Raw genomic sequence first — 57,671 nt, 5'->3', positions numbered from 1 at the left:
CGTAAGAGGATATGCCGAGGGCTGGGGTCTTGCCGTTGCGTTTTTCTGACACCCCGTAAACAAATCGTGACAGTTAATTCACCTGCCATGGGACTTTTTAAGAATCTTCTTGAGCACCAATGCCGTAACGCTTGAGCTTATTGGCAATAGTGGTGTGCGAAACGCCCAACCGCTTTCCTAACTGGCGGCTGGAAGGATACTGTTGATACAACGTACTTAAGATATTTCTTTCCACCTCCCCTAACATGTCGCTCAAGCTTCCCTCTAAGGGAATGCTAGTAAGCGCAGGCGATACTTCGCTCTGCGGAAGGCGCAAATGCGCTGGCTGAATGGCCGTCTCTTCGCATAATGACACCGCCTGAAACAGCACATTTTCCAACTGACGCACATTACCCGGCCAGTCGTAGCCGGTTATCTTTTCCAACGCAGCAGTCGAAAGCTCCGGTAAAGGACAGCCTATCTGACGCGCCGCACGATCAAGCACATAGGTCGCCAAGTCTTCGATGCCGTCCAGGCATTCGCGCAAAGGGGGCACCTGTAGAGAGAGCACATTGAGACGGTGATAAAGATCTAGCCGAAACAGACCTTCACTACATAGCTGAGGTAGGTTTTGCTGAGTGGCGCAGATCACTCGCACATCAAGAAAGGTTTCTTCGTCGCTCCCAACTCGACGGAATCCGCCATCCTGAAGGAAGCGTAACAGTTTCGTCTGCAGCCGAGGGCTCATTTCACCGACTTCATCAAGAAAGACCGTACCGCCTGCATTAAGCTCCAGAAGGCCAAGCTTTCCTTCCGGGCGAGCGCCCTCGAAGGCACCAGGTGCGTAACCGAAAAGCTCTGTTTCGGCCATTGATTCAGGAAGCCCAGCACAATTAAGCACCACGAACGGCGCTTGCCCACGGGGGCTGGCCAAATGACAGGCTCTGGCCACTAGCTCTTTCCCAGTTCCCGTTTCACCCATAATCAGTAGCGGTGCGTCTAATGGCGCCATGCGACGCGCCTCGTTGATCACGGCCTCCAATCGCGAACTCGATTGAAAGATTGCTTCAAAGCCACGCAGCTCTTGGCGCTGTACTTGATAAATACGGGCACCGATGCGGTCAGCACGATGTAACGTCACAACCGCTCCGGCTAATGAATCTACATTCGTGTCTTCGGTGTGCAGGGGAGCGATATCAGCAAGATAGGTATCGCCTTTCAGCTTGATTCGCAGCCCATTGATGCGTGAGTTGTTACGGCGAATTAAATCGGGAAGATCTACCTCATCAAGGTAACGATCCAGCGAGAGCCCTGGTACTTCTTGAACACGCACCCCCAATACCTGGACAGCAATACGGTTGGCCGCCACAATCCGACCCTGCATATCTATCGACATCACTGGGTCAGAAAGCGAGGATAGCAGCGCATCCAACTCCAAATGGCGCCGTTCGCTGGGCATCAAGCTAGCGCGTTTAACGCCAAACACACCGGGAATGCCTTCCAATACTGGTTTAAGCGTACTCAACTGAGCATTAAGTAATTGTGGGACATGTAGATAGATGGTACTGCCGTGATCGCCCCCCACTTCACCTCGCGCGACATTAATTCTGTAGTCAGCAAATTGGGCCACAATATCGCGAAGAATGCCGATTCGATTCTGACAGTGAAATTTAAGACGCATAGAACCCTCACAGCACAAAACAAACGCAGTTACTTAGCCACCTTCCACCGGCAACCCCTGCTCCTCTTTCATACTACGCAGTATTATTTCAGAGCGAACCTGGGTGACATTAGGATGAGGTAATAAATGATGATGAATAAAGTCCGAAAACGCTGTTAGATCCTTGGCGATGATATGTAACACATAGTCTGCGTCTCCCGACACAGAATAGGCCTCACGAACCATGGCGTGCTTCGTCAGTAATGTCACAAAATCATCATCCATGCTTTCACCATGAGCTTTGAGATTAACCCTGGTGATAGCGCGCAGCCCAAACCCTAGGCTAGTAGCATCAAGCCTAGCCGAATAGCCCTTAATCACACCTTCGGCTTCTAGCCGCGCTTTGCGTCGGGAGCACTGAGAGGGAGACAGGCTGACTCGCTCACCCAGCTCTGAATTGGTGAGGGCTGAGTTCTTTTGCAATGTTGACAAAATTGCAAGATCATAACGATCCAATGAAATTCCGTGCATACAGCACTCCTTTTGCGCACATTCTATGCACTATTTGGCTGCATCTTAGGTTAGTTTGCAACCTAATTGTACCGGCTCTTCCCTATACTGAACTTGTCACCCAACAAGACAATAAAGGAGAGACAACGATGGGCCCCTTCCCTCATGACGCACCCAAAGCAACCATAAATGATGCAAACCCAGCGGGCACAGATGGCTTCGAGTTTGTTGAATTTGCACACTCCGAGCCGGAAAAACTAGATAGTTTATTTCGGCAAATGGGTTTCGTTCCCGTTGCAAAACATCGTGACAAGTCGATCACCGTTTATCGTCAAGGCGATATCAACTACCTGCTTAACAGTGAGCCTAACTCGCATGCGTCAGCATTTATTGAGGCGCACGGCCCCTGTGCTCCAGCAATGGCTTGGCGCGTCGTTGATGCTCAGCATGCGCTAAAACGTGCCGTCGACTTGGGTGCAGAAGAGTTCACAGGTAATAAGTCCATCGATGCGCCTGCGGTTATTGGCATAGGCGGTTCGCTGCTTTACTTTATTGATACGTATGGCGAAAAAGGCAGCTGTTATTCAAACGAATTTGAGTGGTTCGATGAGGTAGATCCTAATCCTAAGGGGTTTGGTTTTTACTATCTTGATCACCTCACTCATAACGTTATTCGCGGCAATATGGACACATGGTATAAGTTTTACCATGACACCTTTAACTTCCGCGAAATACGCTACTTTGATATCACCGGTAAAATGACAGGTCTTACCAGCCGTGCATTGACTTCTCCAGATGGTAAAATTCGCATACCCATTAACGAAAGTGCCGACGATCACAGCCAGATTGAAGAGTACTTGCGCGAATATAACGGCGAAGGCATTCAGCATATCGCCATTGCCACAAACGACATCTACTCCGGTACTGACTTAATCGCTGATGCAGGTCTCGAATTTATGCCTGGCCCGCCGAGCATCTACTACGAAAAGTCGCTAGAGCGTGTTAAAGACCACCAGGAGCCTCTCGATAAACTGCGCAGCCGTGGCATTTTGATTGACGGCGAAGGTGTCGTGGGCGGCGGCGAAACCCGAATTTTGCTACAAATTTTCTCCAAAACGGTGATTGGCCCCATCTTTTTCGAGTTCATCCAGCGTAAAGGCGATGATGGTTTTGGAGAGGGCAATTTTAAAGCACTTTTCGAGTCCATCGAAGAGGATCAGATTAACCGCGGCGTGTTGCAAAGTACCGCTGAATAGTAAAAGGGCACACCGTGCATGACGCTTGGCGTAACTATGAAAATGCCCCCCAAGAGGGGGCTGTTATTTGCCCTTCTAGCGCTATACCAGAAGGCAAAGCACGCTGCGTGGAAGTAATGAGCAGCAATGGATCTTTCCCGGTCATTGCAACACGCATAAATGGCACGATTTATTGCTACGTTAATGCCTGCCCCCACCAATATTTACCTTTAAACTATCGGTCGGACAGTATCATTTCATCAGATGGCCACCGTTTTCTATGCAGTGCGCATGGGGCGGCGTTTGACATTAAAACGGGAGACTGCTTAACAGGCGACTGTGACAAACTTGACGCCATACCTGTATCTGAAGACCTAGCAGGCAACTTATGCATCGCACACAGAAAGCCTTAAAAAAACTCACCAACAAGTTATAACTTATTCCCACATCTCTAGTTAAACATCTGACAATAGTGATGGAGTCGAATAAAACTCCACAACTATTCAGCCGCATAATAAGCGAACTCAACGAGTTCGCTTATGAGCAATACAGCTCCTCAGAAACGCTATACTCACCAAAAGCCTATTACTGCCTAGATCAAGACTCCCTCATTCCGATAAGTTTTTGCCAATATCTCTTTCTCTAAGCGAGGCAGCATTGACTGAATACGAGTTAGCACATTAAAAACACGTAGTTTAGGCGTCAGGATCAACCACATCGTCAGCGCTCAGGCCTTCATCGTCACCTGCGACAACCTGCAATTGTTCGAGAAAGAATGCGCGGGCAGCCTCTCCATCAACATCTTTCGCAGCTGCCACTTCAAACCAGTCGCTGGGAAGGTTAGCCGCCAATTGCATGAAGTTTTCGACCTCTTCAGCAGGCAACTCGATAAAGGTGTTGCCCTCCTCCTTGGCAAACTCAACGCCACGCACATCGACGGTATCCATCATGAAACCAAACAGACGGGACAGCTTTTCGCCTGAGACATCCATAATGGCGTTACGGTCTTGCTCGGAAAGCGACTGCCAGGTATCAGGATTGATGACCAGGGAAAAGCTGCCACGATAGAAGCCGCCCGGCATTTGTACCGTGTAGGGCAATACCTCGGCTAATCGAAAGCTCTTAAGTCCCTCAAGGGTTAGCATTGCACCGTCGATCACCCCTTGCGTGGCTGCTTCGTATGTCCCACCTGGCGGTAGTGCGACACCGGTGAGGCTTAGCGCGCTGGAAATATCTGCCATCACGCCGCCCCCTATGCGCGCCCGTCTACCTTGCAAATCGTCAAGGCTTTCGATCGGTTCAGCCAGGAAGAGCGCCCCAGGGCCATGCACTCCCAACCCCAGGACTTCTACGCCGCGATGCTCTCCGGCATCGCTTAGGTATTCTTGGTGAGTACTCCAGTAAGCCACGGAGGCATTTTCTGATGAAAAGTCTTCAAAGGTGGGGAATTCCGGTAGTTTGGTCAGCTCAAAGCGCCCTGGCATTAAACCGTGGAAGAGCCAGGTGACATCGGCGACACCGTCTGCCACCAACTCCATTTGCGCGTTAGGCGGCCCAAGGTCGTGGGTCACATTGACACTGACGCGACCATCGGTCGCCTCTTCAACCCATTTTCCCCATGTGGGCCAGACGATGGTATTAACGCCGTGGTTAGGGCCCGCCCAGGTACTCACTTGAAGCACGGTATCGGCCGCTGCCGCGCCTTGAAAAGAGCTCAAGAGCATCAGGGCTGAAAAGGTGGTCAAAGTCGCCATTTTTTTCATTGTGATTATCCTTTTTGATGGTTCATGTACCCGATGGTGCCAGTGTAAAACAGAGGTTCTTTTAAGGGTGTTAGCGTTTAGAGCGCCAGAGTCAGGCGCTTGCCCGCTGCCCGCGAGCAGCAGGTCATCATGCGATCATTGGCGTCGCGCTCAGTACGGCTGAGCACTAGGTCTCGGTGATCGATATGCCCCTCGATTACAGCCACTTCGCAGGTACCACACAGGCCTTCGCAGCAGTCGCTCGGTACATCCACCCCCGCCGAGGTTAGCGCTTCAAGCAGGGTCTGGTGGTTACCGACCTGCAGCGTCAGGTCGGAGTCCGCCAGCACTACTTCGAAGGCGTGCTCGTTCTCAGGATCGAGGATGTTGGAGCGAGCGGTGAAGTGCTCAACGTGCAAGGTACCCTCGGGCCACTTCTCCGCCAGCGACCCAAGCGCCTCCAGCAGGCGCTCAGGTCCGCAGGCGTAGACCTGTTCACCTTCGGCTAGGCTGCTAAGTGCACTCGGTAGATTAAGGCGACACCCTTCATCACCGGCATGGAGGGTTAGCGCGGCGCTATGGTCACGTTCGACTCTCTCCAAAAAGGCCATGGTTCGCCGTCCGGCACCGCAGTAGTGGAGTACATAGGGCTTGCCGAGCGCCTTGAGTCGATCCGCCATGGCAATAATCGGCGTGATGCCAATACCACCGGCTATCAGGGTATAGCGCGTTGCCGTCTCATCCAGGTGGAAATGGTTCTTGGGACCAGCGATATGCAGTACATCCCCCGGCTTGACCGTGTCGTGGAAGTGCACCGAGCCGCCGCGCCCCTCGGGTTCTCGTAGGATGGCGATGGAAAGACGGTTACGGTCATCGCGTGTCCCGCACAGTGAGTAGTAGCGGCGCCACTCTCCCGATACCAGCTCTATATGCGAACCGGGGGTCCAGTCGGGTAACTCACGCCCATGGGGATCCACCAAACCAACACAGATCACCGCCTCAGCTTCACGTTTCACCTCGGCGACCACGACCCGACGCACGATATCCTCCTTGATAGGTGCGCCAATATGGAAAAGCGTAGGGTTCTCCAACACATCGTGGTGTCGCCGTTCAGGATTCTGCGCAGGCTCCCACTCCACCCATAGCGACGTGGGCCCACGGAAAGAGGTGTTGGGCAGATACTCAAACGATTGGTCCTCGACCAGATCTATATGGGGTAACCGACGGACAAATTCATCAAGGATGATGCGCATCTCCATGCGGGCGATGTTCTTCCCCATGCACTGGTGCGCACCGTAGCCGAAAGTGAAGTGCTCCGCTGCGTTATGGCGGTAGATATCAAACTCGTCAGGATTTTCAAAGTGTCTCGGATCGCGGTTGGCCGACGCCTGCACGATTAACAGCTTACCCCCCTTCGGAATCGTCTTGCCCCTTAACTGGGTGTCTTCGGTCGCGATACGTCGCCAGGCCACGACCGAACCGGCGGCGCGCAGGCACTCCTCGATGGCGCTGGGGATCAAAGCAGGGTTCTCGCAGATGTCGTTCCATGACTCCCGGTTCGATAGCAGAGTACGAAAGGCATTGGTGGTGGCGAACGCGGTGGTCTCATGGGCAGCCACCAGAATGGCCATCATCATCGAGCGCAAATAGCTCTCCGGCACAATGTCAGGATGCCTGTTGTGCATGCGGATAGAGTCGTACATCCACCCCTCGCCGCTGGGATCGGCACACATGCGGTCGAGGATAGTTTGTGCGGTTTGCCAGAACTGGCCCACATCCTCGGCAATCTGCAGTTGCTGCTCCGGGGATGGGCGGCCCCAGGTATTCAGCGTGTGGGCAACCGAGAACTTGCGAAGCTCCTTGGCATCTTCATTGGGAACACCCAGGAAGCGCAGTGCGACGGTCATGGGAATTTCCCGAAACATCTCGCCCACCAGATCTGCATGCCCCTTGTCGATGAAGCGATCCATATAGTCACGCACCAACTCACGTACCCACGCTTCGTGCTTCTCAAGGTTCTCGGGCAGGAAGGCATCCATCAGGAGGCGGCGGCGTTCCATGTGATCCGGTTCATCCTCGTTGACCATGGTACGACGCATTGCGAAACCGTAGCCCTCGAGAATTTTCGTCGCCTCGGGCGGTGCGGGGGTTAGTTTCTCCAACGCGATAGAGGGCGAGAAGGTGACGTTGTCACGGAAAACCGCCTTTACATCTTCATAGCGGCTCACGACCCAGTAGTCGAGTTTGGTACTGTAGAACACCGGCTCCTGTTCGCGGAACCAACGCAGCGCCTCAGCGGGGTCAAGCTGATAAGGCGCATCGAAGGGATCGAATTCGGCCGCTTCAGGGGAGACTGGGCAACCGGTAGGCGATAATGCCACGGACGCCTGTGATGGTTGAAAAGGGCACTCGCCTGATGCACTACCAGAACGGTGAGACACTGATGCCATGAAGGGCTCCGTAAAATTAAGTGGCTCGTATTTGTTTTACTTTTATCGAACACTTAGTTTCTTTTAATGCACAATGAAGGTAGGCAGTTTCTGTCGGCGAGTCAACTCCTCAGCGTAGCTGCGTTAGTCTGTATCGCTTGGCTAACTATTGAGTCCTGTTATCGCGCCCACTTACCGAACCCTAATACCGAGGTGCCTTTCTATGGCTAACAACACGTTGCAAACGCTTGATCGCGGACTCAAGGCACTGGAAATTGTCTCCGAGCATAGCGATGGCATTTCCATTGCCGATCTAGCTGAACGCCTCGATATTCATCGAGCCATTGCCTACCGCATCGTGACCACTCTGGCCAGCCATGGGCTGATTACGCGCACCCCCGAAGGCCCCATTCGCCTGGGTGCTGGTACGGCACTGCTTGCGTCTCGCTTTGAACCTCATCTACGCGCTATTGCCCAGCCACTCTTGCAAGCACTAGCCAGAGCCACCCGCGCCACCGCTTTCATCTCTGTCGCTCAGGGGGAGGAATGCGTTGTGTTAATGGTGGCAGAGTCAGGAGAAATGCCTCTGCAAATCGGCTACCGAGTGGGTAGCCGCCATCCGTTGACGTTGGGCGCTGCCGGTATTGCCATCCTTGCCGAACGGCCCTCTCACCCGGAAGAAGGTGAGGCGATAAAGCAGGCACGACTCGACGGCTACAGCCTGACTCATGGGCAGCTACAACGCGGGGCAGTAGGCGTGGCCAGCGCTATCTCGTCCACATCGTTTCGCCCTACCATTGAGGCCTGTGTGGGCGTGGTGGCCATGGAGGATCTAGATAAAGAGACCGCTATCACGGAAGTAAAAGCAGCTGCCCAGCGAATTGCCGAACTGATCGCTCGATAACCTGGATTAATAAGACCTTTGAGGTGCCTCTCAGGACTCCAGCTGATTCTAAATGGCCATTACCAGGCAAACGAATACCTTCGTGAAACAAGCGTAGCCAGCAAGCTTAACGTCAGTACTCCTACCGATCGGCTTCGCCGCGCTAGGGCTACAATTCCTCATTGACGCTTTCCGTGCCGCTCAGCGTCTTCGTCGTAACAACCATGAGAGGGCAACCTCTTATGGCTAATTTAGTCATAAGTTGATTCACGGCCGCTTGATAATCGGTAAGGTGACACCTGGTAGAGTCCTACAGACGATATTATGTCGGCTGGCGTGCGGGTGCTGCCTCTGGAGAGAAGATTATTGGTCAAGGCGATTGCGCTCCAGGGCGTTACGATAGACCGCCAATAAACGATAGAAACCATGCACGAACTTGCCATAGGGCATGGTGATGAAAAGTGCCATAACCACGCCTAAATGCACCACCAGCATAACCCCCATGGCTGAGGTCTCACGTAGCAGCATTAGGGACAGGCCTGTTAAGCCGGTCAGCCACAGCAGCACTATGAAAGCCACATCCATTCCCATCTGGCGCACATCAGCAGTGTCCTGATCACGCACCAGCTTGAGGTACAAAAGCCCCGCCGGACCTATCAAAAGGCCGATGCCGCCCAAGGTACCGAACAGTTTGGGAAGACTGATAAAATCGTAGGGCGCCTGCCAGCCAAACACATAGTGATAGATGGTGCCGGTCACGGTCGCTGCGAAGCTAAGCATGAACCCGTAAAAGGTAAAATGGTGGAAGCGCCGCCGCCAGTGCGAATGATAGGCATCTGGGTAAGTGCAGCCAGCCTCTTCCTGACCGTGCAGATGCTGGAGTGAAAAAGTTTCTTTGAGTGCCTGCCGCCAGCTTTCGGCATCGCCAAGCCCAGTGACGCCCTCGCCGCTTTCGCGCCAAAAGCGCACCATCCCCATGATCAACGCTAACAGCACAAACAACGACACCGAGCCAAAGGTCACCGCCATGGTGTTATGTGGCAATAGCGCGTAGAAGTCGCCACTATGCTGTGTGGTGACCAGTGCCGACAGATCACCATTTAGCGCAATGGCAATCAACAGGATGAGCGTCAACCCTACCGCCAGTGCCAAGGCGGCAAGCAAGCCACTGCGGTCAAACAGACGGGCCAACGGCTGTGGCCAAGCATACTGTCGATAAGACTCGACACGAAGCTTGGCCATTGACTGCGGTACGTTAACGGCAAACTCATGGGGCGGAGCGTACTGGCAAGCGTAGTAGCACTCACCGCAGTTGTGACATAGGTTGGCCAGATACTTAAGATCCTCGGGAGTGAACGTACGACGCCGCTCCATGGCCGGAAATACCGGGCAGAACCCTTCACAATACCGGCAGGCATTGCAGATCGTCATGTTGTTGCGGGTTTCTTCGATTAGTGCGTCAATCTTTTGCATAATTGCCTGCCTCTGTGCCTGCGATGCGACCAAATACGGTGCCGATGGTCATACCAAAGCCAGCAACATAGCCCTGGCCTAAAATATTACCGGCCATGATCTCACCGGCTAGGAAAACATTGTCCGCCAACTCGCCGTTAGCCATGTACATACGCGCTTTTTCATCGACTTTAGCGCCTAAGTAGGTGAAGGTAATGCCAGTACGAAGTGGGTAGCCGTAGAATGGAGGCTCGTCGATACGCTGCGCCCAATGGGTCTTTTCGGGCGTAACACCCTGTGTATGGCAATCGTCGAGCACACTGTGATCGAAGTTGCCAGGCTGTACGCCAGCATTGAATTCATCGACAGTTTTGAGTACGGCGTCAACCGGCAGATCGAGCTTAAGCGCCAACTCCTCAAGCGTATCGGCCTGCTCAGGGGGAAAAACTGAGGGCATAAAGCGCCCCTGCGCCTTGGAGTCGGTAATCGAATAGCCCACCTGCCCCGGCTGTTTGGCAATCAGCCGTCCCCAGATGGCATAACGCTTGGGCCAGAAGTCTTCGCCTTCGTCATAGAAGCGCTTGCCATCGCGGTTAACCACAATCCCCAGGGATACACAGTCGACACGGGTGACGATACCGCCATCGTACTTGGGCGCGCGTGCATCGATAGCTACCGCGTGACCTTGCGTTGGATCCCCAATCACCATGGCGCTGTTATCAATCAGGCTGCGCAGCATCTTACCCTGGTTGAAGCGAGTACCACGGATCAGGAAGTTACGGGAGACCTCTCCCCATGCTTCCTCCAACCACGCTTGGTTGGACTCGAAGCCGCCCGAGGCAATCACCACTGACTTAGCACTCACCTTGCGTGGTGAGCCATTGTAAGTCACCAACGCATGGTCAAAGCGGTTGTCATCAAAGACCAACTGTTCAGCTTCAGCCTCATAGAGGATTGTCACCCCAAGTCGCTCAGCTGCCTGGTAGTAGGTATTGACGAGTGCTTTGCCGCCCCCCAGGAAAAAGGCGTTGGTTCGCCCCAGGTGCAGAGTGCCACCCAGCGATGGTTGAAAGCGCACACCGTAGCTTTTCATCCAATCGGTGCAGGTTTCTGAGGCTCGAATCACATGCTTGGCCAACACTTCGTTGGTGATGCCGCCGGTAACACGCCAAACGTCATCGAAGAACTCATCCTCAAGGTAGGCGTCACTAAGCACATCAGTAGGCTCACGATGCATGCAGCGCAAATTACGGGTGTGAATACTATTACCACCACGCCATTGACGCGGAGCACTCTCCAGTAACAGCACGCTGGCGCCCTGCTCACGCGCCGATAAAGCGGCACACAACGCAGCATTACCTCCACCAATCACCAGCACGTCATGGCCAGTCAGATCGGCCTCACTGAGCCGCTCTCCAGTCGATGACAACATTGGAACTCCCTCATGATTACTGACAAGAAGAGATGGTGACGGTAAAAGCGCACACCAAATTCTAATACATACAAATGTATCCAACAGTGTTCAAAATGACAAGTGTTGTTCATTGTCATATCATTACTGTCCGTCAAAATCGCAATTTAAGGCTTGTAGCTATGACTGAATCCAAACCACGCAAGCACGCCAACCAGGCAGCCAATCAGCGCGGCGAACCGCGCAGTGAACAGGCCTACAGCTACATCATCGAAGCTATTAAGGAAGGCACCCTGCCACCAGGGACAAGGATTCGTGAAGTCGACTTATCTGAACGCATAGGCTTAAGTCGTACACCCGTACGCGAAGCTCTTAATCGTTTACAGCTTGAAGGGTTGGTAGCTAATGATCCGATCCGTGGCACCATCATCACTGAACTCGACCACAGCATGATTAGCGAGCTATATGCTATGCGCGAGATGCTAGAGGGAACGGCTGCGGGCTTTGCCGCACAGCACGCTTCAGAGGTTGAAATCGCTTTTCTGCGCGAAATTAGCGATCGCGACGCACGGCTAAAGGAGACTCATGATCTAGTTAAGAACAATAAACTGTTTCATAGCACCCTCTACCGCTGCGCTCACAACCGCTATCTGCTTAAAATGCTGAACTCACTACACGAAGCAATGATGTTGCTCGGGCCTAGCACGTTAGCTAAACCAAGCCGTGCAAAAGCCGCGCGTAGTGAGCACGAAGCCATCATTAACGCGCTTGAAGCACGTGATCCAGAAGCCGCAGAAAAAGTGGCACGGAGCCATATCCGCGAGGCTTACAAGATCCGCCTAGAGGCCTTTTTTGAGAGTGATGGCGACTGAATCAAGTACGAATCGCAAAAGGATCGCGGGCTTCGTTAGATAAGTCGATCATCAGGTTTTTAATCTCAAGGTACTCATCTAAAGCGTGCATTCCGCGCTCACGGCCACTACCACTGGCCTTAACCCCGCCGAATGGTGCTTGTGCAGCATTTGTGCGATAGGTATTGACCCATACCCCACCAACCTGAAGTTGTCTGGCAACGCGATGCGCTCTTGCCAAATTTTGCGTCCATAGCCCGGCGACTAACCCGTAAGCGGTGCCGTTAGCGATGGCGATAGCCTGCTCCTCCGTATCAAAGGGAATAATCGCTAACACTGGCCCAAACACTTCTTCTTGAGCCAGTTCGGAGTCCGGCGCCACATCAGAGAATACCGTCGGCTCGACGAAATAGCCGCGACCATATACGTCGCCCTGCGGCACCCTACCGCCCGCCGCCAACTTAGCACCCTGAGTGCGGGCACGTTCGATGAAGTCAAGTACTCGTTGATGCTGCCCCTGGGTCGCCATCGGGCCCATCTCAGTGTTCTCATCGCGAGGGTCACCAATACGAATCGCCCGGGCGCGTTCACAAACCTGCGCCACCACCTGATCGTAGATGTCCCGCTGCACCAGCAGTCGCGAGCCAGCAATACAGGTCTGACCGGCGGCGGCAAAGATCCCCGCCACGGCTCCGGTCACAGCCTGCTCAAGATCAGCATCGGCAAATACAATGTTGGCCGACTTACCTCCCAGTTCAAGGGTCACCGGTGTTAGATGTTCGGCGGCGGCCCGAGAAATCGCCTTGCCTGTAGCGGTACCGCCGGTGAAACTGATCAGGTCGACATCAGGGTGCCCGGTGAGTGCCGCACCGACGCTACCGTCACCGGTCACCACGTTAATCACGCCAGGAGGAAAGCCAGCTCTTTCGCACAGCTCAGCGAAAGCCAGGGTGGTCACGCTCGCCATCTCTGAGGGCTTAATTACAACGGTGCAACCCGCCGCCAAGGCCGGTGCAAGCTTGTTGGCGAGGATCGCTATCGGCGAGTTCCAAGAGGTGATCAAGGCTGCCACGCCGCGCGGCTCGCGAGTAGTGAAATCAACCAGCTCAGGGCGGTCTAGCGGAATGCTCTCGCCTTGGAGCTTGTCCGCCCAGCCAGCAAAGTAGCGGTAGTTGCGAGCCGCAAAACGCATCTGCACCCGTGTCTCGCGGATTACCTTGCCGTTGTCGGTGGTCTCAAGTTGGGCCATGCGCTCGGTGTCGGATTCGAGCAGATTAGCCAATTCGTGCATTAGCGCAGCGCGTTGTAGGCCATTTGTAGACCGCCATTCGGTTTCAAAGGCATGTCGTGCAGCTTGCACCGCGGCGTCAACATCAGAAGCAGTTGCCTGAGGGATCAATGCCCATGCCTGCTGGTTAAGCGGATTGATCGATTCCAGCACTTTTCCATCTGCCGCATCACACCATTGATCGCCAATACGAAGTTGATAGCGCTTCATCTCACCCATTACATCATTCCTTCAATTTAGTTATATGTATTAGTTTAACGTTGCAGCATTTCTGGAGAATGGCTTCACGAACGCTAGAACAAACAGCAGTACAACCGCTCCCGCGAACAGGGCATAAAGGGAAGGGATAATGGCCATAGCCGCTGATACAATGCACAGCAGTGCGCCTATTTTCCTCTTCATGTCTTTTTCAAAAATATCAGAGAGTACGATCGACGCTGATACCACTAGCACTGCGCCAGACAGCACCGCTTCCAATATCTGGGACACATCTCCGTTAAAGAGAACGCCTGGGTAGGTAATAAACAGAAACGGAATCACGTAGGTGACGGCTGCTAAGCGTACAGCCTGCAGCGCAGTTCTTTCCCAGCGGGTATCGGCAATCGAGGAAGCAACGAACACGGCAACACACAACGGGGGGGTAATCACCGAAATGGTCGCAAAATAGAAGACGAACATATGCGCGGCAATCGGCTCCACGCCGGCGGACACCAGGGCGGGAGCCATGACCGCCGCGACCAGTACGTAAGCGGCGGTTGTCGGAATGCCCATGCCCAACAGTAAGCAGGCCAGTGCGACGATAAAGGCGACACCAAACAGGTAGCCACCACCCAGCCCCACGGCCAAGGACGATATGGTCACGCCCACGCCGGTCATGTTGATCATGGCGACGACGATCTGCGCGCTGACCAGCATCGTGATAATGATCAATATTCCGTAACCCGCATCCACGCACGAGTCAACGAAGGTGTCGAGGATCGGCTTGATACCTTCCCCGCGGACAAGGACGGCCAACGCATAGGTGATCAGCATGCCCACGATGGATAAGGAGGCGGAAAAAGCGACCGAGCGACCGCTTAACACCATCACCACCAACACCCCAAGCCCAACTAGCAGCGGTGCGGATTTGGAAAGCTTAATGGCTTCCCTCAGTTTGGGCACATCGCTCTCTCCCTGCAGCCCACCGATCCCCTTTCTCAAGGCGATTAAGTGAATGGTCATAAAGACGCTGGAATAAAACATCAACGCGGGAATCAGGGCCGCCAACGCTACCGACAAATAGCTGATGCCCAACGTCTCAGCCATGATGAAGGCCGCTGCACCAAGAATCGGCGGTGTCAGTTGCCCTCCCGTGGAAGCCACCGCCTCTACAGCCCCCGCCAGCGCTGCTGGGTAGCCCATTTTCTTCATCAACGGAATGGTCATGGCGCCCGTCGTGGCGACATTGGCGACCGCGCTGCCATTGACGGAGCCAAAGGCAGCCGAGGCTACCGTGGCCATCTTGGCGGCCCCGCCCACCCGGTTGGCCGCAAAGATCATGGCAAGATCCATAAACACCTGACTGCCGCCAGTACGGATAAGTACAGCGCCAAACAGCACAAAAGAGGCAATGACCGTTGCGCCAATCCCCGTCAGCATGCCCCATAACCCCAAATCCGACAGGAAAAGGGTTTCGACCACTAACTCAACGCCATATCCACGATGTCCAAAATCACCCGACAATCGATCGCCAAAGAAGACGTAAGCCAGTGACAGCAACACCATCAATGGAAACGCGATCCCGACGGAGCGTCGGCATATTTCCAGTACCGTGATCACCAGCAGCACACATAAGGTGATATCCACCACCCCAGCGATGGGCAACTGCGTGAGGATGCGGTTTTGATTCCAGGCCACATAAAGGCACGCGGCAATGGCAAAAACGCACAGCAAGCCATCAATGGCTCGCCCCAGGAAAAGAAAACGTCCTTTTATACTTGGCGGATACACCATGAATGCCAATAAAATCACACTTGCCAGCATCACCGAACGCTGCACAAGAGAATCAAAAGCACCAGCGATCCCCGTATAAAGGATCATCATGCCAAGTGAGAATGCAACCAGCTTTTTTATCACCTCAGGAAGCCTGGATGATGTGCTTTCTATAGGCTGTGATTCCGATTCAACAGCTTCTAACATAAGTCTCACCATGAAGATAACTTCACGCCAGAAGGCAATAGAGCTAACACTCAAGTCAGCTCTATTTCATAAAAACGACCACTCTTTATTTCACAACTTAGGGTTTAAGATGCTCAGGAACTTCATATCCCTGCTCTTCAAAATAGCGAATAGCGCCGGGATGAAGAGGCGTCGTTGCAAGCTCAATTGTCATCTCTGGGATATCTGCATCTTTTAAAACTGAGAAAGCGGCCGCCTGAGCATCCTGATGCTCGACGATAGCTTTAACGATGTTGTAGGCAACCTCTTCATCCAAGTCAGCTCTTGAACTTACCGTGTTGCCATACGCCCAGGTGGTATATGCCGGATAGCCATCACCAGCCTCATTCTCTTCAATATTCATGATGCCCAAGCTAGGCAGTTCCTGGCGAATGGCATCTGCCTGCTCATCGCTCAAGCCAAGAATATTAACTGGGGTCATAGTGGCGATATCGATACTGGAGGCATCCAGCATTCGGCCATTGCCGCTCTTCACATAACCTTTGACACGATTATCCTTGATCTGGTTAACCATGTCGGTTGTGGAACCACGCACATAGTCAGGCGTTACACCGATCACATCAAACACCGCTTCGGCAGTCGCTTCCGTGCCCGATCCAACAATACCCGGGTTGAATTTGACACCTTCCAGATCACTAATAGTGTTCAGGCCAGCATCCGCTCTCACTACGACATTCTGAGCCGAAGGGCCATACACCCATAGCACATTAGTGGGGACTTCATTACCCTCGAACGCCCCCTCGCCGTGATAGGCATCATAGGCAACATTGGTGGTCACTAACCCCATATCGGCCTGATTACGTTTGATCCTTCTCAAGTTATCAATGGTTGCCCCCGTCTCCATGACGGAAGAGCGCACACCATCGACATTCTCGTTAATGATCTGCGAAACGGCGACGAAATAACCATAATGTGATGACGAAGAGGATGTAGAACCAATCGTCAATCGAGTATCGGCATGGGCAACGCCTGCTGCACATAAGGAAATTACCACCGCCAGCACGGATGCTTGCTTCGTATAAGCCATAGTCACCTCTCGTAATTGTTATATATTTAACTTTCCGTTAAAGACTAAACTCAGTCATTGCGCATACTATTAACGATGACCGGAAAGTACTGCTCTCCGTATCCTTCCTTTATAGCTTTCTGAAATAGGGACTTCGTATTTTCTGCCATTCCCAACGTCAAGCCGTAATTCTCTGCCAGTTCCAGCGCATAGCTGAGGTCTTTTAATGCATATGAGGTAGGGAATTTTTTTTCTGGGAAATCATTTTCGAGCATGAATTTCATGCAGTGGTTGCGCAGGGCAAAGCTATCTGCGGACCCTAACGACATAGCTTCAAAAATCTTTTTAGGGTCGGCGCCACTTTTCTCACAAATCACCAATGCCTCGGAAAGGCTGGCCACCGTATCGAAGAGCACCATATTATTCAGAATCTTGGCCAGTTGGCCGGCCCCAACATCCCCACAATGGATGATGTCTGATGCAATGTTCTGCAGCAGCTCTTGAATATTTCCGTAAATGGTTTCGGAGCAACCCACCATGACGCACAAGTTGCCATCAATCGCAGCCTGCCGAGTGCGCGCGACAGGCGCATCGGCAAACTTCACCTTGTAGGCCTGCAGCTCACGCTCTAACCACTTGGCATCCTCTACGGAGGTTGTGCTCAGGTCGACGACTGTAGCGCCTTGCTTGAGTTCACTGGCAATGCCGTCCTCTCCTAGCATCAAGCTTTTTACATGCTGGCCACTTGGCAAAGACAGGAAGAGGACATCACTCTCGCGCGCCACTTGCAGAGCGTCCTCGCCCTTCTGCACACCCTCAGCAACCAGTCTCTCCAGCGGCTCAGAGGCAAGGTCATAGGCCAACACCTTCTTACCAGACCCTTTGGCCAGGTTTTTACACATGGGCTCACCCATTGCCCCCAGGCCAATAAAACCAATAGTACTAATCAAACCAACACCTCCAATAAGAATACTTTTGAATACCGTTGGATACTATAATACACACACTAGCTCATAGAGCTGCAATTATCACGACATACTTTGGTCGCAATGTATGATGAAAACCGATAGCGAACCGCTGCACAAATTGTGGGGGAACTATCTGAGCGCCATAACAGCACCAGAACAAAAAGTTATCCCTCGGGCGCAATTTACTGGCCGAGTGTATGTTCTGGTGGCAATGACAATGAGAAGTGAGCCGCCAAGGTGTGCGGCACTTTTTTGAGCACTAATAGCCCTGTAGGGATCAAGGGTTGGCTGTCCTTCAATAATAATTGTTATATATTTAAATATTTCTTTAACGCAGCTCTCAGGAGAACCAAAAACAGCATGGCTAATTATTAATCTCTTTTATATCCTCCTAAATCCATTCAGTTAAATACCTTCCAAGCGCATATCTCTCTGATTAAGTTATTGGTGATGTAAACGCAAACCAGAGCGCGGCCAAGGAACAGCTAACAGCTGACCATAACCTGATAGCGTGATGTAAGCAGTCTGCAAGTTCGATCCACCAAAGCAGATATTAGTGCAATACCCTTCAGGGGCTTCATGAAACTCCAGCAAATCCCCCTGCGGAGAAAAAACACTGATCCCCCCATCCACCAGGGTGGCGACACAAATGTTACCACTCTCTTCCAAAGCCATAGAATCAAGGCGCTGATAGCCCGGCAGGCCGTGAACCAACTTGCCGCCATTGGGAGATGGCCAAGGCTCCTGACCCAGCTCACCGGGCGCGGTGATCGGATAACGCCAAAGCCGACTGGTTTCGGTTTCAGAGACGTACAACATACGCCCATCTGGCGACAGGCCAACCCCATTGGGCGTCAGCAGATGCTTTGCCGCGCGGCGAATCGAGCTACCGTCGCATCGGGCATAGTAGAGGTAACCCAGCATAATGCGGTCATCAAATTTCTTGCCAAAGTCGGTAAACCAGAAACCACCCTGATCGTCAAAAACGATATCGTTAGGGCCATGCAGCGGAACGCCCTGGCAGTGGGTGTAAAGCGTCTCAACAGAGCCGGTGACAAGGTTGACTCTTTGAATCGAACCGCCGTCATAATCGGATGCAGCGCCGGTAGGTCGGCTGTAGCCATCGTCAGTACGCCAACTGAATCCACCATTGTTGCAGATATAACAGTGCCCATCCGGCCCGAGAGCCGCCCCATTTGGCCCCCCACCCACCTCCGCCACGGTCTGTAGCTCGCCGTCAGGTAGGACACGCGTCAAGCGGCCTCTTTGAATCTCCACGACTAATATGCTGCCATCTTCCATGGCAATCGGCCCTTCAGGAAACGCCAGTCCACTGGCTAGCACCTTGCCCTGCAATTTTGTTCTGCTCATGTCATCTCTCCTGTGAACTGCCTGCTTTTCCCGCAGCCCTGCACACCCGCCTAAAACTGCCGGGCCATTTGCTGAGCCCGGCGACACCACTTACTGCATACCTTCAATTACCTCTTGAGTTGGCAGGCCGCGCGCTTTCAAGGGTTCTGCCCAGCGGTCATAGACGCCTTCAAGGTTGGCGTGTGCTTGTTCAAGATCGCTATCAGATAGGGGCACTTGGGCAATACCGTACTCCTCCTCAAGTGTCTGGATGATTTCCGGTTCAGAGTTATCCACGTAATCACAGTAGGTTTGCATAGCGTACCTTCCTGCCTCTACCAGAATATCCTGTTGCTGCTGTGACAGTCGCTCCCACACTCGGTCACTAATCGAGTAGGTGAGACCAAAGCTAGCGACGGAGAAGTTCGGAATTAATTGATCCAGTGCTGGTGCAAGGCCATAGTCCAGGATGCCTCGAAGCGGGTAATACACACCATCCAGCGTACCGCGAGAGAGTGATGTTAGTACGTCTGAAGCCTGCATTGTGACAGGGCTTGAACCCAGAGCATCAGCGGTGAGTGTCATAGGTCCACCGGCAGTACGCATTCGCAGACCATTCAAGTCATCGAGCGACGAAATATCGCTGTTGTTGGTCAGTATTCGATAGCGCCCCATATTGCCCACCCAAAGAGGGCGGATGTGATGCCGCTTGAACTCCGCTTCATAAATAGCCCCACCTGGCTGGGCCATCTCATAGAAGCTATCCGCCGCGCTACAGGAGTTTTTTACGATTTCCGGTAGCTCAACAACGCCAGACAAAGGGAGCTTTTCCGGTATATAAGCCGGAGATACGTTGGCAATATCCGCCACACCTGTCTGCAACAAGGTCAGAGATTCAGAACCACGCCCAAGTTGTTCTGCCGGATAAAAGTCGAACTGTATCTGTCCGTCGGAGAGCTCCGCCACCTTTTCCATAAACGGGTTGGCCCCATACTCTATGGCAAAAGAAGTGGTGGGCAGCCATTCGGCAAACTTCAATGTCACTGGTTCAACCTCTGCCGCGGAGACTGAACCGCATGCCAAAACACCCGTCAACAGCAGTGGAAGGTGCTTTTTATAGTTATTCATGATGGTACTCCCTTTTATCGCTCTTCAGTTTTTGTGCCAGTCATTAATCAATACAGCGGGATAAACAAAATCTTCCAATAATGCATGGTGCATTGATGATAGGTATAACGTTTTTACAACAAGCTTAAACCTTAACCCACCTTTATATAGATGAACCCTATCTATCGTTGACCCAAACTCCTACAAATTGGCGAAGACTAGTTACCAACATTACGCGTCAGTACATAGCCGTTGATGGCAGCCACAGCACAATCTGTGGAAATGCTATTAACAAAGCGATCAAACCAAGCAGCATGACGATGTAGGGTATGACGCCTGAGAAAAGCTCCTCGACAGGCACATTGGCCACTTTCGCCACCACAAAGACGTTCATGCCGACCGGTGGTGTGACAATACCGATCTCAGCCAACAAAATAACGATCACACCGAACCAGATCGGATCGAACCCGAGCGAGACGACAACCGGAAGAACCACAGGAATGGTGAGAATCAGAATAGAGATCAGGTCTAGGAACAGCCCCAGCACCAGATAGAGGATCACCAGAAAGAACAAGATAAGGTATGGCGAAACATCCAGCAGTCCCACATAGTTGACTAAGTTTCGGGTGATGCCGGTCATGGTTATGAAGTAACCGAAAACATGTGCACAAACAACAATAAGGCCGATCATGGCAGAAATGCAGCACGTATTTATAACGGCATTTTTGAATGCTTCAGCATTGAGATTGCCTGATTTCAAAGCAAGCAAAAGTGCGCCTAGTGCACCCAAAGCCGAGGACTCAACGGGTGTGGCAATGCCAGTGTAGATTAATCCCGTAACAACACTGAACAGCATCAGAAAGGGGGTAGCTACCTTCAGTGCTGTCAGCTTTTCGCGGAAGCTATAGGTCTTATTATTAGAGGCTACTGGATTTCGGATGATCAGAATCTTGATGGTAATGGCGATAGTGAGCGTCACCAATATGCCAGGCACTATGCCAGCAATCAGAAGGTCACTGATGCTAACCCCGCTGAGCAGCCCATAGAAAATCAGTGCGACACTGGGAGGAATCAGCATGGCAATAGTGCCCGAAATAGCGGCAATACTGCCAGCCATTTTCGGAGAATACCCCTCAGCCTGCATGGCGGGCGTGCTGATTTTCCCCAGCGTGGCTGCAGCCGCTGTACTGGAGCCAGAAATTGCACCAAAAGCAGCACCTGTGACAACAGCAGCAATCCCCACGCCACCCTGTATCTTGTCTGTCCACTTGGCAATGGCGCTAAACAGGGAGCCGGTGATACCGCTGACCCCCATAAATTCCGACATGAGGATAAACATCGGAATGGTGAGCAGCTCGTAGGTCGTCAGAGCAGAGCCTGGCGAAGCCGATAGGATCCCCAGCAGGACATCTATCCCATTGGTTAGAAAAATGCCCAAAGCACCGGATATCGCAAGACTGATTGCAACCGGAATGCCTATTATCAAAAGAAAAAACAGAAAGAGAAAAGATAAAGCAATGACCATCACAGCTCGCCCCCTTTAGAAACATAGTTATTTATTGTTGTTATTAACAACCTGAACGAGAAAACAAAGGAGCCGATAGCGATAATAAATTCAGACGGCCAAACAACCCAGCTCACAACGCCATAAACGATCTCGTTCTCTTGCCAGGCACTGTATGCCCTTAAAGAATAGGTATAAGCAATATAGCTAAACATCAATGTGGCGATGAGGCCGAAGACCAAAAGGCAAAAGCTGGTAAACTTTAAAGGCAGCTTGCTTTTGAAATAATCAACCTTCAGGTGGCTTCCCGTTCTCAACGCATAAGAGAACGCCAGAAAATAAGACCCTGGAAGAAGGTACATGGTGATTAGGTTAAAAAACCAATTAAGCGGCGAGTTGAAGATATAACGCATTACGACATCGACAAACGTAATTGCCATGGCGCAAATAATCATAGATCCGGCAACAAAAATAAGAGCGTTTTCCAGGCATCTACAAACCTTATCCAACGCTCTTATCAGGCCGGGTTGTTCAATATGACCTGTCATGGTTCTGTGTTCCTGTAATGTCGCCATGATAAACCTCAGTGCGCCAATGTTAATAACGAGCCCTGTTTATGCGTTGCTAGCAGCCCGCTCAGCAAGTATGCGCTCAGCCTGCCGGGTACGCGCTACGAGCGCATCGGCAAACTTCACCTCATAAGTATGTAGTTCACACTCCAACTGCCTGGCACCCTCGACAGAAGTACTCATCAAATCATCACTCCCCAACAAGAATACCTTTGAATACTATTGGATACTATTGGATACTATAGTACAGACCCTAGCTCATAGCGCTTCAATTATCACGACATACTTTGGTCGCAATGTATGTTCTGGTGACAATGGCAACGCACTGCTACAAGAGCATGGAGCGCTTCTGGTCTGCATCAGCATGACCACCAGTGTGACGGCGCTGGGGTAACCCCAACGACCTCGCCGGGCGCTAACTTTATAACGGGCGTACTATTCTATTACCGGTAGACGATGGCTATTCGTCACGTTGAGCCCAAATATCGAACACACAGGAGTACATGGTATGGATCTTGGAATCGCGGGACGCTGGGCCGTGGTATGCGCAGCGAGCAAAGGGTTGGGTCGAGGCTGCGCCGAAGCGCTGGCCAAAGAAGGCGTCAACCTGGCCATTAATTCACGCAATGCCGAGGTGCTAGAAAAGACTGCCGACGCGTTGCGGGCCCTTAATCCAGCCATCGAGGTTCGCCCTGTGGCTGGGGATATCGGGCGCGAGGAGGTACGCGAGGCGCTGCTGGCCGCCTGCCCGCAGATCGATATTCTGATCAACAATAACGGCGGGCCGCCGCCGGGTGATTTTCGCGACTGGAGTCGGGAGGCGTGGATACAGGCCGTGGATGCCAACATGATCACGCCTATTGAGCTGATCAAGGCCACGGTAGACCGTATGGCCGCCAACGGCTTTGGACGTGTGGTCAATATTACCTCGGGCGCGGTAAAAGCACCCATCGACATTCTCGGGTTATCCAACGGCGCGCGCAGTGGGCTAACCGGCTTCGTCGCGGGGCTTGCTCGCCAACCGCAACTCGCCTCGCACAACGTCACGATCAACAACCTACTGCCCGGCTCCTTTGATACCGACCGCCTGCGCGGCAACTTCAAAAATGTCGCCGAGAAGAGTCAGCAAACTATCGAACAGATACGCGAGCAGCGAGCCCAGGGCGTACCAGCCCGGCGATTCGGCACCGCCGAGGAATTCGGCGCCTTCTGCGCCTTTATGTGCAGCGAACATGCAGGTTATCTAACAGGGCAGAATATCCTGCTCGACGGCGGCGCCTACCCAGGAACCTTCTAATCGATTGAGGCGCGATTAACCGTTAGCCAGCGTAATGGCTAGCCTCCCCGAGTGCGCTGCTGGGCGGGCGCTGCACAGCAGTATTTCCCCCTCTGGCGCTGATATGCCATCTGGGTAGGTAACCTCCCCCTGCACCAGCGTGCAGGCGCACTCGCCACAGCTACCGCTGCGGCACCCATAGGCAGGTTGAAGCCCCGCTTTTTCAGCGGTTTCCAACAGGCTTTCACCCGGCTGCCAGTGGGCCACCGCGCTGGGGTTGGCAAAGCTGACTTCTACCGGTTGTTCGGCGGTGGGGGCTGTATATGTTTGCGCCAGCGCCGAGGGGCCAAACGCTTCTGTGTGTATCTGCGCGGGCATAAGTCCGAGCTCCAGCGCCTCCTGGTGGTAGCGCTCTACAAAGGCGGCGGGGCCGCATAGGTAGAGCTGTACTTCTGATAGCACCTGATCGGTAAACACCTGCCCCAGTGAAACCCGGCCTGCCATCCATCCATTGAGGGCAGTTGTAGTTCTGGTGACATGCCGCTGCAAACGCAGCCCTCGCGCCTCAAGGTCGAGTAGCTCTGCACCGAAAGGGGCTTCGGCCACATCGCGCACGCTCTGCACTAACGTTACCGGGCCACGGCCTGCCCCGGTCAATTCATGTGCCAGGCTCAATATGGGCGTAATACCGATACCGCCACCCAGCAGTACCCAGTGGGCACGCTCTGAGCCGCTAGCCTCTGCCGTGAATGACCCCATTGGCATACTCACAGCTAGTTCAGTACCCACCTGAAGCGCGCTGTGCACGTAGTGCGAGCCCTCACCATCGGCCTTAATACTGATGCGATAGCCGGCCTGCTGGCTGTCACCCGAAAGCGTATAGCTGCGTACCAGCGCCGTGCCATCCAGGCGCGGCACGTGTAACGTAATGAACTGGCCCGCGTTAAAGGGCGTCAGCGCCTTGTCTTGTCGGGCACTCTTCAAATAGAAAGAGCGGATCTCGGGTGTCTCCTGCACCACGGCGGCCACCTGAACACGCTGTTGAGAGGAAGGCGCAAGCACTTGCCAGGGCCCATGGGGCGCCGCCTCAACGGCCACTGCACTGGCATGGCTACGCCAGCGCAAGGCCCTTGGTCGCCAAACGATATGCCGTGGGGTTAGGCACCAGTAGCGTTCAGCGCCAGGATAACGCGCCCCAGCGGCCTCCTCGTCCACCAGCCGCGCTTCCCCGGTCAGATGCAGCACATTCCCGCTGGTGAAATCCGGTATCACCAGGGCCGCGCGTCCGCTGGCCAGCACGTTGCCCAAGGTGTTGAAGAATCGATTGCCTGCAAAATCAGGCAGAAGCAGATCACTTCCCTGACGCCGAATGAACCCCGGTTGCCCTCCGCGATGAGAGGCATCCACCTGGGCGCCCTGGTCGGTATGCGCGTAACTACCCACGAAGGCGGTGATCGCCCGGTCGATATGTGCCAGCACCGGCTCTGGCAACTGGTCGAGGGTCGCGTCGCGCTTGGTTAGCACGGGGCCCGTCTGGGGCTGCACCGGCCTCATCGCCGACCAGTCGTGAATGTATTGGGGGCAATTACCGAAGGCGTGAGTCACTTCCAACTGCCATTGGCTTGCTGAGCCCCGCAATACACCGTTGACCCTGTTACGACGGCGCGTGTGCAGCTCAATGCCCAATAGGCCAATGCTGGTGCCGCTGTTAAGTAGCGGTGCAAGAGGGTCATCCACAGGCGGCGTTAATGCTAAATCGAGCCGTGACTCGTCCGGCGCATGAACAAACCCCGGCGCGCCCTCCAGCAGCGTGACCCAAGGCCAACCGTCATGATCCACCGCTGCTGCTGCCACAAAGGGCAACTGGGGAAAGAAGTGTTGCAGCTGCGGCGTTAGAAAGGGGCGCATCACCTTGCGGCCCACCTCCACCATCTGTTTTTCCACGCCGACCACGCGCTGCAAGGCAAGCTCGCCTTCATGCCATGGGCTGCTGGTGACGTCGTTATTCACCCTCGACTCCTCGCGAGCAGGTCGCCCGCACCGATTTGAAATGCTGCATCGGCTGGCCTAGCGCACCAGCCCCACCTTGGTCACCTTCATGGGTACAAACCCTTCCAGCGCCTCGATACGCTGCAGCCAGGTGCGGATATGCGGGTAGGGTTCCAGCGAGACATTCCCTTCAGGCGCATGGGCGATGTAGCTGTAGAGCGAAATCTCCGCCAGCGTGGCGTGCTCACCCGCCAGGAAGGGCTGATGCGCCAAGTGGGCATCGACAATCGCGAACAGCTCATGGGCATCGGCAATCAGCGGTTCAGGGTCGAAAGGGGCATTAAAGACCGTCACCAGCCTGGCCTTCATCGCGGAGTTCGCCAAAGGCCCTGCCGCCACGGACAGCCAGCGTTGCACTTGGGCTTGAATCAACGGGTCGTCCGGTAGCCAGCGACCAGCACCCTGCCCAGAACCATAGCGGCGTTCCAGATAGACCAGAATGGCATTGGAATCCGCCAGGATAACCCCTTGGTCATCGAGCACCGGCACCTGCGCGAAGGCGTTCAGGTTCAGGAAAGGCGACGCTTTGTGTTCGCCCGCGGCAAGATCGACATCGATAAAAGTGGCAGGCAAACCGAGCAGCGAAAGCATCAGCTCAATGCGATGGCAGTGGCCGGAAAGAGCGTGGCGGTAAACCTTGATAGCGTGTGGCATGTAATTATCTCCTTGAGTGAGCGCCTCGATAGATGAACGTCACAGGTGTTAAGCGACATCACCCATCCTGCGCCAAATCAAGGAGTGCAAGAATAGCGATACTGAACAATACAAAATTGCGCTGAATGAAATAATCAGCCGACCAACTGCGTTCGCAACCAGGGTGTTGCCAGTTCCAGGAAGGCCATAACGCTGGCAGGCGCCCGGATGCCAAGGGTATAGGTGAGCGCCAGAGGGTGTCCCGCAGGCCAAAGGGGTTCAGCAACGGGTTCAAGCAGCCCCTGCTCGCAGGCGCGACGCGCCTGCAGTTGGTAGCAACACACGACACCCGCACCTCCAATGGCAGCCCGCAGCGCAGCAGCACTGGTACTGATGGCAAGCCTGGGCTCAAAACGGAGCGGGTAGTCTTCAGCCAAGCGCCAGACAGGCGCTTGTCCTTCACTGGAGCAGTGAATAAGCGCATGACGGGCCAAGCCTTGCAGGCTACCGGGGCGCCCGGTCTTGTCCAAGTAACGGGGGCTAGCAAACAGACCAACGCGCAAATCACCCAGGGGCCTGGCATAAGCGGAGGCAGGCAGCGGCCCACGCATCAGACGTAGGTGCGCCGGTGCATCGTTTTCTATACGGATGGGATATTCATCAGCCAGCAGGCAGATCTTCAGCGCAGGATGCTGCTCTTGCAGCCGCAACACTAACGGCACCAGCAGTGGCTCCATCAACGCCTGGGGCGCCTGCAAACGTAGCGTGCCGTTGAGCTCGCGGTGCTCCTGGCGCGCACTGGTGTCGGCGTCGGAGACTGCGTGGATCAGCGTATCGGCGTAGGCGCGCAATCGCTCGCCCGCCGCCGTCAACGTGCTGCCTCTGGCAGAGGTAGTGACCAAAGCAACCCCCAGATGCTGCTCCTGAGCACGCAGCAGACGGTGGAGCTTCGCCGCCGACTGGCTGCACGCTTCAGCCGCGGCTTGCACGCTGCCGTGCCTGGCAACGGCGGAAAGCGCCTTTAAGGCCTCAAAGCGTAGCGGTGATTCAGGGGAGAGTGCCATGGTTAACTGCGGTAGGCGAGCGCCGGGTCGGCACGTAGCCGCTCGGCAAGAAAATCAACGAAGGTACGCACACTGGCGGCACGCCCACGGCCCGCTGTCACCCAGATATTGATGGGAATGGCCACTGGTTCGAAACGCGTTAACACGCGCCGTACTCGACCTTCGGCTTCACTGGCAGCCACCTGGTAAGACAGCAGCCGAGTAAGCCCGGCACCTGCCTCGACCGCCGTTAACGCCGCATGAATAGCGCTGATGCGCAGCCGTGGCGAGGGCGTTACTTCAATGCGTTTGCCCTCCTCCTCGAACCACCAGTGGCCGCTCAAGTTGCCGCCTTCGGCCACCACGGTAGGCAATGCTTCCAGTTCTTGCGGGTGCGTTGGCTCGTTGTGCTCGGCCAGCCACGCGGGGCTTGCACAAACTACCTGCCGCACCTCACCGACTGGCACGGTCAAGTGCTGACAATCCTGGGGCACATGGCCGATGCGCACCGCCACATCGATGCCCTCCTCCTGCAGGTTGACCGGTCGATCGATCAGTTCAGCGCGCACCTGCACGTCAGGGTATTGCTCCAGATAATCGACGATCTGCGGGGTAACGAAGTACTCGCCGAACAGCACCGGCGCGGTCACCTGCAACAGGCCACGTGGGGTAAGGTAACTGCCGGTCGCAGCGGCCTCGGCCTCCACAAGCTGAGCAAGCACCTGCTGGGCATCCTCCAGATACCGGCGCCCCGCCTCCGTCACGCGCACCTGCCTTGTGGTGCGCTGTAACAAGGCAACGCCCAAGCGCGCCTCAAGCGCTGCCACCGCCCGGGTAACCCGAGGCGGCGACAGCGCAAGCTGCCGTGCGGCGTCCGCAAAGCTTTCCAGTTGCGCCACCGCTGCAAACACGCGCATCTCTTCGAATCTATCCAAGGCAGCTCCAGGAACAGGGTAAGCATCACTAACGGTATTCTATATACCCGCTAGGTTTATACCTACCAGGACTGTATACCCACCAGAGCTTTTTTATGCAGCTACGTCGCCGATGGTTTATTAGGCCTAGGCCTTTATTATCCGCCACTCGACAAACGATTTAATGCGTCTAGTTGTTCATCGTGCAAGCAAACTCAGTTGCTCGGACGCTGTTTGGTGGCATCCAATCCAGTTTTGCTCTCTGTGGTCAACTTGGTAATTTCTGCAGACTTAGCGATCGCACGATCAAAGACATCCTGCATGTTCGCCATCGCCTCTACCGATGTGCCTTCGAGGCCACCGTCTGCCGCCCACTCGAAATTCCAGACGCCAGAAAGGCCATCTTGACCCTGGACATCATGAGTCTCGATGGCCGTATAAACACTGGTGTGGCGCGTCATATAGGAGGCAGCTGCCGAAACTTCAGCAGGGACACTGCCTGACGAATTGTTGGCAAGCTGAGCGAGCTCATCGGCATTGATCGCCGACTTGCCCTGCTGCTTCAAATAATCCACTAGAACCTGACTGGATTTGGCAATATTCAACTGGTCGTCGAAGGATGAGGTGGAGGTTTTTTGAGTGGGGGCGTTTACGCTTGTAGGTGACACTGTAGTAGACATCGGATATCTCCCAAGCAGAGGTTTGGTTGGACAGCCTGTTTATTGTTGCTCGGTTTAATGTCATTCGTATGAATCATGTGGCATGGCAAACGATTGCAACCGAGTGATGGCTAAATCAGCTTGGCCGCCACCAGCATATCGGCGACCGCCTGAAAGGTACCATCAGGAACCGGATCGCCATTGCCAGCGCGTTTGGCGATGAGTTCGGCCAGCCTCGGGTCGGCGACTCTCGGGACTCGGCGAGGCGCAGCACTTGCCAACAAGCTAGCGGCCTGATCGGGTGAGGCCTTGCAGGTCACCAACGGCACTGGCGTTTCGCCGCGAATGTAGCGAATGCCGACCAGCCAACCGTCTGCGGTGCCGATCATCAGCGAGCTATACTGAACACCGATCTTGGCGTTCAGCTCATGCATTTCGCGCCGCTGTTTGCGGCGCGCCTGATTCATTGTCGGATCGCCTTCCTGATCCTTGCGCTCACGCTTCTGTTCGGTCTTTGTCATGCGCTGGTCGCGCTCGAATAGCCAGCGTTGGAGCAGCACATCGAAAGCACCAACCAGTAAGAAGGCAATCAGTGCAGTGATGACCAGCGGCTGGAGTAAGGCGAGAAAAGTACCTTGAACGCAGGGGTAGCCGCAGCGTGAGGACTCCATCAGCGACTGTAGGCCCAGGCGATAGACAATCACCAGCGCGACGGCCAATGCCACCATCTTGAACAGTGACTTAAGAAACTCGACCAGCCCGCGTACCGAAAAGATGCGCTTGACCCCCTGAACCGGATCAATATTCTCCGGCTTAGGCTGAACCGGTTCGGTGGAGAATACAAAACCCTGCAATACCACAATGTTGGTCAGCACGATCACCAACAGCGTTAGGCCGACCAGCGGCGACACCGAGAGCAGTAGTACTTCGCCTGCCTGGGTCATCAACTGCGGCCACAGCGTATCGAACGGCTCGGTATAGAGTCGTGCGGTTGAGTCGATCAACCCCTGCACACGAGCAATGATGTCATTCACGCTGATAGCGATATAAAGCGTGCAGGCCAACATCACCATCGCGGTGACCAGGTCAGCACTCTTGGCGACCTGGCCTTTCTTGCGCGCATCGCGAAGTTTTTTCGACGATGGCGGCAGCGATTTCTCTTCAGAGGGCTGTTGGCTCATGGCGCTGCTGTGACCCTATGAACCTACTGTCGAGCCTTTATCCATTTGCGTATCGAGATTGTTGCCATCACCTGCATAATCTTCGTGCTCGAAATCGTCCCAGGTCGAGTTAGGTAGATGGCCCTCCTCTACGTAGAACTCATACTCGTCGCTGCGGTAGTCGAAAATGCTCTCGTCGTCCGGCGCATCGCGCTGACCGTAGCTCCGGACGTACGCTTCGAGAAACTCATAACGGGTCAGGCCGTCTTCGGTCAGTAGGCCATCCTCATCGAGCGACGAGAAAAGCTCCTTGAGGTCAGCCTTATGCCCCTCCAGCGCGTTGGTGCGCTTGATATCCTGGACAATAGTGAATGGCAGCGTCGCCACCGTCAGACCGGCGGATATCCAGAACAGCGGCCCGGTGACGGCACGGGCGACGGCAATGCCCTTGAGCGCCGCCAGCGATGACGCTCCACCGGCAAGGCCGAAGGCACCCGCCGCGACGGTGACGGCGCCCTGACCGATGGTAGCGCCGTCGCCACTATCCACGCCGCGCTTGATCATCAGCCCGCCGAGGGCAATGTCCAGCGCACCAGTGGCGGAGTTGGCAGCGCCATCCAGCACACGCAGGAAAGAGCTGACGGTGCGGGTCGTCGTCGTGGCATCGGGCAGAGCCGGATTCTTGGCGTATCCGTTCTGGGCGCCCTCGACTATCTTCTTAGCGTCTTCATAGGAAATATCCAGCTTCTTGGCCAGTGCCTTCTGATCACCTACCGGGGCATCGTCGATGATCTGCTGGAAGTTCTCGCTGAAACGCTCCCAGGTGTGGGCATCAGGAGCGGGCGCCTTGCCCTTGACCTTGTCGTCGGCCCATATCTGCGGCAGCGTCTTGTCGAGCCCCAGCATGGTATTGACGTTGGTGCCCTTGGCCTTGTCCCAGATGTTGCTGCCGAGGTTGACGAAGTGCTGACTGGCACCCAGAAAGCTGATGAACTCCTTGGCCACGGCCATTCGCGCCTCGTGGCTGTCCGCCAGCTTGCTGGCGCCGCCTGCGAGCTGATAGATGCCCGAGGCGAGCGAGATCAGCCCGCCGGTCGTGCCCAACGCGCCGTTGCTGTTGAGCGTGCCAATCAGCGCCATCATACCGCCGTTGGTCTGTTCGTTGAGCGCCTTGTAGACACCGTTCTTCAGCAGGCCATCGATGTCCGACTGGGTGATCGAACCATTTTTCTGGAAGCGATCCCCGAGCTCCTGCAGCGCCTTACCGAAGTTCTTAGCAGTTTGCTTATCGTCAAGAAACTCGTTAACAAACTTGTCAATCGTCTCCGCCGTGCGCCGCGGAATATCGACACCGGCACGCTTGAGCGCGGTCAATACCATCTTGACCACATCCTGCGTGGCCGTCGCGGTGTTGGCATCATTGATTTGATCAGGATTGGCGATCAGATCATCAAGATCGGTGATCATCGAGTCGAGCTGCAGGCTCTGGGCGAACTCGGCTGCCTTGTCGCTCTCTTCCGTTGCCGGGAACAGCGCCGAAAGTGCATTGTAGGTTCGCGAGATATCCTGCTCGGCGAGTTCCCCCTGACCGCTCTCGCGCAGGTCGTTGATGTAGTTGATGTACTCCTCGCTGAAGGCGGTCTCCTCCAGTTGCGAAGCGATCGCGTCCTTGTTGGCGACTTTGTCGATCGCGTCTGCCTGGGTCGCCTGGTAATCCTCCTGCACCGCCTCGGAGGCGAATAGCTCGCCGAGGCTTTCATCGAGCTTCTCACCGTCGATGATGGATGAGAGATCCTCGCCGGTGACGTTGTCAAGACTCAAGCCTTCCGACATATCGAGACCGACCAGATCCAGGCCGTTTTCAAGCGCGCCCTGGGCTCGCAGCGCACGGTAGAACTGGGCGCGCTCATCGTTTTTATCGATACTGCCGTCCTCAATCCCCGTCTTCCACTCTTCGATCAGGTTCTGCCAGGTCAGCTCGCTGACGGTCAGCTTGCGTGAGCTGTCGTCCGGATCGGTCTCGCTGGTTTCCATCGACTGAATATCGACATCGCTGAAGGCCGGTAGATCATGATCGCGCCGGGCTGTGTCCAGCTCCGCATTGTCGGCGAGACGCTGGGTGTTGGTCTCCCCACCGTGCCTCGACCAATAACCGTCGAAGATATTCTGAACCGCCTTGCCGTCGTCTCCGGCAGCGTGCCTGATCCGCTCGCGCAGGTCATCGTTAACCTGGGCAGTGGCGTCCTCGAGGGAGGCACCGTCGCTCATCTTGCTGTCGATCAGGTTCTGATAGAGCTGCGACAACGTTTCGGAGCTTTCGATATGCAGAATCTGGCGCGACCCCGTCAGCGTGCTGCCCGCCAAGCCAGAGGCCAGTGCGTTGAGGTTATCCTCATAACTCGGGTTATCCGTCACGGTGGTGTCGGCGAGAAAGTCGTCGTAGGCCTCGAAGCCAGCGGAGGTGGCAGCATCCTTGCCACCATGACGCTCCCAGTAACCATTGAGCACATCGAGCCCGTCCTTGCTGTCCTTATCAGCATCGGTCAGCGCGTTGCCGGTACGGTCAAAGAGGGCATCCTTGGCTTCGTCGATGGCTGCCTGTAGATCCGGCGCCTCGCCCCGCTCACGCTGTTGGTTAAGCTGGTACTCCACCAGTTGGCTGAACTGATCGCTGGCGTCTCCTGTCAGCGGTCGCACCTTGCGGTTGTCGATGTCGATGCCTTCAGCCATATCGCTGGCGAGCGAATCCAGGGTATCGTCGTAGGCGATGTCATCTTCGTCGCGATTGGTCAGGTAAGTCTCTTCGGCCAGCGCCTTCGTATCCTCTTCACCACCGTGACGTTTGAAGTAGCCGTCGAAGACATTGACTACACTCTTGCCGCCAGCGTTTTCGAGACGGTCACGCAGTTCATCATTGACCTCGCTCAGCGCTTCCTCAGTAGTGGCACCTTCATCCAGTTTGCTCTTGATCAGATTCTTATAGAGCTGGGACAGTGTATCGGAGGAGTCAAGGTGCAATATCTTGCGTTGATCGGTCAGCGTGCCGCCGGCTAACCCGGAAGCGAGAGCGTTGAGGTTATCTTCGTAGCTAGGGTTGTCGGTCAGCGTGGTATCGGCCAGAAAGTCATCATAGGCGTCATAGCCCGCGTTGATCGCAGCCTCTTCACCACCATGGCGCTTCCAGTAACCCTCGAAGACATCGAGGCCCTTGTCGGCGTTTCGATCTGCGTTGTCCAGGGCATGCCCGATGCGGTCAAACAGCGCGTCCTTGGCACTGTCGATCGCCTTGGACAGATCAGCGCTTTTGCCATCGGCGCGCTGCGCATTGAGCTCGGCGGTGACCAGCGCCTCGAACTTATCCGCAGCGTCTCCCTTCAGGGCGGACACCTTGCGGTTGTCGATATCGATGCCATCCGCCATATCCACTGCCAGTGAATTCAGCGTGTCCTCATAATCCTGGCTGCCCGGCATCAACAGCGTTTTGCCCGCTTCCACAGTATCTTTGCCCGCTTCCGCCTTTTTTGCCAGGTCGAGGACAAAGCCAAAATTTCCAAAGGCGCTGGTCAACGGTGTTGCTTTGGGGTTGGTTTTTGGGTCGACACGCATCGAATACTCCTCCACGGTTAGCGCAAGCTGATGGGGCAGGCAACGAGAAGCCCAATTTCACTGACGGAAAACCAGTCTGAAGAGACTGCGTGACACTCTAATGGCAACTTTGTGATGCTGCTTTGATACCCTCTTTTCAAAGTACCCCGCGTCCCCCCTGCTGTTACCGCGTTCCCCCCATAGCGCCCAATATAGCTTCTAGGCGTTCCATATAGAGATTGGCTGCATCGAGGTGCTCCAGCATAAAGGGGATCAGGAAAATGACGTAGACCAGCATCAAGAATGCAAACAACAGGTTCTTGATAGGGAGTGACAGGTCAAAGACGTGTAGGTTGGGCGCCATACGCGCGAGGTAGGCGAGCATCAAATCTGCGACCAGAAGCGCGATGACCAGCGGCGCTATCATCAACACACCAATCTGCATCACCTGGTCGAGCAGGCCAAGTAGCGCCATCGCCGATGCTTTGGTCATGAGTGGCGTGAAATTCACCGCCGGCCACAACGAGTAGCTGCGATAAAAGCCATCAAGTAGCAGCATGAAGCCGCCGGTAATGAAGAACAGCGCCAGCAAAGTCACGGTCAGCAACGTGGCGGTAACGCCGGATTCAGTCGAGCCCATGGGATCGAGTATCTGCGCCATGGTTGAGCCGCGCTGTAAATCGATCAGTTCGCCAGCCACCTCCGCGGCCCAGAACGGAACACCAAAGACCAGCCCGATGACGACGCCAATCAGCAACTCCTTGATGACCATGCCGGTAAGGGTGAAGCTTGATAGCTGTTCAGCATTCACCATGGCATCGAACAGCGGCACCATCAGCGGAATCGAGATCGTCACCGCCACTGCCGAGCGGATCATGCCGGTCAGCCCCAGGCGATTAAACGCTGGCGTGACCAGCACCATGCCTAGCGCCCGTGCCACGCCGACCGCTGCCGCCGCGATCATTGGATAGGCGAAATCGGTCAGGAAGCGGGCGAAGTCGTCGTAATGCATAAGCGACGCCGGCCCGGCTCAACGAGACCAGGCTGGAAAGTTGTTCAACACCTGATCGGTGATGTTGACGACGGGCCCGGCCAGTAGCGGCCCGGCGATGATCAGCACCAGCAGCACGGCAACCAGCTTGACGGCTTGTGGCAACGTCTGATCCTGAATCTGTGTCAGCGCCTGCAGTAGCCCAACCCCAAAACCGACCACAATGGCCACCAGCAGTGCTGGCGCCGACACCAACAACGCCGTCCACAGCGCATTCTGCATTAGTGAGAGAAAGATATCGTCGTTCATCTCAGCCTCCACCATAGCTAAGAATCAAGCCGTGCATTAGCCGTGACCAGCCGTCCACGGCAACGAACAGAAATATCTTGAGAGGAGTTGATATTAACGTGGGTGAGACCATCATCATGCCCATTGCCATCAGCACATTGGAGACGATCAAGTCGATCACCAGAAACGGGATATAGAGCAAAAAACCGATCTCGAAAGCACGGGTCAACTCCGAGCTCACGAAGGCAGGAATAAGCACCACTAAGTCGTCGTCCTGAAGGTCGCTGCGGGCTTCCTCCGACCATAGCGTACGGGTCGCATCAATGAAAAAAGCCCGCTCGCGTTCGCTGGCATAGCGAGAAAGGTAATCCTGCAAGGGCCCACGCAGCGCCTCGCCGGTTTGTTTGATCTCCTCGACACTGCCCATCCCTGCGGGTCGCTGCTCGAACTGATGAAGCATATCGCCGACCAGCGGCGTGGTGATGTAGACGGTAAGAATCAAGGCAATGCCATAGAGCACCAGGTTAGGCGGCGTCTGCTGCACGCCGAGGGCGTTACGGATCAAGAACAGCACCACGGCAATTTTGAGAAAGCCCGTCATGGTCACCACCGCCAATGGCACCAGGCCGATGGTCGCAACGACGATAATGATGGCGATCAAATTGGGCTGAAATTCACTCATCCCCGGCGTGTCCTTCATCGAGCGCGAGCCTCTCGATCTGCACCCCGATGCTGTCACCGATCATCACCAGGCGGCCATGCCCCATGCAGCGGCCGTTGACGATTAGGTCAACCGCCTGCTCAGGTCGACGCTGCATCGGCAGTACGCTGCCTTCGCCCAACGCGCGCAGCTCGCCGAGCGACATCTCCAGTTTGCCCATTTCACAAGTCAGGCGGACGGGCAGATCATCCAGGTTTGGGTTATCCACGGGGGGTTCGCTCATGAGGTTCTCGAATGGTGGGTTCGACGCTTGGGAAGAGGTAAGAGAGGTCAGCGGGCCTTTAAGGCACACGCTATCGGCGCTTAAGCTGACGCTGACGCTAAACTGGTCGCCAACGTTCAACGTTGCGCCATTGGGATCGTCGCTAGTGGCGAATGACTCGAGCATAACCACATCGCCTGGGCGAAGGCTGCGCCACTCCCCCAGGGTCAATGTCTGGGCTCCGGCCATTAGTCTCAGCAGCACCATGACGCTGCTCGCCATCGCGGGCTGCGTGGGGAAATAGCGATCAAACAGGGGCAGCAAGTGTTTGGCGGTAGTGGCCGAGAGCCCCATACGCAGCGGTTGAACGTCACCGTCGAGCTCGAAGGCCAGGGTGATGTGGATCGGGTTTGCCGGTGACTCTTGCAGGTCGGCGGGCTGCACACGAATATCGACACCCAGGGTCGCCTCCAGCGGTTCAAGCCACGCCAACCACACCGCCTCCAGCCACATCGCGGCCAACTCCGCATCGACATCCTCCATAGAACGTCTGCGATCAGGGTGCTCACTGAGATGGTCGAATGTGCGCCAACTGGCGCTCAAGGTGAGGTGCTCGTCGCCGAGGCATACCGCGACGGTCATCTCAGCGGTGACATCCGTCGCTTCCGGCATCAGGTACAAGCTGGCAGAACGCCCATGCCAGCCGAAAGTCAGCGGCTGGCGAGACCGATGCAGTGCGTTATGCAGGGTTAGCGTGTCGGCACCATGATGCGACAGGGTCAACGCGGACAGCGGCGCGGCAGTCACACCTCACCTACCCGACCGATCCGGCTCTCTTCCATTTCCCGTTCGGCCAGATGCTCGGCCTTGACCGCCCGCACCTGCCCCTGACAAGTCTGGAGTTGCTCCAGCGCACGCTGGGCGCGTAACCGGTGCGCCCATTCCGTAGCGCGGTATTCGCGCTCTCGCTCAGCGGCCCGAAGGGACTGGGTGCTGCTTTCATGCTGCTCAAGCAATACCGCATGGTGGGCGGCATCGTCGGCAAGTGTTTGCTGCCAACCAGCTAGTTCCTCGGCGTTCAGCGGTCGTTGTTCACCCTGTTCGAACAGCGCCTGCTCACGCTGAACTGCTTGGTGTTGGTGCTGCTCCAGGGCCTGCCCGAGCGTCTGGCAGTGAACCTCGAACTCCCGACAGTGGCGCTGCGCTGCTGCCAGGGCTTCCTCGGCGAGACGCGTACGCTGGCACCGAAGCTGCATCAGCCGGTCAAGCTGACGTTGCGATGTCATTGGACGGCCTCCCTTAACTGTTTCAAGGTGTCTTCAAAGGTGCTGTGGTCATCGCGGGATTGGCGTAGGAACGCCTCGATCTCAGCACGTTTATGAATCGCCTCATCCGTGGCGGCGTCGCTACCTTCCCGGTACTCGCCCACTTGCAGTAGCAGCTCGACATCGCGATAACGCGCCATCAACTCACGCATTTTGCCGGCATCACGGCGATGCTCAGCGTTGGCAACGTTTTCCATCAAGCGGCTGCGGCTGGCGAGGATATTAATGGCTGGAAAGTGGTCACGGCGGGCGAGATCGGCGCTAAGAACGATGTGACCGTCAAGAATGGCCCGGGCCTCCTCGGCCACCGGATCCAGCATGCCATCGCCCTCGGTCAATACCGTATAGATTGCCGTAATGGTGCCTCCCGACGCGCCACCGGGCCCGGCGCGTTCGAGTAAACGGGGCAGCGCCGCAAACAGTGAAGGCGGGTAACCACGACGCGTCGGCGGTTCACCGGCAGCCAGTCCGATCTCGCGCTGGGCGCGGGCGAAGCGGGTAAGACTGTCGACCAACAACAGCACATCGCGCCCCTGATCACGGAAATACTCCGCCACGCTGGTCGCCACCATGGCAGCACGGGCGCGCTCGATCGCCGGTCGATCAGACGTGGACACGACGCATACCGTGCGCTGGCGCGCGTCGGCACCCAGCTGCACATCAAGCAACTCGCGGACTTCCCGGCCGCGCTCGCCCACCAGCCCCAGTACCACGATCTCTGCACTACTGCCACGGACGATGGCCGAAAGTAGCGATGACTTACCGACGCCGGCTTCGCCAAATAACCCGACGCGCTGGCCGCGGGCAACGGTATTGAGGCCATCGATAGCACGCACCCCGAGTGCCAGCGGTTGCTCGATCAACTGGCGGGACAGCGGCGCGGGGGGCTCGGCATGAACAGGGTAATGGCGCAGCGAGCCGGGCGCTGGTGCAGTGCGACCATCAAGCCAGTCGCCGAGCGGGCTGATGACGCGACCGAGCAGAGCATCGCCCACGGCCACACCCTGGGCACCGCCAGTGGCAATTACTTCACTGCGGGTCGACAGTCCCTGGAGCTCGCCAATCGGCGAGAGCACGACGTTCTCCTCTTCGAAGCCGATCACCTCCGCGGCGACACGGCGACCGCTGACGGGATCGCGCAGGTAGCAAAGCTCGCCAATGCCAGCACCTTCGAGGCTAGCGTAAACCAACAAACCGCGAATGCGGCGTACCCGGCCATTGACGGGGCGAGTTTGGGCTAGGGCAAAACGTTCGCCGAGCCGCGGCAGCAGATCCCCGAACGCATTCGCGCTCATGCACCCTCCCAATCATCCCGCAAGGCACGCCGCAGTGCCTCGAGCTGCGCTTCCAGGCCGATGTCCATAACCGCGATGGGGCTCACCAGCAAACACTGACCTGGCGCCAATTGAGCGTCGGCCTCGACCTGATAGTCGGCCGTCGCAGGCGAATACGCGGCGAGAGACTCGGCGACTCGCGCCTCTAGCGGCGGTGCAACACGAATACGGATAAGGTGTTCATGGCGCCACTCGCTCAGGGCATGGCGTACGCAGCGAGTGATGAGTTCTACATCGTCGAACTCGCCGAGAATACGCCGTATCAGAGTCAGCGACAGTTCGGCCAGCTCGGGGCCGAGCCCGTCGAGATAACGTTTGACGTCACGCTGGGTGCTGGCCAGTAGCTCAGCGGCGCGGGCTTCACCATCGCGGCGACCGGCTTCAAAGCCTTCGGCATGGCCCTCTTCGCGGGCGCGACGAATGAAGGCCTCTTTATCATCGGCTCGCTGACGCGCCCGCTCGAGAAAAGCGTAGCCATCGACCCAAGCGTTGGCCTCCTCTGCGCGCAGGATGATCTTCCCGGGGCGTGGTGGCAGTGAATTCATATCCCTGCTCGCTCTTTATCGTCGGCTTGGAAGAGGCCGTGTGTAGCGGCCAAGCGGGCAATATCAACAGCTGCGGTATCTGCTGCGATCGTTTCAGGCTCCTCAAACTGGCCAGCCCACCCCAGCCGTAGCCAGGCACGCAACGCCACCGTTTGCGCTTGCCACCATCGCTCCAAGCAGCGTCGACCATCGTGCTCGACAGCGGCCTCCAGCGCGTCGAGATCATCCTCAGCGCAGGCTTCGGTACTGGCGTGGTCACGATGGGTAAGCGCCAGGGAATAGAGCTCAGCGCCGAAACACTGTTTGAGTGCCGCAACTCGCGGCGCATGAATTTCGCGCACAAAGGCATTGGCGTGAATGATCACTCCAGCGGCACGGGCGCAGGCGGTAAAATCATCGCTGTCCAGCTGACATAGCGCCTGGTCGGCGGCATCCATTAGCGGCTGTTCCGCGATAGAGGTGAGTTGATGACGGCGCTGCAGGCGGGCAAGCAAGCGCTGGCGAAAGCGCGGCTGAGTGCACCAACGGCGCAGCATCGCGTCGGCGGCAATGCCGTCCAGGCAGTCAACCCAGTGGTCGAGAGCAACTCGTACCGGTGGTTCGATAGCAGGCTCGATATCCGTCTCGATACCAGAGACCGGTGCGGTCGATTCGCTAGCGCGTTTAGAGGCACTATTCATGGCGCTGTCGTCAATGAATAGGGACGCTGGCGACGCTGACGCCAGACCAACCAACACACCGCACCGGCAAGCCCGATCACCGCAACGCTCAGCAGACCGATGATCCAGCCGATACGGGAAACGCTGGACGCTGGCATCGCGACACCCAGAAATGAGCCCATCATCGGCTGCGGCAGCGTGTCCATTTCCTCGGGAATAGCAGAGACAACAGGCACCACCGAGACCTTGTCGTAGGAGAGGCCAGCAATACCATTGGCTACCAGCGTCTTGATCTGTGGAATCAGTGGGGCGATCTCAAGCGATGGAATGTAGCGAACGAAGACCGAAGCCGAAGACGGCGTACTGTTCTGCTGTAGCAAATCATTGTCCGGCAGCACAACATGAACCCGCGCCGAGAGTACGCCGTCGATCTGAGACACGGTGTGCGAGAGCTCCTGACTCAACGCAAAGATCATCTGAGCGCGTTCCTGCACGGGAGACGACACCAGCCCATTGCCCTGAAAGATATCCCCCATGTTGGCGAATTTCTGTTCCGGCAGCCCAGCACGATCGAGTATCTCTACCGCCTCGGCGAAGCGCTCCTCACTGACCGTGACGGTCATTTGGCCTTCGTCCTGTGCCTGACGTGCGGCAGGTATGCCGTTGCGGGCCAGCGTTGCCACGATGATATTCGCCTCGCGCTCGTCGAGGTTAGTGTAGAGATCGGTGTCGCAGGCCTGAAGCAGCAGCGCCATTACCAGAAACACCATGCCCCGCAGGGCGTTACGCCACCTGCGTTGTGACACTTGCTGCTTGCCGTCGAATTGTTTATTAAAGTGCAAGTGTCATTGGCCTTTTAGCAAGGTATTCGCCGACCCCGAAACCTGAGTGGCGCCGCGAACGATCATGGTGGTTTCGATGGAGTGATCAAAAACACGCCCCAGCGATTCGACGACTTGCGCCAGCTTGTCATCCCCCAAGGCGGGTGGCGTGTCGCCAGCGTCGGGCACGCTCTGGGGCATCACCTGAGCTAAACGATCAGGTGTTTGCACATCGGGAGTCTTAGCCTGCTGAGCGAAGTTATTGACTCGGTCAATAAAGCCATCAAGGTTGTTGAGCAGACTTGAGCCCAGCTCACTGGGGCTGGCCCCCGACAAAGATGAACCGGCTTGCTGTGTCATATGTTCGAAAAGATTCTGCGATGCCAACGTATTGGCGCTAACCTCTGGCATGGGTGTCGGGGTGAGCGCACCGCTGCCCGGTGGTGTCACGGGAGTCATCATTCACCTCGTCGCAATAGTTCCTTACAGAACAGAGCCCGTCGCATAGAATGAGAAAGGCGCGAACACCGCGGTTGGGGTCGCGCCCTCGTCATTACTCGTCGGACTGTGCTTCCTTGAGAATATTGTTCATCATCGGCATCAGAATCATCTGCCCGCCGACCTTGACCATTCCCTCGACCATTGTTTCCTGCAGCTTCGCGTTATCGACGGCGTCGTCGAAGGCCTGGGAATCGGGGAGTGACTCTGTTGCCGGGTTACTACTGCTGACGGGATCGATAGCCATGGACTGCCTCCTGTGGGTTTCATCGCTTGCTCACTCACGAGCCAGGCGGCTGGGCCACACTGCCTCGAAAGACCTTAACTTCAGCGGGGATCGACGGCGCACTCGGCTGGCGCAACGCGTCGACCCGTTGGGCTATGTCCGCTATCCAGGCGGGTGGCCCCATCACTTCAAGACTGTCGTGCTCTGCATTAATCATTGCGCTCAACGGCTTGCCGACCTGTGCCTGGGTAATCTCCGCGCGCAGGCGTGGTACATCGACATCCGTGAGTTCAAACCTCCGGCGGCTCAGCTCCTGTCGGGCGGCGACATGCAGTACGTAGCCATCGTAAAACCATCCCAGGCCATTGGATTCGCAGACCTGTTCGAGGAACTCGCCAGCGGTGCTGGCGCGGATATCACCACGCACCTCACCATCCACCGCGTCGCTGACCTCAACGGGCAGGGACAGGTTGCGACCAAACTCCTGCAACACATCACGCACGCTTTGTTCAATCACAATGTAGCGATATTCACGATCCGCCCAAGGCGCCTCGGCGGCCAGCGTGGGGCTGTCTGGCAAACAACAACCGAGCACCAGCATCACAAGATGGTCCAGCCAGGGGTGCTTCCACCTATCTGCCATCATCCTACCCACCCCCCGATGACAGTTGAGTGACGGGCAATCTGTCTTTTTGAGTTTTTGCCCTTCTGGGGTAAACACGCATCACGCTTCATCCATATCCCTGCTGCCCCAAGCCTGGTTTCTCCGGTACACTGATTTTCATTTCCTAACCCTCTGGACTGAGTCACGGATGAAGGAATTTTGTACGTTTTTGCCCAGCATGAGCCGACCTGCGTTCGTCGCCGGGCCAAGCCTGATACTGAGCCTGCTACTGTCAGCCTGCGCTGCGACGCCTGTCGAGATCGATGAAGGTCGCCTGCTAAACTTGGCCAAAGATGTCGATCAGCAAGGCGACCATGCGACCGCCGCCGCGATGTACGAGCGCGCCCTGGAGCAGAACGGCCCCTCCGCAGATATTCAGGTTCACCTGGGCAATGCACTGCTTGCCAGTGGCGAGCCCCAGGCAGCCGCTGAGGCGTTTCGTGCCGCGCTTGCCGAAGACATCCACTTCGCGCCAGCATTACTCGGCCTCGGGACGGCCCAACTGCGCCTAGGTCAACCGGAAAGCGCCCTGCGCAACCTTTCCCTGGCGGCGCCCGAATTGGACAGCGTGGCAGCCTGGAGCCGTCTTGGCGCCGCCCAAGCGCTGGCCGGTCAGCCCGCCCGAGCGGCCAGTGCGTTTGCTAACGCCGTAGCGCTCGAGCCGCGTGATCTCGACGCTCAGGCCAACCTGGCGCTAGCTGAAGCGTTAGCCGGCGAAAATACCCAGGCCATCGCGAACATGCAGCGCATTACGGACTCCCCGCTGGCAGAGGAACGCCATTTCCGCAACCTGATTCTTGTGCTGGTACTGGCCGGGCGTAGCGATGAGGCACAGCAAGTCGATATCCCCGACCTATCAGCGGCCAACCGCCTTTCCCTGATAGCCAGTGCCGAGCACATAGCAACGCTGCCCGATGCCGCCGCTCGCGCCCGGGCACTCGGGTTGGCATCAGCCTCTAACTAATACCGTCACAGATCACTGGTAGTGGCGTTGGTGCCCATGGCATTGCGCGCTTCCTGCTCCAATAGCGAACGACGCTGGTTGGCACGTTCGCGGCCGTTTAGATACTCATTCGCGGCATCTGCTACCGGCGCGCCCATGGCGGGCCCCATTGCTCTTCCCCTTACCAAATCTTGTGGCTCAACGATCATCTGCTGCAGATTGAAGTCGTTGGCGCAGCCGGGTGGCAGCCCGACTCGCTCTGCATCGTCAGGCCCAGCCTGGCAGAGACGCGGCATGATCGTTGCTTCATGGGGGGCGTTAGTCGCCGCGGCAGTCGTCACTTGACGGTACCCGGTATCCCAGCCCATCGGCCCCATCGAGGACTGGCAGCCGGCCAGCAGCAACGCCACCAAACAGAGCCCAAGGCGTGAAGCCGTACGCGTCCAATAGGTAAATAGCTGCGACATGCAAACGTTGCCTCTACTCATTGCAGATAGAATCCGAATGGGTCATCTTCGAGTTGGGGATTACGGCTGACCTGTGCCCGATCCAGCGGCATTCTGGGTACCGGCGCGGAGGATGGCGCCACCAGATAGGGGGTGATCAGGATGACCAGCTCGGTCTCGTTACGCTGAAAACGTCGTGATCGAAATAGATTGCCCAGAATCGGCATATCACCGAGGAGCGGGATTCGTTCGATCTGGTTGCTCGCCTGGCGTTGAAACAGGCCGGCGATAGCAAAGGTCTGCCCGCTACCCACCTCGACTACGGTATCGGCGCGCCGAACTTGAAGCGACGGAACGTCATAGCCACCAATACGGACACTATCGCTGGCAATGCTGCTGACTTCGGGGCGGACTTCCATCGAGATGCGGCCGTTAGGCAGTAGCGTTGGCGTGCTCAGCAGCGAGACACCGAACTGTTTGTACTCGATACCCACCAGTTCGCTGTTAACCGGTACCGGTATAGGAATCTCGCCGCCAGCAAGGAAGCTCGCCGTCTGCCCTGAGACGGTGGTGATGTTGGGTTCGGCGAGGATCTGCAGCAGATTGTTCTGCTGTAGCGCCTGGAGTAAACCGTCGATGCTATCGGTACCCCCACCGATGGGACTGGGGGCGATATTGCTGGTGAGCACACCGAAAGAGAACGAGCCGTTGTTGATCAGCGTATTCCAACTGATTCCATAGCTGAGCAGTTCATCCCGGGCGACTTCGGCGAAGCGCACCCGAATGTTGATCTGAGTGGCGCCGTCGTAAGTCGAGCGATTGATGCTACCGCCGGCCGGCGCCTGGGCATCAAGGGTCGATTGCGTGGCCATGGCGCTCTCGACCGTGGGGCTGCTGCCCTCGGCCACCAGTTGGTTGCCCGCCATACGCAAGTGGATCTGGCTGTCACCGTCGATATCCCGTAGCGCCTGAGAAGCCAACGCACTATCGTCGCGAATCTGCAGCCGCAACGAGGCTTGGCTCTGCTCGTCGGCCCCCAGCGCGATAAGGTTGGTGTCACCGGCCTGTTTGCCGAAGAGATAGATGACGCCGGAAGAAACCACCTGCACATCGGCAACTTCAGGGTTAGCGACGAACACCGACGCAACGTCCTGGTCGAAGCGCAGGATACGCCCCTGCCCGGTCTCCAGCGTCATCGCACCTCCGGAAGCGTCCACGGAAACATCAGCGCTGGCAGTAATTACCGCGAACCACAGCAGTAACGCCCATACCCAAAGCGTCGAATTCCGGACAGCCTGGGGAGGGTTTCTATCGGCGGGTTTTATGCTGATCACGGTTGTTCTTCATCCCTGTTGTAGCGATTTGCATGGGTGCTGAATCATCGACGCACGGCGCCATTGTTTCGCAAGCGTGTTACAACTTGGCGGTTGTTTCCGTTTCCCGGCGTGGAACCGGTTTGGGCAGGCGTATCTGAGCAATTGCTTGCAGGCTGAATTCCGGTGCGATCTCCTGCCAGGCCATGACCGGAAGATCGATATCGTGCTGCTTTAGCCACTGCTGCAGCGCGGCACGCACGTCGCTTGCCGCTACTACCACTGGCTGAAGGTCGCTATCGAGCACCTCAAGCTGCTGCTGGAACCAGCCGTTCAAGGCCCGCGAAAGCGGTGCCGGCATGCCGCTACGGACGGGCTGGTTCTCACTATTTCGCTGGGCGGTACGCAGGGCCTCTTCCAATGGCCGGGTCGCGATCCAGGCAGGCAGAACCCGGTCGCTGCGGGCATGGCGGTGACTGATCTGCCGCGCCATGGCAATGCGTATCCGGTCGCTCAGCCGAGCGCTGCTCGACTCTTGCGGCCCCCAGGTCACTATGGCTTCGAGAATAGTGCGCATTGCGCGTACCGGAACGCCCTCACTGACCAGGCGACGTAAAATATCGGCAATTTTCTGTAGCGATACCACGCGAACGGCCTCGGTCACCAGCTCGGCATAGTGTGTTTCCAGCTTGTAAAGCAGGGCACGCGCCTCTTGAATCCCAACGAACTCGCCGGCGTAACGCGTTAGAGTGCGCTCAAGACAGCGCTCCAGCACCTGATCCAGCGTGCGATAGCGAATCCCGGCTTCCGTCAGCTCTGAAGTCGCCTCATCAGGAAGCCATTGCCAACTGCCGCGGCCAACGAGCGCTGGTTGCGTGAAGGCGGTCAACTCAAGCAATTCCAAAACATCGGCATCGTCGTCGAGCAGTACTGAAGAGTCTGGTAGTTCACCGTTGAGCACCGGCACTTCATCCAGCTCAATGGCGAAGCGCTGGTCGCTGAAGGCGGGTTCCAGGCGTAGTCCGACCTGTGGAATGGCGATTCCCAAATCGCGTTCAACGCCTTCGCGGGTGGCCTGAACACTTTCACGCAGCCTGTCGAGTGATAACTTATCCACAAGCCCCGCAGCCAGGCAGAGCATAACGCGGTACTGGCGTGGGTCGTCATCGGCGGTATCGGGCGGTGCTGCCTCGTTCACGGCGTCGGTCTCAGTGGCGAGGGGCGCTGTGATAACCTCGGCCTCTGTCGATTGCACAGTATCGGCATCAGCCGTCTGGCGACGGCGATGCAGGAAAAAGGCAGCTAAGCCCAGCAGTGCTGACAACGTCAGAAAGACGGTCGATGGGAAACCCGGTACGAAGGCCGCGCAGAACAGCACCGCCGACGTCAAACCAAGTGCCTTGGCGTTGCTGCCAAGCTGGCCGACAATCTCACTGCCCAAATCGCTGGCGTTATCGGAGCTAACGCGGGTCACCACGGTACCCGCGCCAACCGAAATCAGTAATGCAGGGATCAGTGCGATCAGGCCGTCGCCGACGGTCAACAGCGAATAGGTTTCCACCGCCGTGCCGAAGGGCATGTCGTGCTTGAGCATGCCGATCGACAGCCCACCGATAAGATTGACGAACAGAATCACCAAACCAGCAATGGCATCGCCCTTAACAAACTTCATCGCCCCATCCATGGCACCGTAGAGCTGGCTCTCGCTCTCCAGCAGCGAGCGTCTGCGACGGGCTTCAGCGGGTTCGATGTCGCCGTTTCTCATGTCGTTGTCGATGCTCATCTGCTTGCCGGGCATGGCATCAAGAGTAAAACGCGCCGCCACTTCCGCTACGCGCTCCGAGCCCTTGGTAATCACCAGAAACTGGGCCACCGTAATGATCAGGAAGACCACCATGCCGATGACCACTTCGCCGGCGATAACGAAATTGCCAAAGGCGGAAACGATCTGGCCGGCGTCACCCTCTAGTAGAATCAGTCGGGTAGTAGAGATCGACAGCGCCAACCGGAACAGTGTGGCAAGCAGAATGATCGGCGGCAGCGAGGAGAATTCCACCGGATGCGAGATATAGAACGCCACCACTAGAATCAGAAGGCTGAAACCGATATTGATACCAATCAGGGTGTCGACCATTGCCGTCGGCAGCGGGATGATCATCATCACTACTGCAAGCACCATGAAAACGGCGATGATCACGTCACTGCGCTGGGACGCCTGACGAGCCAGGGTATTGAGACGGCCGAGGAGCTTATTCATGTAACGGGCTCTCCCTGCCGGGATTCCGGGTGACGCCGCCGCTCGAGATACTCTCGCCATAGGCGACGAGCGGTATCACGTTCGCCGTTAATCCAGTGGGCGCGGCTACGCAAGAATTGCATGGCGTCATCCTGTTCACCGGCGGCCTCGAGCCGGTCGAGCACATTGAGCGCACGCTGACCGTTGCCGCTGGCAAGGAACCCCTGGCACAGCGCCTGCAGCACGCCGGTGTGATTCGGTGCCATGCGTGTCGCGATAAGCAGCAATATCAACCCGCGCTGTACCTGACCACTTTTGAGATAGAGGTGTCCCATCAAATGCAGTAGGTCGACGGCATCGCGATCAGCGGTATCGCTCATGGCACGCTCTCCTGATCGGCGATGTTGTCCAGCGGCAGCGCGCTTGCTTCACTCATCCGCCCTTCCCATGCCTGGCGCCAATCAATCTCTTCACCGATCACCTCCTTCGCCAACGCCATGATCTCATCATCGGCGTCCAGCGAAGGTAGAACGTTGTCAGCTACGTGTTGGAGCAGCTCGATGCTGCGAAGGTTAGCGTAGCTGGCAGGATCAATGGCCTCCGGGCGTGCGAGTGCTTCGAGGCGCTCAGTCCACGCCGGGCGGTTTGAGCCACGTTGCCGGGCTTCGCTGGCAGCGTGTGTGAACGTATCGTCCTGCTGCGGCGGTTTCTCAACGACGCTAGGCTTGACGGGATCAATGCCAGCGACGTGATAACGATCCCTTGGAACAAGACGATCAGTGATCTTCATAGCGATATACGCCGGATTATAGTGTCAGGGCGAACTGGTCATCGCCACGGCTCAACAGCACTCGATCCGTTTCGATAGCGGAAATAACCCAGCCAGACGACAGCGACGCGCCTGGATAGAGGCGCTGTCCACGAGCGTCGATCACGTACGGGTTCTTGCCTAACCATACGGCCTGCAACTGCAGGTCGGGTCGAACCGGGGCCTCGCGCTGTTTGACTTCATTCAGCAATACATTATGGCTGCCGTAATGTTGGTCGAACCAACGCTGTGTGGCATTCCAAGCGCCCACCTGGTCGGGGTCGTAGTGACCGGAGACGCTGATATAGTCACCACTGTCGGTGACCTCAAGCGATGCGAGCCCGGCATCCGCCAGTTGCTGGCGCAATGCTTGAACCGGACTCGGACGAGCATCGGCCATCAATTGGGATGTGTTCTGGCCAGTGTTCACCAGGGGCTGCTCATCGAGCGTTGCCGTGACTGGATGATAGCCAATGTTGGCGTCGGCTTGGTTGACATCGATGAACTCATAGAAAGCCAGTACTCCCAGCGTTACGACTAGTGCGGCAAGCGTGGCACTGCGATTTAGCCACTTACGCCAACGCACAGGAACTGTCGGCAGCCCAGGGAATATGGCAGGCGCTGGGGGGCGTGAAAGCTCGAGTGCCACGTCGTTGAAATGGAGCTTCGCTGGCAATTCACAGCGCAAACCAGTGCCCTGGCTGACACTACGACCATTAATGGTGATGTCGCCACCAAGCGCCTCGATAGCGATATAACGACCATAGAATCTCAACACAATATGGTGTGGTGCAGTGCCCGGATCGCCGAGCATGACATCAGTAGAATCGTCGCTACCGATACAGCAGACCGGCTCAGTGAGCGTAATGGAGGCACCACGATGCAAGCCTGCGATAACCTTGAGCGTCGTAACGGCTTCGCGTACCGACGCTGAAGCTGAGGTGAATAAAGTCATATACTTAACTCGCCGTGTCGTACGAAGCTTGGAGGAGCTCTTCCGTCGAATGTCTCGATACAGGGGCATTCATCCGGGCGAGGTTTTGAAATCTCTACCGTCCAGGAATGCGTGGACAGGAAACGACAACAAGGCCGCGAGCGGCTGACGCCGCCCGCGACTTCCGAGCATCAGTTTTGCGGACGCTGCTTGGTAGCGTCGAGCTCGGTTTTCTTCTCTGTCGTGACTTTGGTGATTTCTGCGGACTTCTCGATCGCCTGATCGAACACTGCTTTCATGTCGGCGATTGCGGAATCAGCACCGCCACCCGCATTGTCTACTGAGGGAGTATCGGCCATTTTACTGCTCCTTAATCCAGAGAGATGTCGTTCGAATGATGCGCCTATGACGCCAAAGCTGAAGCCGTTCGATCGTTCTTTCGACGTTGTTTCGTAAGGAGGAAGACGATCCAACATTAAGCAGATTGCGGGTATTAAGTGACGAGGCGATGTCAGTAAAATGAAAGTTGAATGATTTGCCTTATTGTCTTGTGGCGAATACAACGCCGATTGGGCAGTCAATTTGGCCGCGTTTACCCCAAAAATAGGTGCTCTCGCCAACCGCCCTCGACCAGCGCGGGGCTTAAACTCATAAGCCCCATCAGCAACCAGCGCTGATTCATTGGGATTTTTCCTCTTCAGATATCTCCTCGATTTCACTCTTTACGACATCAATCAGCTCCTGCATACCAAAGGGTTCTAGCAGCTCACCGTTGACAAAAAAGGTTGGCGTCTGGCGAATCTGATTCGTTTTGACGTCTGCCATGTCTTGGTCAATCACCGCTTGCACCTCAGCTGAGTTGAGTTGCTCCTCAGCGGCAGCTCGGTCAAGACCGGCTTGGCTGGCAATCTCCAAGATAGCTGATTCATCGAAACGGCCATGAGATGCCCATTGATCCTGACGAGAGAGCAGAGCTTCGAGTACCGGTTCGAATACGTCCTGGTGTCGAGCGACTTCCAGCACGCGTATGGCCGTATCAGAAACCTCACCGTGGAAAGGTGTGTAGCGCACGATTAGCTGCACTTGCTCAGGATAGGTTTCCAGAATACTTTTGGTGAGAGGATAGAAAGCACGGCAGGCTTCGCAGGCCGGGTCGAAAAATTCCACAATGGTTATAGGTGCCTCTTGCGGCCCCAGGATCGGTGAGTGTGAACGCACCAAGGAGCTCTCGGCCTGTCCAGCATCCTCACTCGCCGCCTCAGCTTGCATGTCCAATAGTGCAGGTTTCAATACCACCACGATGGCAGCTGTCAGCATCAACGTACCCGCAAGCATTAAAGTCGCTTTTTTGAACATTTTTCTCTCTCGATTTCAGTGACTATTTGGCAAATTAGGCCAAGATTTGATTGCACAAACCAAGCTAAATGACTGCCTATGTATACCAGCGTGAGCGTGTATTACTCATGCCCATAGAGGTTGGCATCCTGATGTGCGTGATCAATATGCTCAAACTCTAAGCTGGAATGGACAATGTTGAAGCGCGTTTTTAACTGCTCTTTGATCTCTGTCTTAATTGCCTCAAGCTGCTGCCAGCCTGCTTCCGTAATGACCACGTGGCAGTCAAGGGCGGCCATGTTTTCCTGCATCTGCCATAGGTGCACATGATGAATATCGTGGACACTTTCGACACCACGCACGGCTTCAATGACGAGTTGACCGTTAATATCTGGGGGAGAGCCCAGCATCAGTGTGCGGATAGGCCCCCCAATCTCCGAAAAGGCGAGGTAAAGGATATACAGCGCAATACCTATCGTAATCGCAGGGTCTACCCAGCGCATGTCGTAGAGCAGAATTAATGAACCGCCGATAATCACAGCGATGGAGGCGAACGCATCAGACAGGTTATGCAGAAAAAGGGCGCGAATATTGACGCTACCTTTTTGCATTGACCAAGTAAGCATGGCGGTGAGGGCATCGACAACAAGAGCGACGCCACCGATGATAACGACCAACCAACCCTGGATCTCTGGCGGTTCAATCATGCGCATGGCGCCTTCGTAAATCAGATAGAGGCCAACGAGAATGAGCGTAGTGTAGTTAATCAGTGCTGCCACTATCTCTATTCGGCCATAGCCGAAGGTCATTTGCGCATCGGCGGGCCGTCTTGCGATCTTGCGCGCAGCAAAGGCAATAACAAGCGCCGCCATATCAGAAAAATTATGCAGCGCATCAGCGATCAGCGAGAGGCTGCCCGCCATAATACCGCCGACGATCTGGGCGATGGTTAATAAGCCATTTGCCCAAATGGAAATACTGACACGTCGGTCGCCAGAGGCAGGATCAATGTGGGGATGATCATGATGATGTCCCATATATAAACCTCGTTAAGTTTTTTCATTCCCGGTACTATAAAACCTCTAGTAACTAAAGCTTCAACCCCTGAATGTCGTCCGTTGGCACTCGCCCCGGGAGGGCAAAGCCTACCCTGGCGATGGCCGATACGCGCTTGTCATTACGGGAGTGACCTTCCCCCCAAAATTTCCAGAATTCTTTATCGTCCACTTCGCGATTGCTCTATAGTCGAGGAACGCTAACCGGATTATCCCTTGTCTATGACCGTTGACCTGCAAGCCCTTTACCCCAAACTGATTCACCTGATGCTGGACACCGTCTTCGTGGTCGATAAAGACAACCAGATCGTCTTCGTGAGTGATGCCTGTGAGTCGCTGCTCGGTTACCTTCCTCAAGAGTTGATCGGCACTCTAATCACGAACTACATGCACCCTGACGATTTAGCCGCAACGCGGGACTCCATTGTTCGTGTGATGAGCGGTAAGCCCCATATTGATTACCGCAACCGCTATATCCGCAAAGACGGCGGTATCGTGCATATCCTGTGGTCTGCCCGCTGGTACGAAGCAGAGGAAGTGCGGGTCGGTGTAGCGCGCAACGTCACAGCGCTTATGCAGGCCGAGGAAGAGTTACGCTACCTCGCCCACCATGATCCACTGACAAAGTTGACCAACCGAGCGCTCTTCTATGACCGCCTTACCTTGGGCCTGAGCATGGCCCATCGCTATCAGAACAACCTGGCATTGCTATTTCTGGATATTAACGACTTCAAAAGCATCAACGATATTCATGGACATGCGGCGGGTGACCGGGTGCTCTGCACGGTAGCAAGACGATTGGAAGGCTGTGTACGCGAGACGGACACGGTGGCCCGCATGGGCGGTGATGAATTCACGGTGCTGTTAACGGACATCAAGTCAGCGCACGCTGTGACAGAAAAGGTGGAACAGATTCTCACGGTCATGAACGAGCCACTAGGCGCTGAATTCGGCGAGGTCAAAATGCCATCCTGCAGCATCGGCGTGGCCTGCTATCCCGCCGACGGGGAAGACGCCGATACCCTGCTGAGCCGTGCTGACAGCCATATGTATCAGATCAAAAGGCGCAGCCGTTAGCGGGTGATGAACCACCGAAGGAAATCGACTACAACAAGCAACGGCGGCAGAGATGATCAGCCCGGAGGCTTTTGAAGCCCGGATAATCGCTTAAACCAATGTCTATCGTTGCTGGAGAAGAATGACGGAGCAAAGGACTGAGGAACGAACACCGTAGGTGCTTCACTTATTGATTGAGTTCCAGATTATAGCCAAGATGGTAGGAAGCCATTGGCTTCCCAACCTCTTTTTCCCTTAATATCCGATTAGCCATGCACTCGGTCGTCTTCTGCATAAATCGCAGTGTGAAGCTGACCGTAATCATCCCTCCACGCCCGATACATGCCAGGTGTATTGAAGCTCAACTGGGTTTTTCCATTCGGTGACACGGCGATAACGCCACCCTGTCCTCCTAACGTTTTTAGCTCCTGATGGACGACTTCGTCACAGGCCCTATGAAGATCGCGGCCAGCAAAGCGCATGCGGGCGGCTATGTCATGCCCTACTACAGCACGCATGAAGTATTCACCGTGCCCTGTCGCCGATATCGCTGCACTACGGTCGTCTGCCCAAGTGCCCGCGCCAATAATCGGCGTGTCGCCTATACGTGAGTAACGTTTATTAGTGATGCCGCCGGTCGATGTGGCGGCTGCGACATGACCATGGCTATCAAGAGCAACAGCCCCTACGGTGCCAAATTTATGTCCCGAGTTATCATTTACCGCAGTTTCTTCAATATGGTGATCAGCGTGGCTTGGTTCGAGACTGGGGGCTGTTGAGCTAGAGCGGTTGCCCTGCCATTGACGACGGCGTAGCTCGGTATCAAACCAATCATTGGCTACTTGAGGCTGATTCTGCTCACGCAAGAAACGATCGGCGCCTTCTCCAGCCAACATGACATGATCACTGTGCTCCATAACAGCACGAGCTCCACGGATCGGATTACGGACATAATGAGCACCCGCAATGGCACCTGCACTCCGATCAGCTCCGTTCATTATAGCAGCATCCATTTCATGAATGCCGTCTGCAGTGAACACAGCACCTTTGCCTGCGTTGAACCAGGAACACTCTTCTAGCGACACGACACAGGCCTCAACTGCATCCAGACTGGTGCCACCTGCTGCCAGTATCCGGTGGCCAGCATCAATAGCTTGGCGCAAGGCCTCATGAATCGCGTCCTCATCCTGAGGCGACAACAAGCCGGGGGTTAGCACACCGGCGCCACCGTGAATCGCAATGGCGATAGGGGGCTTATTCATGCAGCAGTTACTCCATGGTCGAGAATCTGTGTCAGGAATCGCTTGGTACGGGCTGACTGAGGGGTATCAAAGAACTGCTGCGGTGGAGCTTCTTCAACGATTTCGCCCTGATCCATAAAGACAACACGGTCGGCGACGCGCCGCGCGAACCCCATTTCATGAGTGACGCACAGCATGGTCATGCCATCATTGGCAAGATCCACCATTACCTCCAGTACTTCAGCAATCATTTCGGGATCTAGTGCCGAAGTAGGTTCGTCAAAGAGCATTATTTTTGGCCGCATACACAATGCTCGAGCTATAGCGATACGCTGCTGCTGGCCACCTGAGAGTTGGCCAGGATATTTATTGGCGTGCTCTCGCATCTGAACACGATCCAGAAGAGACAGCGCATACTCAATCGCCTCCGCCTGGGGAACCCTCAAATTCGCAGTTTGAGGCAGCGTACAATTCTTGAGTACGCTCAAGTGGGGAAAAAGATTGAAATGCTGAAAACACATCCCGACGTTGCGCCGGATCCGTTGCAGGCGCTTACGGTTTTCATCCAGCGTTTCTCCTAGCACGGTCAGAGACCCTTGCTGATGCCGTTCCAACTGATTGACGCAGCGAATCAACGTTGATTTTCCAGACCCCGAAGGCCCACAAACCACAATACGCTCGCCACTGGTTACCTTGAGAGAGATGTTTTTTAGCGCGTGGAAGTCGCCATACCACTTGTTGAGATTGTCGATGCTAATCGCAGTAGTGTCGTGGTTAGCTGATACTGTGCTGCTGAATTGGGATGCAGTACTCATGAGCGACTCTTTTCCATTTGTTTTTCCAAATGTCGCGCGTAGCGAGACAACGTGAAGCAGATCGTAAAAAAGAATAAGGCTAGGAAGAGGTAGACCTCATGCTCGAGTCCGAGCCATTCAGGAGCTGCTGTGGTACTCATCGCGATACCGACGACATCAAGCACGCCGACCACCACGACGAGGGTGGTTTCTTTGAAGAGACCAATGAACTGGGTAAGCAATGGAGGTATGGTGTTACGTAAGACCTGCGGCAGAATGATCAGCCCCATCGTTTTCCAATAGGAAAAACCCAGGGCTTTTGCGGCTTCATATTGCCCACTTGGCATGCCCTGCAGGCCGCCACGAATGGTTTCTGCCATATAGGCCGCAGTGAACATAATCAACACGATCAGCACGCGCAGGAAAATGTCGATGGTCATCCCTTCGGGGAATAGCAGTTGGATCATGAGCGACGCCATAAACAGCAGCGTGATCACCGGTACCGAGCGCACGAGCTCGATATAAAGTACTGAAAGTAGTTTGATCACCGGCTTATTAGAGCGTCGACCGAGGGCAAGCAGAATCCCCATCGGCAGAGCGAATAGCATGCCGATTACGCCAAGAAATACGGTAACCAGAATCCCTGCAAATTTCGTTGAGGAGACCTCGGGCAGGCCAATACCACCCTTTAGAAGCCACCACATCAAAAACGGAAGAACGATTAGGTATCCCAACACCCAGCGGCGATCAATTTGCTTGATATACAGCAAAGGCAAGATTGCCGCTGCTAGACCGAACGCGATATTGACGCGCCAAATTTCGGTATCAGGATAAAACCCATAGACAAATAGCTCGATACGTTGTGTCACTGGTAGCCAGCAGGCTCCGCCACCGACACAATCGGCCTTGCTGTCGCCAACAAAGGTAGCGGAGAACAGCAACCAATCCAGTGCGAGCGGAGTGAACCATACCAATAGCGCCAATGTGATCAGGCTCAAACAAGACTGAAATGGAGTAGGGAAGAGTTGCGTCTTGATCCATCGAGTCACTTGATGCCCCAAAGGATGGTGAGGTGGTACTTGTACACCGCTATGACTTTGTGTAGCTGATACGGTCATCATCGCTCCTTAACCGTGGGTGCGCAGGCTGATGCGGTAGTTGTAAATATTCATCAGCAGCGATGTAATGAGGCTAATAGCGCAGTAGGTAGCCATCACTAAGGCAATGCATTCGATCGCCTGGCCAGTTTGGTTAAGCGTTGTGCCTCCCGTGGCAGACACTAACTCCATGTAGCCTACGACCACGCCCAAAGAAGAATTCTTAATGATATTGAGATAGGTGCTGGTGACTTGGGGAACCATTGGGTAAATTGCTTGGGGTACGATCAGACGCAGCATGGTAGGCATTTCAGAGAAGCCTAAGGCGCTGGCTGCTTCGTACTGGCCGCGTGAAACAGACTGAATCGAGCCCCGCACGATCTCGGCAATATAGCTCGCGCTATAAAAGGAGAGCGCTAACCAAAGAGCCAGTAGCTCGGGTGGTAAGTTGACCCCACCTGCAAAGCCAAAACCTCGCGCAACCGGCACATCCCATTGCCAGGAACTACCAGTAAAGAGGTATACGAGTATCGGAACTGCGATGGCACCGGCCAATATCGCTGGCCACACTGGAGGGCCAAATCCCTTCCATTGTAAACCTGCTCGATAACGTGCAATCAGTGCGTAACCGAGGACAGCGCCTCCGATGATAGACACGACTCCCCAGCCGACTAAAGAACCATCGGATGCCCATGCAACGGTCAACCCACGGTTGCTAAGAAAGGCACCATCCTGAAAAGAGATCGCTTGGCGAACATTAGGGAGGGCCAGCATAAGCCCGTACCACCAAATCAAATGCACAATGAGTGGCACGTTTCTGAGGAACTCAACTGCTAGGTGACTAAGACGCCCAAGCAGCCAATTTTCAGAAACGCGGCATACACCAAGGAAGACACCAATAATCGTCGCGAAAACAATACTCAATACTGAAACAAGTAATGTGTTGAGAAGCCCTACTGCATAAGCACGCAAATAGGTATCATTCGGGCTATAGTCAATCAGTTGGAAGCTAATCGCATAGCCAGCCCGCTCTTGAAGAAAACCGAATCCCGAGGCGATGCCTAAAGCATCAATATTCGCACTGGCATTAGTGATCAGCACATAGAAAGCAACAGCAACAACGGCTAACACAATACACTGCTGTAATGCGCTGAGTACGCGGGCGTTATGAACAATCTTGGTCCACATAAGTGTTACCTGTTATTAGGCCGTGTGATGACGAAATAGCAGTTGAGACATGAGAGGCAAGACAAGGGCGGCCTGATAGCCTTATTGTTCGAACGCCCCAGTCAGTCAATGCCTACTAAGTAGGCACAGAGTTATCGAACGGGAGCAGCGTAGAGGATGCCATCATCGCTCCACAGACGATTAAGCCCGCGCTCGAAATTCAGTGGAGTATCGGGACCGACATTGCGATTGAAGATCTCTTCATAGTTCCCGACCTGTTTGATGGCCTGGTATGCCCATGCATCATCCAGCCCGAACTTCTCTCCAATATGACCATCGCTGCCAAGCAGCCGCGCAACGTTGGGGTTGTCAGAATTATTGCGCATTTCTTCGACATTCTCTGACGTCACGTCGAGCTCTTCAGCATTCATCAATGCGAAGGCTGTCCAGGTAACAATATCGCGCCATTGAGCATCACCCTGAGGGACATAAGCACCCAAAGGCTCCTTTGAGATGGTTTCGGGTAGAAGGGTAAAGGCATCTGGATCAGCAAACTGTGTTCGCCTTGACGCAAGGCCACTCATATCGTTGGTGATGGCATCACAGCGGCCATGCTGAAAGGCGTTATACAATTCAGTGCTCTTCTCGATCACCACAGAGCTATAACTCATGTCGCGACGACCAAAGTAATCCTCAAGATTTTGCTCGGAGGTAGTGCCGGGAGAAAGGCAGAAGACAGCCCCATCGAGCTCTTCGATAGTGCTAACACCGAAGTCGGCATGCGTCATTACACCTTGGCCGTCATAAAACCAAGGTGTTGTGAAATCAACCCCGAGGTTGGCGTCACGCGAAGCTGTCCAGGTAGTAGCGCGAGCCAGCACATCCACCTCTCCTGAGGCGAGTGCAGTAAATCGGTTTTTCGCCGTAGTGATCACGAAATCGACCTTACTGGCATCACCGAGTACCGCTGCGGCCACGCTGCGACAGAGATCGACATCCATCCCACCCCATTCACCGTCATCTGTTAGATGAGAGAAACCTGCCTTATCGCTGCTGACACCACAGCGCAGTGTGTCGCGGGATTTCACATCTTCGAGCAGACTTGCTTGAACGCTGCCCATCATGGAGATACCAACACTTAGAACACTGTAGACTGCACATTTTTTCAATAAGAGTGGTTTTTTCATATCTTTATCCTTGTTTCGTCAAGATTTTAATCTGACTTATTATTGATATTGCTTTGTTTCTTCTCGATAACTCTACTCCCCCTAAGAATCGCTCGCGAGTGCTGACTGATCGCCATTCTTGCACCCAGTATCTAATATACGGATAGTCTAATATTAAAGATGCCCGCTAATCTGGCACACTAGCTACCAGTTCCAGTGCAGTTCTCAAGTAATATTGGTTAGCAATTTTATTGAACTTCCGCATATGGCTTACAAACAGAGACTGCTATCCCTAAGGGAAGGTCTGAATAACTGCCGATATTCAT

The 57,671-nt window shown here is 55.4% G+C and carries 55 protein-coding genes; 7 read left to right on the top strand and 48 right to left on the bottom strand.

Going from position 1 to position 57,671, the window contains the following annotated elements:
• Nucleotides 1–97: 97 nt before the first annotated feature.
• A complete protein-coding gene (locus K7H09_RS21090; RefSeq protein ID WP_230805871.1) occupies nt 98–1,660 on the bottom strand; it encodes a sigma-54-dependent transcriptional regulator in 1,563 nt (520 codons plus the stop codon).
• A gap of 33 nt (nt 1,661–1,693) precedes the next feature.
• Nucleotides 1,694–2,170 carry an Lrp/AsnC family transcriptional regulator gene (locus tag K7H09_RS21085; protein ID WP_230805869.1) on the bottom strand — a complete coding sequence of 159 codons (477 nt, stop codon included), beginning with the start codon at nt 2,168–2,170 and terminating at the stop codon, nt 1,694–1,696.
• Between the two features lie 128 nt (nt 2,171–2,298).
• Here K7H09_RS21085 and hppD point away from each other — a divergent pair, with 128 nt between their 5' ends.
• On the top strand, nt 2,299–3,405 hold the full coding sequence (gene hppD / locus K7H09_RS21080; protein WP_230805875.1) for a 4-hydroxyphenylpyruvate dioxygenase: 1,107 nt from the start codon (nt 2,299–2,301) through the stop codon (nt 3,403–3,405).
• Between the two features lie 14 nt (nt 3,406–3,419).
• Complete coding sequence (locus K7H09_RS21075; protein ID WP_138800689.1) at nt 3,420–3,797, top strand: Rieske (2Fe-2S) protein; 378 nt, start codon at nt 3,420–3,422, stop codon at nt 3,795–3,797.
• 282 nt (nt 3,798–4,079) lie between these two features.
• Here the strand turns inward: K7H09_RS21075 and K7H09_RS21070 are convergent, their stop codons facing one another.
• Nucleotides 4,080–5,147, bottom strand: coding sequence for a TRAP transporter substrate-binding protein (locus tag K7H09_RS21070; RefSeq protein ID WP_230805867.1), 1,068 nt, complete (start codon nt 5,145–5,147; stop codon nt 4,080–4,082).
• A gap of 77 nt (nt 5,148–5,224) precedes the next feature.
• Entirely contained in the window at nt 5,225–7,576 is a 2,352-nt protein-coding gene (locus tag K7H09_RS21065) for a cytochrome P450/oxidoreductase (protein ID WP_230805865.1), read from the bottom strand.
• A gap of 202 nt (nt 7,577–7,778) precedes the next feature.
• Here K7H09_RS21065 and K7H09_RS21060 point away from each other — a divergent pair, with 202 nt between their 5' ends.
• On the top strand, nt 7,779–8,459 hold the full coding sequence (locus tag K7H09_RS21060; protein ID WP_022521418.1) for an IclR family transcriptional regulator: 681 nt from the start codon (nt 7,779–7,781) through the stop codon (nt 8,457–8,459).
• Between the two features lie 342 nt (nt 8,460–8,801).
• On the opposite strand, the gene tcuB is transcribed toward K7H09_RS21060, so the two are convergent.
• Complete coding sequence (gene tcuB / locus K7H09_RS21055; RefSeq protein WP_027958358.1) at nt 8,802–9,911, bottom strand: tricarballylate utilization 4Fe-4S protein TcuB; 1,110 nt, start codon at nt 9,909–9,911, stop codon at nt 8,802–8,804.
• Nucleotides 9,898–11,322 (bottom strand): FAD-dependent tricarballylate dehydrogenase TcuA, encoded by a 1,425-nt coding sequence (tcuA, locus tag K7H09_RS21050; protein ID WP_052475701.1) that lies wholly within the window; start codon nt 11,320–11,322, stop codon nt 9,898–9,900. Before tcuA ends, tcuB begins: the two co-directional genes overlap by 14 nt.
• Before the next feature lie 161 nt (nt 11,323–11,483).
• On the opposite strand from tcuA, the gene K7H09_RS21045 reads away from it, so the two are divergent.
• Nucleotides 11,484–12,173, top strand: coding sequence for a GntR family transcriptional regulator (locus tag K7H09_RS21045; RefSeq protein ID WP_230805864.1), 690 nt, complete (start codon nt 11,484–11,486; stop codon nt 12,171–12,173).
• A gap of 1 nt (nt 12,174) precedes the next feature.
• Here the strand turns inward: K7H09_RS21045 and K7H09_RS21040 are convergent, their stop codons facing one another.
• The 9 genes from K7H09_RS21040 to K7H09_RS21000 form a co-directional block, all read right to left on the bottom strand.
• Nucleotides 12,175–13,659, bottom strand: a complete 1,485-nt coding sequence (locus K7H09_RS21040; RefSeq protein ID WP_212751686.1) for an aldehyde dehydrogenase — start codon at nt 13,657–13,659, stop codon at nt 12,175–12,177.
• 30 nt (nt 13,660–13,689) lie between these two features.
• Entirely contained in the window at nt 13,690–15,555 is a 1,866-nt protein-coding gene (locus K7H09_RS21035) for a TRAP transporter permease (protein ID WP_159177591.1), read from the bottom strand.
• 160 nt (nt 15,556–15,715) lie between these two features.
• Complete coding sequence (locus tag K7H09_RS21030) at nt 15,716–16,684, bottom strand: TAXI family TRAP transporter solute-binding subunit (protein WP_051430490.1); 969 nt, start codon at nt 16,682–16,684, stop codon at nt 15,716–15,718.
• A gap of 50 nt (nt 16,685–16,734) precedes the next feature.
• A complete protein-coding gene (locus K7H09_RS21025; RefSeq protein WP_200890269.1) occupies nt 16,735–17,613 on the bottom strand; it encodes an NAD(P)-dependent oxidoreductase in 879 nt (292 codons plus the stop codon).
• A 459-nt stretch (nt 17,614–18,072) separates the two neighbouring features.
• On the bottom strand, nt 18,073–19,002 hold the full coding sequence (locus K7H09_RS21020; RefSeq protein WP_027958364.1) for an SMP-30/gluconolactonase/LRE family protein: 930 nt from the start codon (nt 19,000–19,002) through the stop codon (nt 18,073–18,075).
• Between the two features lie 90 nt (nt 19,003–19,092).
• On the bottom strand, nt 19,093–20,109 hold the full coding sequence (dctP, locus tag K7H09_RS21015; protein ID WP_022521409.1) for a TRAP transporter substrate-binding protein DctP: 1,017 nt from the start codon (nt 20,107–20,109) through the stop codon (nt 19,093–19,095).
• 217 nt (nt 20,110–20,326) lie between these two features.
• Complete coding sequence (locus K7H09_RS21010) at nt 20,327–21,613, bottom strand: TRAP transporter large permease (RefSeq protein WP_041159080.1); 1,287 nt, start codon at nt 21,611–21,613, stop codon at nt 20,327–20,329.
• Nucleotides 21,613–22,140, bottom strand: coding sequence for a TRAP transporter small permease (locus K7H09_RS21005; RefSeq protein ID WP_052475703.1), 528 nt, complete (start codon nt 22,138–22,140; stop codon nt 21,613–21,615). The genes K7H09_RS21010 and K7H09_RS21005 overlap by 1 nt, the downstream gene beginning before the upstream one ends.
• Before the next feature lie 66 nt (nt 22,141–22,206).
• Nucleotides 22,207–22,344, bottom strand: coding sequence for a hypothetical protein (locus tag K7H09_RS21000; RefSeq protein ID WP_161575223.1), 138 nt, complete (start codon nt 22,342–22,344; stop codon nt 22,207–22,209).
• A 325-nt stretch (nt 22,345–22,669) separates the two neighbouring features.
• On the opposite strand from K7H09_RS21000, the gene K7H09_RS20995 reads away from it, so the two are divergent.
• Nucleotides 22,670–23,458: an SDR family oxidoreductase gene (locus K7H09_RS20995; RefSeq protein WP_041159081.1), complete on the top strand. Its 789-nt coding sequence runs from the start codon at nt 22,670–22,672 to the stop codon at nt 23,456–23,458.
• A gap of 15 nt (nt 23,459–23,473) precedes the next feature.
• Here K7H09_RS20995 and K7H09_RS20990 read toward each other — a convergent pair whose 3' ends face one another.
• The 19 genes from K7H09_RS20990 to K7H09_RS20900 all read right to left on the bottom strand — a co-directional run bounded on the left by K7H09_RS20990 (nt 23,474) and on the right by K7H09_RS20900 (nt 41,736).
• Nucleotides 23,474–25,447, bottom strand: coding sequence for a 2Fe-2S iron-sulfur cluster-binding protein (locus K7H09_RS20990; RefSeq protein ID WP_141440461.1), 1,974 nt, complete (start codon nt 25,445–25,447; stop codon nt 23,474–23,476).
• A gap of 57 nt (nt 25,448–25,504) precedes the next feature.
• Complete coding sequence (locus K7H09_RS20985) at nt 25,505–26,140, bottom strand: glutathione S-transferase family protein (RefSeq protein ID WP_027958369.1); 636 nt, start codon at nt 26,138–26,140, stop codon at nt 25,505–25,507.
• A 134-nt stretch (nt 26,141–26,274) separates the two neighbouring features.
• Nucleotides 26,275–27,183: a LysR family transcriptional regulator gene (locus K7H09_RS20980; RefSeq protein ID WP_141440460.1), complete on the bottom strand. Its 909-nt coding sequence runs from the start codon at nt 27,181–27,183 to the stop codon at nt 26,275–26,277.
• Between the two features lie 2 nt (nt 27,184–27,185).
• The gene (locus tag K7H09_RS20975; RefSeq protein WP_009286084.1) at nt 27,186–28,097 is read right to left on the bottom strand and encodes a LysR family transcriptional regulator; all 912 of its coding nucleotides are present in this window, start codon (nt 28,095–28,097) and stop codon (nt 27,186–27,188) included.
• Between the two features lie 194 nt (nt 28,098–28,291).
• Nucleotides 28,292–28,756, bottom strand: coding sequence for a hypothetical protein (locus tag K7H09_RS20970; RefSeq protein WP_027958370.1), 465 nt, complete (start codon nt 28,754–28,756; stop codon nt 28,292–28,294).
• A 110-nt stretch (nt 28,757–28,866) separates the two neighbouring features.
• On the bottom strand, nt 28,867–29,916 hold the full coding sequence (locus tag K7H09_RS20965; protein WP_041159085.1) for an EscU/YscU/HrcU family type III secretion system export apparatus switch protein: 1,050 nt from the start codon (nt 29,914–29,916) through the stop codon (nt 28,867–28,869).
• Between the two features lie 15 nt (nt 29,917–29,931).
• The gene (locus tag K7H09_RS20960) at nt 29,932–33,501 is read right to left on the bottom strand and encodes a hypothetical protein (protein WP_230805862.1); all 3,570 of its coding nucleotides are present in this window, start codon (nt 33,499–33,501) and stop codon (nt 29,932–29,934) included.
• 163 nt (nt 33,502–33,664) lie between these two features.
• Nucleotides 33,665–34,492 (bottom strand): type III secretion system export apparatus subunit SctT, encoded by an 828-nt coding sequence (gene sctT, locus K7H09_RS20955; protein ID WP_230805860.1) that lies wholly within the window; start codon nt 34,490–34,492, stop codon nt 33,665–33,667.
• Nucleotides 34,493–34,510: 18 nt separating this feature from the next.
• Nucleotides 34,511–34,780 carry a type III secretion system export apparatus subunit SctS gene (gene sctS / locus K7H09_RS20950; RefSeq protein ID WP_138800710.1) on the bottom strand — a complete coding sequence of 90 codons (270 nt, stop codon included), beginning with the start codon at nt 34,778–34,780 and terminating at the stop codon, nt 34,511–34,513.
• Nucleotide 34,781: 1 nt separating this feature from the next.
• Nucleotides 34,782–35,441: a type III secretion system export apparatus subunit SctR gene (sctR, locus tag K7H09_RS20945; protein WP_041159087.1), complete on the bottom strand. Its 660-nt coding sequence runs from the start codon at nt 35,439–35,441 to the stop codon at nt 34,782–34,784.
• Nucleotides 35,434–36,489 carry a type III secretion system cytoplasmic ring protein SctQ gene (gene sctQ, locus K7H09_RS20940; RefSeq protein WP_230805858.1) on the bottom strand — a complete coding sequence of 352 codons (1,056 nt, stop codon included), beginning with the start codon at nt 36,487–36,489 and terminating at the stop codon, nt 35,434–35,436. The genes sctR and sctQ overlap by 8 nt, the downstream gene beginning before the upstream one ends.
• Nucleotides 36,486–36,968 (bottom strand): hypothetical protein, encoded by a 483-nt coding sequence (locus K7H09_RS20935; RefSeq protein WP_230805856.1) that lies wholly within the window; start codon nt 36,966–36,968, stop codon nt 36,486–36,488. The genes sctQ and K7H09_RS20935 overlap by 4 nt, the downstream gene beginning before the upstream one ends.
• Nucleotides 36,965–38,302, bottom strand: a complete 1,338-nt coding sequence (locus tag K7H09_RS20930) for a FliI/YscN family ATPase (RefSeq protein ID WP_230805854.1) — start codon at nt 38,300–38,302, stop codon at nt 36,965–36,967. Before K7H09_RS20930 ends, K7H09_RS20935 begins: the two co-directional genes overlap by 4 nt.
• Entirely contained in the window at nt 38,299–38,886 is a 588-nt protein-coding gene (gene sctL / locus K7H09_RS20925; RefSeq protein WP_138800714.1) for a type III secretion system stator protein SctL, read from the bottom strand. The genes K7H09_RS20930 and sctL overlap by 4 nt, the downstream gene beginning before the upstream one ends.
• Nucleotides 38,883–39,566, bottom strand: a complete 684-nt coding sequence (locus K7H09_RS20920; RefSeq protein WP_138800715.1) for a hypothetical protein — start codon at nt 39,564–39,566, stop codon at nt 38,883–38,885. Before K7H09_RS20920 ends, sctL begins: the two co-directional genes overlap by 4 nt.
• Nucleotides 39,563–40,387 (bottom strand): type III secretion system inner membrane ring lipoprotein SctJ, encoded by an 825-nt coding sequence (sctJ, locus tag K7H09_RS20915; RefSeq protein ID WP_081742567.1) that lies wholly within the window; start codon nt 40,385–40,387, stop codon nt 39,563–39,565. The genes K7H09_RS20920 and sctJ overlap by 4 nt, the downstream gene beginning before the upstream one ends.
• Nucleotides 40,388–40,390: 3 nt before the next feature.
• Nucleotides 40,391–40,828 carry a hypothetical protein gene (locus K7H09_RS20910; protein WP_230805852.1) on the bottom strand — a complete coding sequence of 146 codons (438 nt, stop codon included), beginning with the start codon at nt 40,826–40,828 and terminating at the stop codon, nt 40,391–40,393.
• Nucleotides 40,829–40,919: 91 nt separating this feature from the next.
• Nucleotides 40,920–41,111: a hypothetical protein gene (locus K7H09_RS20905; protein ID WP_035537911.1), complete on the bottom strand. Its 192-nt coding sequence runs from the start codon at nt 41,109–41,111 to the stop codon at nt 40,920–40,922.
• Nucleotides 41,112–41,145: 34 nt separating this feature from the next.
• Nucleotides 41,146–41,736 carry a hypothetical protein gene (locus tag K7H09_RS20900; RefSeq protein ID WP_230805850.1) on the bottom strand — a complete coding sequence of 197 codons (591 nt, stop codon included), beginning with the start codon at nt 41,734–41,736 and terminating at the stop codon, nt 41,146–41,148.
• Nucleotides 41,737–41,902: 166 nt separating this feature from the next.
• Here K7H09_RS20900 and K7H09_RS20895 point away from each other — a divergent pair, with 166 nt between their 5' ends.
• On the top strand, nt 41,903–42,718 hold the full coding sequence (locus tag K7H09_RS20895; protein WP_230805848.1) for a tetratricopeptide repeat protein: 816 nt from the start codon (nt 41,903–41,905) through the stop codon (nt 42,716–42,718).
• A gap of 5 nt (nt 42,719–42,723) precedes the next feature.
• Here the strand turns inward: K7H09_RS20895 and K7H09_RS20890 are convergent, their stop codons facing one another.
• The 9 genes from K7H09_RS20890 to K7H09_RS20850 all read right to left on the bottom strand — a co-directional run bounded on the left by K7H09_RS20890 (nt 42,724) and on the right by K7H09_RS20850 (nt 50,806).
• The gene (locus K7H09_RS20890; protein ID WP_051051799.1) at nt 42,724–43,164 is read right to left on the bottom strand and encodes a hypothetical protein; all 441 of its coding nucleotides are present in this window, start codon (nt 43,162–43,164) and stop codon (nt 42,724–42,726) included.
• Nucleotides 43,165–43,181: 17 nt separating this feature from the next.
• Complete coding sequence (locus K7H09_RS20885) at nt 43,182–44,477, bottom strand: type II and III secretion system protein family protein (protein ID WP_230805846.1); 1,296 nt, start codon at nt 44,475–44,477, stop codon at nt 43,182–43,184.
• Between the two features lie 79 nt (nt 44,478–44,556).
• Nucleotides 44,557–46,713 (bottom strand): type III secretion system export apparatus subunit SctV, encoded by a 2,157-nt coding sequence (gene sctV / locus K7H09_RS20880; RefSeq protein ID WP_230805844.1) that lies wholly within the window; start codon nt 46,711–46,713, stop codon nt 44,557–44,559.
• A complete protein-coding gene (locus K7H09_RS20875) occupies nt 46,710–47,072 on the bottom strand; it encodes a tetratricopeptide repeat protein (protein ID WP_230805842.1) in 363 nt (120 codons plus the stop codon). Before K7H09_RS20875 ends, sctV begins: the two co-directional genes overlap by 4 nt.
• The gene (locus K7H09_RS20870; RefSeq protein WP_027958386.1) at nt 47,069–47,482 is read right to left on the bottom strand and encodes a hypothetical protein; all 414 of its coding nucleotides are present in this window, start codon (nt 47,480–47,482) and stop codon (nt 47,069–47,071) included. Before K7H09_RS20870 ends, K7H09_RS20875 begins: the two co-directional genes overlap by 4 nt.
• A gap of 16 nt (nt 47,483–47,498) precedes the next feature.
• Complete coding sequence (locus K7H09_RS20865) at nt 47,499–48,455, bottom strand: SctD/MshK family protein (protein ID WP_230805840.1); 957 nt, start codon at nt 48,453–48,455, stop codon at nt 47,499–47,501.
• A 170-nt stretch (nt 48,456–48,625) separates the two neighbouring features.
• The gene (locus K7H09_RS20860) at nt 48,626–48,793 is read right to left on the bottom strand and encodes a hypothetical protein (protein ID WP_162836275.1); all 168 of its coding nucleotides are present in this window, start codon (nt 48,791–48,793) and stop codon (nt 48,626–48,628) included.
• Between the two features lie 319 nt (nt 48,794–49,112).
• Nucleotides 49,113–49,790: a DsbA family protein gene (locus K7H09_RS20855; RefSeq protein ID WP_230805838.1), complete on the bottom strand. Its 678-nt coding sequence runs from the start codon at nt 49,788–49,790 to the stop codon at nt 49,113–49,115.
• A 101-nt stretch (nt 49,791–49,891) separates the two neighbouring features.
• Nucleotides 49,892–50,806 carry a cation diffusion facilitator family transporter gene (locus K7H09_RS20850; protein ID WP_009286094.1) on the bottom strand — a complete coding sequence of 305 codons (915 nt, stop codon included), beginning with the start codon at nt 50,804–50,806 and terminating at the stop codon, nt 49,892–49,894.
• Between the two features lie 240 nt (nt 50,807–51,046).
• Here K7H09_RS20850 and K7H09_RS20845 point away from each other — a divergent pair, with 240 nt between their 5' ends.
• Nucleotides 51,047–51,901 carry a sensor domain-containing diguanylate cyclase gene (locus tag K7H09_RS20845; RefSeq protein WP_027958389.1) on the top strand — a complete coding sequence of 285 codons (855 nt, stop codon included), beginning with the start codon at nt 51,047–51,049 and terminating at the stop codon, nt 51,899–51,901.
• Nucleotides 51,902–52,146: 245 nt separating this feature from the next.
• Here the strand turns inward: K7H09_RS20845 and K7H09_RS20840 are convergent, their stop codons facing one another.
• From K7H09_RS20840 to K7H09_RS20820, 5 genes are all read right to left on the bottom strand, one after another.
• Nucleotides 52,147–53,142, bottom strand: a complete 996-nt coding sequence (locus K7H09_RS20840) for an isoaspartyl peptidase/L-asparaginase family protein (RefSeq protein ID WP_138800722.1) — start codon at nt 53,140–53,142, stop codon at nt 52,147–52,149.
• Nucleotides 53,139–53,936 (bottom strand): amino acid ABC transporter ATP-binding protein, encoded by a 798-nt coding sequence (locus K7H09_RS20835; protein WP_027958391.1) that lies wholly within the window; start codon nt 53,934–53,936, stop codon nt 53,139–53,141. The genes K7H09_RS20840 and K7H09_RS20835 overlap by 4 nt, the downstream gene beginning before the upstream one ends.
• Nucleotides 53,933–55,033 carry an amino acid ABC transporter permease gene (locus tag K7H09_RS20830; RefSeq protein ID WP_223828073.1) on the bottom strand — a complete coding sequence of 367 codons (1,101 nt, stop codon included), beginning with the start codon at nt 55,031–55,033 and terminating at the stop codon, nt 53,933–53,935. Before K7H09_RS20830 ends, K7H09_RS20835 begins: the two co-directional genes overlap by 4 nt.
• 9 nt (nt 55,034–55,042) lie before the next feature.
• A complete protein-coding gene (locus K7H09_RS20825) occupies nt 55,043–56,200 on the bottom strand; it encodes an amino acid ABC transporter permease (protein WP_141440449.1) in 1,158 nt (385 codons plus the stop codon).
• A gap of 131 nt (nt 56,201–56,331) precedes the next feature.
• Nucleotides 56,332–57,366 (bottom strand): amino acid ABC transporter substrate-binding protein, encoded by a 1,035-nt coding sequence (locus tag K7H09_RS20820; RefSeq protein ID WP_009286732.1) that lies wholly within the window; start codon nt 57,364–57,366, stop codon nt 56,332–56,334.
• Between the last annotated feature and the right edge of the window lie 305 nt (nt 57,367–57,671).

This window comes from Halomonas sp. IOP_14, from assembly GCF_021021315.1.
Lineage (GTDB): Bacteria > Pseudomonadota > Gammaproteobacteria > Pseudomonadales > Halomonadaceae > Vreelandella > Vreelandella titanicae.
This window is presented reverse-complemented; position numbering and strand designations above follow the sequence as displayed.

Excerpts from the sequence above, each read along its gene's own strand:
- K7H09_RS20870 (WP_027958386.1), bottom strand. The coding sequence starts at position 47,482 with ATGAAGATCACTGATCGTCTTGTTCCAAGGGATCGTTATCACGTCGCT.
- K7H09_RS21060 (WP_022521418.1), top strand. The coding sequence starts at position 7,779 with ATGGCTAACAACACGTTGCAAACGCTTGATCGCGGACTCAAGGCACTG.
- sctV (WP_230805844.1), bottom strand. The coding sequence starts at position 46,713 with ATGAATAAGCTCCTCGGCCGTCTCAATACCCTGGCTCGTCAGGCGTCC.
- K7H09_RS20980 (WP_141440460.1), bottom strand. The coding sequence starts at position 27,183 with ATGGCACTCTCCCCTGAATCACCGCTACGCTTTGAGGCCTTAAAGGCG.
- K7H09_RS21085 (WP_230805869.1), bottom strand. The coding sequence starts at position 2,170 with ATGCACGGAATTTCATTGGATCGTTATGATCTTGCAATTTTGTCAACA.
- dctP (WP_022521409.1), bottom strand. The coding sequence starts at position 20,109 with ATGAATAACTATAAAAAGCACCTTCCACTGCTGTTGACGGGTGTTTTG.
- K7H09_RS20875 (WP_230805842.1), bottom strand. The coding sequence starts at position 47,072 with ATGAGCGATACCGCTGATCGCGATGCCGTCGACCTACTGCATTTGATG.
- tcuB (WP_027958358.1), bottom strand. The coding sequence starts at position 9,911 with ATGCAAAAGATTGACGCACTAATCGAAGAAACCCGCAACAACATGACG.
- K7H09_RS21090 (WP_230805871.1), bottom strand. The coding sequence starts at position 1,660 with ATGCGTCTTAAATTTCACTGTCAGAATCGAATCGGCATTCTTCGCGAT.
- K7H09_RS21070 (WP_230805867.1), bottom strand. The coding sequence starts at position 5,147 with ATGAAAAAAATGGCGACTTTGACCACCTTTTCAGCCCTGATGCTCTTG.
- K7H09_RS21010 (WP_041159080.1), bottom strand. The coding sequence starts at position 21,613 with ATGGTCATTGCTTTATCTTTTCTCTTTCTGTTTTTTCTTTTGATAATA.
- K7H09_RS20910 (WP_230805852.1), bottom strand. The coding sequence starts at position 40,828 with ATGATGACTCCCGTGACACCACCGGGCAGCGGTGCGCTCACCCCGACA.
- K7H09_RS21045 (WP_230805864.1), top strand. The coding sequence starts at position 11,484 with ATGACTGAATCCAAACCACGCAAGCACGCCAACCAGGCAGCCAATCAG.
- sctT (WP_230805860.1), bottom strand. The coding sequence starts at position 34,492 with ATGCATTACGACGACTTCGCCCGCTTCCTGACCGATTTCGCCTATCCA.
- K7H09_RS20935 (WP_230805856.1), bottom strand. The coding sequence starts at position 36,968 with ATGACATCGCAACGTCAGCTTGACCGGCTGATGCAGCTTCGGTGCCAG.
- K7H09_RS20985 (WP_027958369.1), bottom strand. The coding sequence starts at position 26,140 with ATGCCACACGCTATCAAGGTTTACCGCCACGCTCTTTCCGGCCACTGC.
- K7H09_RS20840 (WP_138800722.1), bottom strand. The coding sequence starts at position 53,142 with ATGAATAAGCCCCCTATCGCCATTGCGATTCACGGTGGCGCCGGTGTG.
- K7H09_RS20895 (WP_230805848.1), top strand. The coding sequence starts at position 41,903 with ATGAAGGAATTTTGTACGTTTTTGCCCAGCATGAGCCGACCTGCGTTC.
- K7H09_RS20830 (WP_223828073.1), bottom strand. The coding sequence starts at position 55,033 with ATGACCGTATCAGCTACACAAAGTCATAGCGGTGTACAAGTACCACCT.
- K7H09_RS20920 (WP_138800715.1), bottom strand. The coding sequence starts at position 39,566 with ATGAATAGTGCCTCTAAACGCGCTAGCGAATCGACCGCACCGGTCTCT.
- K7H09_RS20890 (WP_051051799.1), bottom strand. The coding sequence starts at position 43,164 with ATGTCGCAGCTATTTACCTATTGGACGCGTACGGCTTCACGCCTTGGG.
- K7H09_RS20965 (WP_041159085.1), bottom strand. The coding sequence starts at position 29,916 with ATGAGCCAACAGCCCTCTGAAGAGAAATCGCTGCCGCCATCGTCGAAA.
- K7H09_RS20960 (WP_230805862.1), bottom strand. The coding sequence starts at position 33,501 with ATGCGTGTCGACCCAAAAACCAACCCCAAAGCAACACCGTTGACCAGC.
- K7H09_RS20845 (WP_027958389.1), top strand. The coding sequence starts at position 51,047 with ATGACCGTTGACCTGCAAGCCCTTTACCCCAAACTGATTCACCTGATG.
- K7H09_RS21005 (WP_052475703.1), bottom strand. The coding sequence starts at position 22,140 with ATGACAGGTCATATTGAACAACCCGGCCTGATAAGAGCGTTGGATAAG.
- K7H09_RS21065 (WP_230805865.1), bottom strand. The coding sequence starts at position 7,576 with ATGGCATCAGTGTCTCACCGTTCTGGTAGTGCATCAGGCGAGTGCCCT.
- K7H09_RS21020 (WP_027958364.1), bottom strand. The coding sequence starts at position 19,002 with ATGAGCAGAACAAAATTGCAGGGCAAGGTGCTAGCCAGTGGACTGGCG.
- hppD (WP_230805875.1), top strand. The coding sequence starts at position 2,299 with ATGGGCCCCTTCCCTCATGACGCACCCAAAGCAACCATAAATGATGCA.
- K7H09_RS20835 (WP_027958391.1), bottom strand. The coding sequence starts at position 53,936 with ATGAGTACTGCATCCCAATTCAGCAGCACAGTATCAGCTAACCACGAC.
- K7H09_RS20825 (WP_141440449.1), bottom strand. The coding sequence starts at position 56,200 with ATGTGGACCAAGATTGTTCATAACGCCCGCGTACTCAGCGCATTACAG.
- K7H09_RS20850 (WP_009286094.1), bottom strand. The coding sequence starts at position 50,806 with ATGGGACATCATCATGATCATCCCCACATTGATCCTGCCTCTGGCGAC.
- sctR (WP_041159087.1), bottom strand. The coding sequence starts at position 35,441 with ATGAGTGAATTTCAGCCCAATTTGATCGCCATCATTATCGTCGTTGCG.
- K7H09_RS20905 (WP_035537911.1), bottom strand. The coding sequence starts at position 41,111 with ATGGCTATCGATCCCGTCAGCAGTAGTAACCCGGCAACAGAGTCACTC.
- K7H09_RS20900 (WP_230805850.1), bottom strand. The coding sequence starts at position 41,736 with ATGATGGCAGATAGGTGGAAGCACCCCTGGCTGGACCATCTTGTGATG.
- K7H09_RS21040 (WP_212751686.1), bottom strand. The coding sequence starts at position 13,659 with ATGGGTGAGATGAAGCGCTATCAACTTCGTATTGGCGATCAATGGTGT.
- K7H09_RS20855 (WP_230805838.1), bottom strand. The coding sequence starts at position 49,790 with ATGTTCAAAAAAGCGACTTTAATGCTTGCGGGTACGTTGATGCTGACA.
- K7H09_RS20860 (WP_162836275.1), bottom strand. The coding sequence starts at position 48,793 with ATGGCCGATACTCCCTCAGTAGACAATGCGGGTGGCGGTGCTGATTCC.
- K7H09_RS20930 (WP_230805854.1), bottom strand. The coding sequence starts at position 38,302 with ATGAGCGCGAATGCGTTCGGGGATCTGCTGCCGCGGCTCGGCGAACGT.
- K7H09_RS20820 (WP_009286732.1), bottom strand. The coding sequence starts at position 57,366 with ATGAAAAAACCACTCTTATTGAAAAAATGTGCAGTCTACAGTGTTCTA.
- K7H09_RS21000 (WP_161575223.1), bottom strand. The coding sequence starts at position 22,344 with ATGAGTACTTCTGTCGAGGGTGCCAGGCAGTTGGAGTGTGAACTACAT.
- K7H09_RS21030 (WP_051430490.1), bottom strand. The coding sequence starts at position 16,684 with ATGGCTTATACGAAGCAAGCATCCGTGCTGGCGGTGGTAATTTCCTTA.
- sctL (WP_138800714.1), bottom strand. The coding sequence starts at position 38,886 with ATGAATTCACTGCCACCACGCCCCGGGAAGATCATCCTGCGCGCAGAG.
- tcuA (WP_052475701.1), bottom strand. The coding sequence starts at position 11,322 with ATGTTGTCATCGACTGGAGAGCGGCTCAGTGAGGCCGATCTGACTGGC.
- sctS (WP_138800710.1), bottom strand. The coding sequence starts at position 34,780 with ATGAACGACGATATCTTTCTCTCACTAATGCAGAATGCGCTGTGGACG.
- K7H09_RS20865 (WP_230805840.1), bottom strand. The coding sequence starts at position 48,455 with ATGACTTTATTCACCTCAGCTTCAGCGTCGGTACGCGAAGCCGTTACG.
- K7H09_RS20995 (WP_041159081.1), top strand. The coding sequence starts at position 22,670 with ATGGATCTTGGAATCGCGGGACGCTGGGCCGTGGTATGCGCAGCGAGC.
- K7H09_RS20970 (WP_027958370.1), bottom strand. The coding sequence starts at position 28,756 with ATGTCTACTACAGTGTCACCTACAAGCGTAAACGCCCCCACTCAAAAA.